The organism is Paenibacillus sp. J22FR5, from assembly GCF_059691975.1.
This window is the reverse complement of sequence record NZ_JCAUAN010000024.1, coordinates 57,672-115,342: the sequence shown is the minus strand read 5'-3', so window position 1 is coordinate 115,342 and position 57,671 is coordinate 57,672. Positions and strand designations below refer to the sequence as shown.

Genomic DNA, 57,671 nt, shown 5'->3' with positions numbered 1-57,671 from the left:
CTCTCTTTGTTTAGGATAATCAACATTTGCACCGAACTTCGGCATTGCATCGGACCCCGCCGAAGACTTCATTAACTGTTTCATTTGAATCAATTCATTGCTCGGCATAATAGGCCTCCTAAATTTTCAAGATTATTCTAGCCAGAAATCGAACCGGATCGCCATAAGACTTTTGTCTAAGGCTTATGCCTCCAGCAATTCCATTCCTATATCGTTTACTTTTCCATGAACGGCATCCCAAAGCCATTCCATGGTTGATTTACCGCTTTGTGATTTTTTATAAAACATCTCATTATATAGTACACAATGTTCTGTTCCTACTAAATTTGGCTGTAAGCTCGGGAAGTCATTCAAATAGATTCCAAATTCCGCATTCATTTTTTTCAGTTCTGACACATGTGTTTGGAGTTCATCCTTAAACTCATCGCAGCTTTCCACTGTCGATGCGAAATTTCCGGTTCTGATATAATTGAGATAAGTAGCAAACGCACCATCCCGAATACTATTGGAATACAGATATCGTATGGAATTTCCCTTTTCTTTGACAAGCTGCCGATACCAATCAGCTGAAAGATTATCGGATTGAATCGGATCTACGATTTTTTTCGGACTCTTCCACACATTGGCGGCCGTATCCCTCCAGCCTTCCATGAGGATAAGGGCGCTGTCAGAATACACCGTGACATCCTGACAATCCGAATACGCTTCCATTACATCTGCTGCAAGAGCAGGTACTGCAAAGGCCCCGCCGCTTGCCCCACAGATCAACAGTTTACTTGCCTGAGGAAAGAAATTTTTTGCTGTTTTCAAACATTCCATAGTGTGTTTATAACCCCTATGATGAAGCACTTTCTGCTCACCATTCAGATCAACATAATGATAGTCGTTGTCACCCGTATGCATGTCTGCAGTTGCATAGTTCACGATCACCATATTCCAATCAGCAAAAGGATTCATCTGAGAAGTCGACATAATACCTGGTACGCTTGAATTCAAGAAGATTCCGTATTCTGTAAACATACCCATGTTTTCAAAGTAAAGTCCAGGCATTCCTAAACTCATACTTTCCATTCTAACCGGGTACTTGGCACTTTCCTGATTCCAAGAAACGCCACCTCCCATAAAAAAAACAATCAACCCATCCGTTGTACCTTTTCGGATATAAGTATTTCCTATTGTTCCATCCGCACAGATGGTGTTTTCCAATACTATTTTATACCACTTGCCTATTTCCGGCTCTCCTCCCCTTAATTCTGATGGAAGTACATTTCCAATATCCTTTCCCATTTTCTTTTCCTCCTAGATTCATATTTTAAATGACGCTGAGACTTACCACGTTTTCACGCAGACCTTCCGCTTTAAGAGTTACTTTGATCTCTCCCTTATCTGTTGGTCGAATGACAGCCAAAGCGCGTCCATCAAAGGTTGTACGTATAAGGTCAGAGAAGTCTTCCGTCGTATTGGGATCATCGGTTCCAAACCCGAATAGTTCGCCGGCACCCTCCACCGATACCTGTACTTTGCAGTCTTTTGTCGTGTACATGCTTCCTTTGGAATCGGTAAGCATAATGGGGATATAAGCCAAGTCCGAATCGTCAAACCGTAGTTGCTCCCTTTCCGCAACTGCCGTGATCTGCATGTCCCCCTCAGCCGAATACAAAGCGAAGCGCCCCTGTTCCACACCATTCGTATAGGCCACCGCAACCAGTTCTCCTGGCTGATAATACGTGTCAAATACGGCTTTGAATCGGTTTTTCTCACCTGCTGGCTGCCTTCCGACCGAAATCCCATTGAGCAGCAATTCCACCTCTTGTGCATCGGAATAGACTTCCACTTTAACGGGGCAGCTCTCATAACTGTTCCAAGACCAGCTGCTAACCGAATCGCTCCAGCTCCATGGTGTACCTATCGGGGAGACGTGGTAATATTGCGGGCGCTGTACCGCGATATAGGGTTCTTTACGCAACCCAAATACGATTTGGCGATAGTAAGATGCGGGGCGTCTAAATCCAGTAATGGAAATGTCCCCGGACATAGCCGTTAGGCTCGGATATGATCCATACACGCCGGCTTCGATACTCAACTGTGTATATTTGACCTGTCCGATTCCCGCCTCGCCCAGATAATCCCAACCAGTCCATGTGAAATCACCGATCACATGGTTGGAGTCAAGCACCTTGCGCCAATTAAGGTCTATATCCGGCGGGAAGGTTTCCGTCCCGCATATGATGCGGTTCGGAAACAATTCCTTATCCATTTCGTACCGCGAATCCATGTAGTTGTACCCTGCTATATCAACGTAAGCAAACGACTCGGCGGTTGCTTTTGTGACAACTTCCAATACCATAACATGCTTCATGGTATCTCCCAGATTGGTCATCATGCCGTTGATTTCGCCTTGTCCCTGAACCGTTTTGTCTTTCGCACTAGCGTACATCGCATTTAGTAACTCCATAACGGAGACCATTCCGTTAATACTGTTGATGGTGAATCTTGTGGAGTCTAGCTCGCGAATTTTTTCTGCAAGCTTACGTCCCCAAACCGAACCGTTCGGGGATCCGGTATCCGGGATTTCGTTCCCGATCGAGTACATGATGACGCTTGGATGGTTGTAACACTTTTTCACCATCGCTTCGATATCAGTCTCCCACCAAGCGGGGAACTCTAAGGCGTAATCGAAATCCGATTTGTTCTCTGTCCATACATCAAAAGCCTCTTCCATAACCAACATGCCGAGTCTGTCACATACCCTGAGGAGCGCTGGGCTTGCAGGATGGTGCGACATTCTGATGGCATTGAAACCAGCTTCTTTCAGGAGCTTGATTCGGCGTTCTTCCGCGCAATCGATAGATGCGGCACCGATTGGTCCGTTGTCATGGTGGATGCAGGCTCCACGAAGTTTGACGCTCTTACCATTGATGGATAAACCGTTTTTATTATCTAGCGCCAGACTGCGTATGCCAAATTGGTCGATGCTTTCATCCATCAAATTCCCGTCATCGCTATATACCTTTGTTTTACATGTATATAGGTATGGCGCCTCGACACACCAACGTTTTGGATCCGATACATACAACCGTTGCCGCAATATGGCCTTTTCCCCTCTGAATACAGTTACAATACCTTTGTCGCTCGCCACAATATGACCATCTGAATCCACGATCTCAGTCGCAACCTGAATCGTCGCTTTTGCAGCGGCGGAATCGTTTCTTAGGGATGTGGCCACACTGACAACAGCAAGATCATCCGTAATGTTTGGGGTAGTAATGCTGACGCCATGCGGTTCAATATATATAAGATCCGCTGTAAGCATATAAACGTCCCTATAAATGCCAGCCCCTGAATACCAACGTGTATCATCGGCAGTACGTACGATGACCTTAATCACATTGTCGCTTCCGTAACGAAGATAACGGTCGGCCTCAATGAAAAATTGGGAATAACCGTAAGGGTGGTGTCCGGCAAAATCACCATTGATATATACCATTGCCCGCTGAAATACCCCGTCGAACTGGATGAATACTTTCTTTTGGGCGTAATCTTCCGGTACATGGAACATCTTCTTATACTCCCATGTGCCATTCTTGTAAAAGCCAGTCTTGAATGATCCTAAAGCGTCTGGTTTGCGTTCTGCGAATAATAAGGCGTCATAAGGGAGTGTGACAGTTCTCGATAGCGTTTCGAGCGGCATTCCAAAACTGCCGCGCTTTTCTGCTACCTGCCAGTCTTTGTTAAATACGAGGCGAATCAAAACGATCATCCTTTCCATGAATGTGATAGATGATATACTGTAAAACAATCATCAGGACCTGCGCGGAATATGACTGCAAAAGCTACTGTCCTCATTACTGCCTTGTTTGTATATTAGCCGATCTTTCCACTCGCCACTAACACTCTGACGACATATGGATAACGTTTTGTCGACTTTATTCAAAGTTCTCAAATACACTCCATATAAATAGACCACCCAGACATCCTTGGGTGGCCTAATCCTCATTATGCATTAACTCCTTGACGATTGATTTCTTTATGAACTTGGGTCATTTTTTTATCAATATCCGTAAGTATGATTCCTATTAAGGAAAGGACAACAACCAGAAGCGGCGACTAGAGGCACACGACCAGACGAAATTGCCTCCGAAGTCTCCAACAATCTAAGTTCAGGTCATAGTAACTAGTTATCGCCATTTTATTTTCATTCAATGATTCCGAATAGCTCTCTGACTTTCTCCGATATATGTAGTATCGAGGTAGATACATATCACTTATCTTCCGGTGGGTGCGCGATGTCCTCAAAGTGGATATCTTTGTTAAGTCCCGCTTCATCAATAATTTTTTTCAAATGCTCTTCATCGGCTAACGCCGTTAAACCTATTTGTAAAGTACCTGTCAAATTTTGTACCGAAAGCTCTTGAATTTTATAGTTCAAGTTATCGATATGAATGGGTTTGATATTCTTCAACTGTTCTTTGAGTACTTGATTTTCTACTTCCAGCTTCATATAGCTTGATTCCAAATATTTGACTTTTTGCTCTAACTGATATAAATATTGAACTAACTGTTGATAAGAATAATTCACCCTTCCCCCAACCCCTTACATCGATTTATCCTTTGTTCATTTCGTCTTATTATATGATATTCGCCTAAATAAGGTTCCATTTTTGAAGGAGTGAGGGATACGGCAACTTCCACTGAGAATGGAGTTTTTGCAGTGCCTGACGCGACTCAGTCAAATTTCCTGACAATCATGAACGTCAAGCAGACCTCATTCCGATTATTATCTTATTGGTTTCTTAAGATCTCGATTTCTTTCATTATTCTTCCCGCCTGTGCAACCCCCTCCAGTTGTAGAGCATTGTTAAAGGAATAAGTGCTACATGTTAATGTTGCCATCTATTGTGCACCTGCTTGAGACATTCAACATAGGCTATACCAAATAACAAAGTTTAAGGAATGAAGCAGATGCCTAATGTGATCAACATTGGAAACCTTAAAATATTCACAATTGCACAAGGCTCCAATCTTAACATTGGGGATAACGTGATTGTTGGAACCAATGCAAATAGCATGAGCAAAAACGCCGGCGGCGGTAATACCGTGATAGGTGATGGTGCATCTACCGTACAAGGGGCAAACAATAAACCGAACGACCAAGATGTTTTCGATCAAAACTTGCAAGGGGGGGCGGGACTGTAGCGATGAATATTTCAATACAATGTATCAAAATAAATAACATTGTCAATGTCGGTTCTTTTAACATCGGTATGACGATTTTGAGCCGCAATCGGAATGTAACCGCAGTTGGGACCGGCGCGGGACAAGGTGCCGGAATGGGCCAAAAAGTATCTAAGCCTTCCGTTAATACAGGGCCCCCTGCCTCAGAAGAGTTACCAGGGGAAGGAGTACCCTTTGGTGGAGTCGCTCCGAATGTCAGCGATATCCTTCCGAATGTCAGCGATATCACTCCGAGTGTCCGCAACACGCTCCAAACGCTCCAAATGCTCCAAATGAATAAAATGTTACCTTGCGCTGATGAAATCAGACACTCTTTATAAGTACTGAATATATTTAGTGTTTTGCTTATTCCGCTGTAGTTTTTTTAAACATAGCGACAACCGTTAGTAGCAACAAAAGCAAACGCGGCCGATGCCCATACCGGATGAATACCTGTAACTATTTACAAACACAGGATATGCTCAATGTGATAATAATTGTTAACAAAGTAAAGATCAAACTACGGGATAATCGGCCTGATGAGCTTCTACTAACAAACGGGAGAAGCATCGAAATCAAAAAAAACTTCGACATAAGGAAAACCAAATGCAAAATAGGCGCCATGGAGCATCGGTATGCTCCCTTCTGGCAAAATGGGTAAACAAGAAATGTAAAAACATACATAGGAGTTTCCCTCATCATCGAGCTGACCATGAATAAACTGAGATCCATGACAATCGCTGACATGCCTGCTCCAACGTTTCATCGGAGGCGCTCGCTACAGCTATTGGATCACATCATTTCTTGCGCCGCGGCTTTCGTTAGCGCCACAAGACCCGCACTTGCAGCGTTGTAGCCGGCCATACCCTTTAACCCTAGCAAGACTTCAGATGAAGTGTTTAAAATCCTTCCAAACTTTTGTTCCATCATATAAACAGAGCATGATGGATCATGTAAAAGATCCCTTCAGCTTTGAAACGACGTTAACGTCCCACGCGAATTCATCCCTCGCCGGATACCCCTGAAGTTTTTTGTGTTCCTTTTCTTTAAAATCCAGCTTTCCCTTTTGTTTGGTTTTTTGTATTTGATGATGAATTTCTGTGGCTTTGTCTGGTCGGTTGAAGACGTATTCTGTAGAACTTTCTGAGAAGAACCACCAACTAGTGTGATCGCAACACTCAGACTCTTCCCCAACCTAGAGATAGACTGTTCGACGAAACGGCTCATAGGTTACCCTCTGATTCTGAAGCAGGATTCGTTTTTTGATTGGACGTGCCAACATGGAGATACAACAAGAGGAAGATTAGCATATTCAGAGGAAAATGCGGTGGACGGATACAAAAGGGACATGCTGCATCCTCACTTTTAAGCGGATTGCAGCATGTCCTGTTTTTATCATCTTTGCTCTGTATTCAAAATGTAAGATGAACTATTCTTTGTCATATACTAAGCCAATTTTTTCCCATACGGTAAATATTTTTTCATTTAATCGTACATCCTGGTTGGAAGGCTCAAGATCGAAGAGATGAACAGGACTGTTCTTGCCTACATATTTCGGCCACTCGATTGCGCCTCCATTCGGATTGCCCGTCTTAGCGAAATTCAACCAAGCTCCATTAATCTGGTCGCGGATCGCTTCTACTTGATCTTGTGGGGTTCCTTGTAATGCAAATGCAAAGTATCCTCTGTCAAGAGTATCAAGTGCAAATGGGATATCAACCGCATGAACAGCACCCATATTCATATGCTGATAAGCAACCGGTACGAAATCGAAGCGATACATCCATACATTACCGTGATTTACCTGATTATCTGCACAGCGGTATGTTTCCATCGCAAATAAATAATCACAAACAAAGTTGCTTAACGCCTTACGCTCATTTTCAATATCACAATAAGCAGCCTTCAGTTCTGCGTAATATTCTTCCTTGCCATTGTTTTTCAACATATTCTCAACACCTTCCCAGGAAGGGAACCAGGCATTTGTAACATCCGAGGATTGAATGAAGGTATCACCCTCATCTCGGGTATATCCTAAGATCACATCCACACCTTCGGCACTGCCATTCTTGATGGCTGTCCAAGGATATTCAGGCAGCAGATCATCGCCGATTAAAGGTCCAGGCATGCTAATACCATCATATAGAGTTGGAAATTCATTATAAAGCTTGCTTCCCGCCTCTTTGATTTTAGCAATATCGATCGTTTTAAGCTTGTAGACTTCTTCACGTTTTAGTCCGATGTTCTCAAGGAAATGAGGTATCAATAATTTGGTATGCTCTCTGCTTCCGCAAAGACGAGGAAGACCGCTTTGTGCAATTGCTTTGTGAAAGAGACCTTTGGCTGCAGGGCTGGCAAGTAAATTATATACAGCCACTCCGCCGCCGCTCTCTCCGAATATCGTGACATTGCTGGGATCGCCGCCGAATGCTTCGATATTTTCCTTGACCCACTTCAATCCCTCGATTTGATCGGAAAGCGTGCAGTTTGTATCAAACGAATCATCGAACTGGTTAAAATCATAATAACCAAGAGGTCCCAAGCGGAAGTTGATGTTGACACGTATTACGCCTTTAGAAGCCATCCGTGCGCCATCATAGCTAGGGTCTGTGTTAAAACCGTAATGAAGGCCTCCACCGTAAAACCATACAACAACAGGGAGATTATTTGCATGTTGTGGTGCCCACACGTTGACGTTGAGACAGTCTTCATCTTCCTTATCCCTGGCAGCGATAAACTGGATCGGGTCATTGCCGTAAGTCTTACAGTCCATGATGCCATCCCAAAGGTCAGCCGGTTGTGCACGCTTAAAGCGCAAGTCACCTACCGGAGCTTTTCCGAACGGAATACCATACCAAGCGTGAACGCCTTCGGTTTCAATACCTTCTACTTTACCGTTTTTGGTTTGAATCATTAAATCCATACTACACCGCCCTTAAACTATTCTATTTTATCATTGTCAGTAGTCATGGTTAGTAGGCCAGTATTCTGGCTGGATTCTCGATCGTCAACTTATTGATGACATCGTCGCCAAACCCAAGTTCTTTGAGAATAGGAAGAACAAACCTGGCAAAACTCGTAAAACCGGTATAACCGTAAGTTACCCCGCGCGACTTGTCATATATATCATGGCCAAGGGCAATCTGCGAGACATAACCTTTTTTCAACAGGTCAGCGAGACCCTTAACTCGATCATAATCATCGGGTAACGTATTAACTAACATCCCCCATGAATCAAAACCGATGTTGACACCCTTCTCCAACACCCTTGTCTGAAGATCGGTATTCACGCTTCTGACCGCTTCAATCGTTGAATAATAATCAGATATTTTGGACGGAGTCCTTAAAAAGGAATCCAGATGCATGATATGAACTTTATCCGGTTTCATACCGCATTCATGGATTGCGATATCAACACCCTGTAAAATATGGTCACAGGTCAGCGGTGCAGCAGTGTGAACATGCAGGCTCATACCCGTATTAGCCGCCACCTTAGCACAGGCTCTAAGTGTTTTTAATTCGATTTCATGAATCGTGTTGTCGGGATTAAGCACATTTAATGCGCATTTTAAGAATCCAGGTTTAATTGTAGTTCCGTCTATTCCCTCATTGATCTCTTTTTCAAAATGGGCAATTAATTCTTTTTCGCTTTTGGACATAAACTCCGCAGGCTGAGCTGCCGCATGGTACAGACCGGTCGCACATACGATATGGACATCAGCCATTTCCGAAGCTTTCTTCATATCAGTGACGTTACCTCTTAATCCAATCGGAGATGCATCAACAACGGCGTTCCCGCCGATTTTTTTAAATGCCTTCAGTTCCTTTGTCAAATAGTCGACATCTCCAAGGGTAGAGCATTCATCTGAAAACAACCCTAAACCGCTTCTTAAAGAGGCCATATTTTCAGGTTTTAATGTTAGCATTTCCGGTGGTATTGGCGGCACATACCCTAATTGATTTCTCAAAAATGCCAAATCACAAATGGTATGCTCATGCATAGTTGTAAATCCCAGCTCTTCAGGGGAGATTTCCCCTCTAACGGTCGTTATCCTCTTCAATCGCTTCCCCTCCTAAAATGCACGCTGCGATATCCATAAGCTCAATATAGACGATTACCAGTGAATATCTACGCCGCCTTCAACACGTATATCTTGTCCTGTAATCCATCTGCTATCTTCTGAAGCTAAGAATAATATAACGGGGACAACATCATGTTCTGGTATTCCAACTCTGTTGAAAGGACTAGATTTAGCAACTTGCGTCATAATGACATCATAAAGTTCTTTCGGCGAGTCATTTATTACCGTATCCGTTATCGCTATAGGACTTACATTGTTTACTCGAATATTATATTTTCCCCATTCTTTAGCGACAGTCTTCGTTAAAGCGCCAACAGCCCCTTTAGCTGCAGTATAAGACGCATAGCCATCCAAACCTTGCACGGCATTGCTTATAAAATTAATAATAGACCCACCATTTTCTTTCATTAAAGGATGACAAAGTTGCATCATGGTCCAAGTTGCATATAGTTGAGTTTTTAATGAATGATCTAGATCCTCAATCGTTTGCTCTAAAAAAGGCACCATATAATTCGAAGAAGTTGCCCCATTAATTAAAACATCTACATGGCCAAACTTCTCTTGAATTTTCTGCACAAATTCCTTCATTTGCTCTTGTTCTTTTAAGTTTGTAATTGTTGCTAATACTTCTGCGCCTTCTGCCTCACACAGCTTTGCAGTTTCCTTTAATTTCTCTTCTTGAATATCACAAATTGCTACTTTTGCGCCTTCCTTGGCAAAACGGATTGCATTTTGTTTTCCAAGACCTGCTGCAGCCCCAGTAATAACAACAACTTTATCTTTAAACTTCATATACGACACCTCGAATATTTAATAGAGTTTTTGAACACTTTGATTACTTAATTTTAATTAATAGTGCGCCTAATAATTAATAACCGACCGAACGCCGCTGCAACTCCGATTATGCCAGAACCAAACACAACAGCTTTTTGACCAGGCTTAGGCTCAGCTCTCTTCGCGCCAAAGAATCCAACAGTGAATGGGATATTCATCAAGCTGAGCTAGGCTTTCACCCCGAGTTATACCTTGATTACGTCGCTTTCTGTGATGCCGCTGTCGTTGAAGCTATCTACCCTAACATAGGTATCCTGGCCTTTGACGAGTCCGCCTATCCTTACGCTCTGGCCGAAAACCTGGTAGCTGTGGTATAGCTTGTCTGGCGCGTATCCCCACTCTACAACGTAGCCGGTGCCGTTACCCTTCCAGCTTACATCCATATCGAGATCGCCTACGCGACTTACTGTAAGATCCGTTGCCTTTTCGGGGGCCTTTCCGTCGCCCAGTCCGAATACTCGCAATCCTGATACGCAGGCAGTCTGGCCGTATGGAAGTGAAACTACGGTGAGCTTAATATACCTTGCTTTTATTCCTTTTTCTCTGACTACTAGGTCATGGGGAAAATCTGTGTTAACATCGCTCTTGTCCTCGATTACGAAGTACTTACTCCCATCTGCCGAGCCCTCAAGTTTCCATCGCGTTGGTTGCGGAGTTTCATCTATCCATCGCACCTGCCCCAGCTCTCCCTTAAGCTCTGCGCCATCGGGAAGAGGAAGGAAAAGACCATCGTCTGCAAAATTAATTTGTACAGCATGAACATCGTATTCTTGGCCGAGGTCTACCTCTATCCACTCACCCGGCTTGTTCGACGATGCCTTCCACCAGGTCTGCACGTTTTCGTCAGTTACGCTGGCGGTGATTTTGCCTTCCGCACAAGAGGAAGCCTTCGCCGTTTTGCCGTAGGAGAGCAGCATCCATTCCGGATTTGCCCAAGGATCTAGCTTTGCCTGCTCTACTCGGATAGGCCAGTCACCGTAACGCTGATTGCAGAACAGATCTCCGTCATGATCCCAGCCTGCCGGCCAAATGCCAACGCGGCGTTCAAAATTGTGGTTCATGCAGATGCGCATCGTAGCGGTATGCCACACATTCCCATAATTATCATCCATGGTGGAACCGTGTCCAGCACCAGAGATAAATCCACCCGGCTTATAGGAATAGGGATTGTTCTTTGCAAGCTTGAAAGGGCCGAGCGGGCTGTCCCCCACGTAAACCCCATCTGCATACACGTTATAACGAGAGCCAGGACTTGCATACTGCAGATAGTAGACGCCGTTATGCTTATTCATCCAGAGTCCCTCGATATACGGCGCGCTAGTAATATATGCCAATGCAGAATGTCTCAACTCTTCGGGTATACTATCTTTACCTTCCTCAAACGCTTGAAGCATTTCGGCCATTTTTTCGGGTGAATGCTCTGGAATATGATTTTCCCCTGACCTTTCATAGCCGATATCCTCGACGTTGCCGACGATCAGCTCCTTTTTCTCGCCGATAGGTGTCATGTCCGCAGGGTTGAGTTCTATGCCGTACATGGGCAAGTAGCTGGAAGAGCCCCAGTAAAAATAGATTCGTCCGTCGTCGTCTGCGAACAGATTTGGATCCCAGAATGGAAACGTGCTCTTTATTTCCTCGAACTCACCGCTGAATAAATCCTTCGTACGGTAAAAACTGCAGCTTTCGTGTGACGATGCACAGAAATAAACGTAGTCGCCAACAACTCTTACGTCTGGAGCGTAGTCGTAGGAAGGCAGGCTTTGTGTCGGATGAAACTTCCATTCTGCCATGTCATCGCTGTACAAAAAACCGCAGGTCATCGATGGGAATATAAAATATTTGCCTTTAAACATGATCATGGACGGGTCCGCTGCCTCACGTGAAACCGATATTTCACCACTCACGGTTTTGTTGAACTGGTACTTGTAGTCGAAGTTAATCGGATTGCAAAAATAGTTCATAATTACCTCCTAGATAACCTTGTATACTATAATATGTCTTGTTTGTATAATAACCGATCATTTCACTCGCCACTAACACTCTCACGACTTTTGGATAACGTTTTTGCGACTTTCCTCAATTAAATAATCTCTTACCTTCAAATGCTGTGGACCATACTTTCTCGAACTTTCCGCATTCATTAGAAACAATCAAAGATACAAATAAGGAAAGGGATCTGATACGAGATCCCTTTCCTTATGAAGATCAAGTTTTATTATTTAATATTTCTCTCAATAAATGCTACTGTATCAGCAAGAATTTGAGCGCTTTCCGGTGTACCACGTCCGGTAGTAGCGAAAGCATGGAAGCAATCATCATATGATTTGTATTCAACCTCTACACCAGCTGCCTTAGCCTTCTCAACAACCTTCTCGGAATCAGCCGCAAGTGTTTCACCGCTATCCCAGGCAAGTAACATTGGAGGGAATCCAGTGTAATCACCATATAATGGTGATACATATGGATCTTTCCATAGATCAGAATTTGGACAATACATATTACGAAGTGATTTGAGCCCGGCAGGTGTTACTGTGAAATCTTTTCCATCATTTGCAGAGCGGTCAATGCTATCACTGAGATCGATAACTGGAGAATATGGAATTACTCCGGCAGGCATGCGAAGTCCAGTATCCTTTATTTTTAAAGTTGTTGTCAGACATAAATATCCTCCGCCACTTTCACCAATTAGAAAAATTGGAATCTCAGGATGACGTTCAATAACCGCTGCATAAGCATCAAAACAATCATTTACAGCAGCAGGATATGGATGTTCTGGAGCCAGTCTATAAGAAAAAGTATATACCGGAATCTTGGTCTCTCCAGCCAGCATAGATCCATAACCGCGTGATGTATAAGCATTACCACAAATTAAACCGCCGCCATGAATATAAATAATTAGAGCATCTTTACGAGCGTTTTCTGGCATGCAAAGTTCTGCATCCATATTACCCAATTTATCCGTGATAAAGGTAACACCGGGTTCTAATAGCATTCCGCTCTGTGCAGCTTCGATTGTCTGGCGTAATATGACAGGGTCGATCTTCTCACCAAACATCGGCATACCTTGCTGATCCATCATTTTTTTCATAATTCCAATAAGAAATTGCATTTGTTGACTTGACATTGTTTGTCCCCTTTCATATTAATAAATTGTTATCCGTTAATGTCAAAAGCTTTCATCATGTACTTTATTCAATCTTCGTTTCCCTTTTCGCATTGACCTATGCAGACGATTTGAAATCAACATCTGTTTATTTCACAATGTCATTACAATATCTTTTCATTTATCAATCGTCAATAGACTACTGACGATCCGTTTATGAAAATAAACAAAAACAATAAAAATTGTTGCTCTATATTGACCTGGTCGGACTGATAAAAAACTGAAAGGCGGTCCTCTCGCATTGCTATAGCGAGAGGACCGCCTTTTCAGACTTCAATTATTAGTCGGAGGTGGCGTATAATTGAACAATATATGTTGTCAGTATTTCAGCAATTTCTTCAGGTAATTGCTGATAACCACTAAGGCTCCATTGAAATATAATTGAAGTAACTCCCCCAGAGATGAAACTATTTAAACTGTTTTTCATCAACCCATTTCTTAAATTCCCCTCAAAAACCTGTTGCACAATGGGTAGCATGAATTTATTACATTCCATAAATACTTTCATCATATGTTTGTTATCATAATAAATGCGACATATATCTAACATGATATTGTAGATATTTCTTTCTAAAGAAGTGTCATATTTCTTGCTGATTTGTATTAATGCTTGTTCACATAAATCTTCTACATATTCTCTTAAGATATCAAATGGAAGCGAATAATATTTATAAAAAGTTGTTCGGTTGATATTAGCTGCGAGGCATACTTCTGAAACTGTGATATCCTGTATGTCCTTTGAATCGATAAGTGACCAAAGTACATTCCGAAGTGACTGTTTGGTTTGGAGTATTTTTTTGTTAGTACTTTTCATAGGATTCCTTTCTGAGCAACATTTTATGTTGATTGTGTTTACTTCATGGGTAGATTGCCGTAAATCTATTGACTGTTGATAACAGATATCATAAATTTATGACACATCAAAGTCAACAAATGTTTATTTCGGATGCTAGCTTAGGAGGATATAAATATGGATCTGATCATTCAAACGACAAAGGGTAAAGTAGAAGGTTTCGAAACAGAAGACGTTCATGCATGGTATGGCATACCGTTCGCAGCCCCACCTGTTGGCGAACTACGATTTAAACGTGCACAGTCTATAGAACCATGGGAAGGCGTTAAGGACTGTACGACTTATGGAAATGAACCTATTCAGTTTATTGGTGAACGCTCAAATGAAAACGAAGATTGCTTAAATCTCAACGTATGGGCTCCAAAAGATGCACAGAAGTTACCAGTCTTGGTTTGGATATACGGCGGCGGCTTTCATTTCGGTTACAATAGTGATTTAAGCTACGATGGAGCGCACATGGCAGCAAAGGGCATCGTTCGCGTCAATATCAACTTCCGTATCGGCCCCCTCGGTTATTACGATTTCAACCAATACGATGAGTCGTTCGATACAAACTGCGCCTTATCCGATCAAATCGAGGCATTAAAGTGGGTAAAGGCAAACATCGAAGCATTCGGCGGCGACCCTGACAATATTACCATCGCAGGCGAAAGCGGCGGCGGCTGCGCTGTTTACAATTTGCTTTCCAGTCCTGCTGCAAAAGGTCTATTCCAGAAAGCGATCCCGCAAAGCGGTCTTCCTCGCGCAAGCGGCGGCAGAGAGTTCACAAAACTTATCATTCCTCTTTTCTTGGAACTTCTCGGTATAAAACCTGAAGAAATCTCAAAAATTAAAACAATGGATGTTGCCAAAATTAAAGAGGCTGGAACACAATTCTATAACGAGTTTACCAAGGTATACAGTGGAATTTTTATGCCTGGTCCCTTTTTCGGCGACGACCTGCTCCCCGAACATCATTGGACAGCCTTGAAGAATGGCAGCGCAAAGGGAGTAGATGTTATCATCGGTTATACTCGCGATGAAGGTGATACATTTATAGCAGATTCTGAATTCACAAAAGCTTGGTTTTCTTCATGGGATGCAGTTGAAGAAATGCTAAAAAACAATGGCAAGGAACAATATTTCCCTGAGCTGAAGGCGGCTTACAATAAGTTTGAGTCAGATCATAAAAATCTAAGCAAATTTGTGACAGACTATCTATTCGCTATGGATGCGCACCGCTGCGCGGATGAACAGGTTAAGCATGGCAACGTTTGGATGTATCGCTTTGATTTCGTGCCCGTCGCTTTCAGGCATATGAATATGGGAGCTGCTCATGCGGTTGAAGTTCCATTCTCGCTCGATACGATTGATAGAGGCCACTTCTCATATGGTTTGAAAGGTACGCCGCAGGACCAATTGGAAGCCGTCCGGGACCATATGAACGACGCATGGTTTAATTTCATGAAGACGGGCAATCCGTATGGCGGCGATGTGGAGTGGACGAAATATGATAGTCATAACAGCATGCTGCACGTCTTTGATTTGCAACCTTCCAACCAGTCTATCTCTATCGATAAGAATGTACTTGCCGTGTGGGAAAAAATCGGTTTATTGTACGATAAAGAACACACCATCTAAACCCTCTTGACCTTATAAAAAAGTCGAACGCTGACATCGGTTTTATGGACCTTTGCCAGCGTTCTTCTGTTTTAAAGCTATTCAGGTAGGGCGCAATCCATTGGCCAGACGTACCCGACCTCAAGAGTACCCCGCCAAACTCATGGCTTTTGGGACACCCTCATCTGCGAAATCCTGCCGGAGTTCCTTTATAACGTCGAAAAGAACCAGCCCAGGAGGCTGCTTTCGATGCCCCAAGTGCATGGCTCCTGCGAACGAACCGCTAAGTCAATCCCCTTTTATGGCTAAAGTTACTTCAACAGCCGAATGATCGCATCGGCCGTTCGGATCGCCAGCGCCACAATCGTCAGTGTAATATTGGCGGTTCCGCTAGTCGGAATGACGCTGCCATCCGCCACATAAAGTCCTTGTATTCCGTGGATCTGACCATCTGGGTTAGTACCAGATGTTGAGGGGTCTTCCCCCATCCGGCAGGTTCCCATTTCATGAGAGACCACTCCTGGAGGCGCTAGGCAAACGGAAGGGCCGTAGCCCGACTTTAGCGGGATATGCATCGCTGAGGCTGCACGCTTTATGCCCTCAGCCATTTGTTCGATAACGAACTGATCCCTCTCACTGTAGGAGAACTGCAATTTGAGCTTAGGAACACCGTCTTGGTCACGTTCAGCAGGATCCAGAAAGACATAATTCTCATATCGGGATTCAACTTCTCCGAAAGCGGCAAAATAGCAGTCCCATTCCTGCTGAAGCGGCTGCACTTGATATTGGTCCCAACTGAAGTTTCCGGGCCCGTTGATTTGTATTTGATAGGGACGCTCCTTCTTTCCTGGAATCAATATACGAAGTGGTCCCAGCGCCTCAGGAAACTCCTGGCGGTTAATGCTTCCAGATCCAGTCACCCGGGAATGATTCATGAAATAATGGCCGATTGCTTGACCTTTGATATCAGAATTCAATAAAATTTGCGTCGTGCCGAATGTGCTTGCCGCCAATACGATCTGCTTGGCCTTCAGTACATATGACCGTTTATCGGGGGATACCACCTGGACGCCTACAGCCCGATTCTGTTCCGTCAGCACCTTGATAACCCGGGCGTTAACCGCCAAATCATAATGAGCGTTTAATGCCTGAGCAAAAAATAAAATAGAGCTGAAAAACGGGTTGGAATTCAGAACACCATTTTGGTTTACGGGCTCAAGATTGATGGCCATCGGTTCGTCTATTGCATCTGCAAAGCCGCTCTGCTGAAGCCAATTCAACAGAATCTGGGTCAATAACGCGCTCTTCGTGTAATTTCCAGTTACGTTCATGACCTTCTCCGCCACTGTATAATAATTGTTCATTTCCTCAATAGGGATAGGCCATTTTACAAGCTCAGAAATGGGCATTCGCGGGCTTGTCGCTCCCCAAAACAAGGTTCTGCCGCCGAAGGCATATACCTGCGATGAAAAATATTCGGCGACGGTATGTGACAATCTCTGCTTGTATTGCAGCAGCCGTAGAACATCCATGGTTGCGATATTTTGCGCATGTGTCGGAATAGCAAGGCTACCGCGTTCAAGAACGCCAATACGTTTTCCACTGGCGCCAAGTTGCTGGATAAGTCTCCAGAGTACGGCTCCGCCACCGGCTCCCGTACCGACGATGAGCACATCGTATTCCGTTCTTTGCATGTCCTCAAGCGAGGCCAATGGGATCCATTCCGCATGTGGCAATATTGGGAGGGGAAGAGGCGGGCACATTGGCACATTGATATTCGGTTTATCTGACGGTGCGGAAGGGAGACGAATTTGCATTCCGGCCAAATTCACATTGGAATCGGTTATTGCCGGATTAAGAGCTGCAAGCTCATCTATCGTACAATTTGTTTTTCGAGCGATGGTCCGCAGCGTATCGGTATCGTGGGCAATGTATATTCTCATTATGACACTCCCTCCTAGGATACGTTGCTAGAAATAGGCATATCAAAGTATAGGTGCAGTAACAAGGCGACCATTCATGGATATCAAGGATTAAAAATAAATCATCAAGCGACACCGATAGATTTAAGATAGTCAAGACTCATTTTCAAGCTTTGCAGGGGATGCGGACTAATATCCTGCTCAACGAAATAATACTGTACGCCCGCATCCTTAAGCTTGGCAAAAATCGCCGGCCATTCGATCGTACCGCGGCCGACTTCGGTAAATCCCCCTTTTTCATCCATATCTTTCACGTGAACAATAGGAATGCGTCCTCTGTACTTCTGTATGGCCGCCTTTGGATCGAGCCCTCCCTTCTTCGCCCAGTATAAATCCAATGCCATTTGCATCAAATCGCGGTCGATAAGGTCCAGCATCCGGTCAATGATCCGCTTCCCGTCTCTTATTTCGTACTCGTGTTCGTGGGGGTGATAAAGCAGTTGCAGACCTTTGCGTTTTAATTTTTTTCCAATTGCGGTTAATGAGTCGACGAGTGCCTGAAACTCCGCTTCGCTTGCAAACCGTTCCTTCGGAGCTGAAGTCAAAATATATCGAGCTCCGGTGGTTAAAGCGTATTCGATTTGGTTGTTGAAATCCTCCTCCAGATCGCGCAGCCGAACGTATGTAGAAACAGTTTTTAATCCGAGATTGTCGAGTGCCTTCTTCAATTCGGAAGCTGGAATAAGGGGATTTAAGAAACTTACAAATTCAACCATCTTATAGCCCATCTCCGCCAATTTTTTCAGCGTACCTAAGACATCCTCAACGGCTTCGTTGAGCACCGTAAAAAATTGCACGCCTGGAGGAATCTTGGACAGATCCCACATGGTTTGGCCAAGCCTTATAAACTTCATCTCATCCTCTCCCAAGTCATCAGTTTGTCATGAGCGGCAGAAGTTCCTCCAACGCGATTCCTTCCCCCATTTATATGAGAGACATAAATGATTATGATGGAGCCTCCGTAGAAAATGCGTCATTCAAGCCAAGCGTTATCGAAATACAGTAAAGGTTGTAGATGTGCGAAAGCTTTATGGGACGACGATGGCCCGAACCCCCACATAAAAATAAGGATTTCGCACCAACTTATACCTTTACAACATCGCCCTCTGTGATGCCGCTGTCGTTGAAGGTATCTACCCTTACATAGGTATCCTGGCCTTTGACGAGTCCGCCTATCCTTACGCTCTGGCCGAAAACCTGATAGCTGTGGTATAGCTTGTCTGGCGCGTATCCCCACTCTACAACGTAGCCTGTGCCGTTACCCCTCCAGCTTACATCAATGTCAAGGTCACCCACACGCTTTACCTTAACATCCTTTGCCATTGCAGGAACCTTTCCGTCGCCCAGTCCGAATACACGCAGTCCTGATACGCACGCAACCTGTCCATACGGAAGAGAAACTACGGTGAGTTTAACATACCTTGCCTTTATACCATTTTCTCTGACTACTAGGTCATGGGGAAGATCGGTGTTAACATCGCTCTTATCTTCTATTACGAAGTACGTCTTCCCATCTGCCGAGCCCTCAAGTTTCCATCGCGTTGGCTGCGGCGTTTCATCTATCCATCGCTTCTGCCCCTGCTCGCCCTTAAGCTCTGCGCCATCGGGAAGAGAAAGGACAAGACCATCGTCTGCAAAATTAATCTGTACAGCATGAACATCGTATACTTTGCCGAGGTCTACCTCGATCCATTCGCCCGGCTTGTTCGAAGATGCCCTCCACCAGGTCTGCACGTTTTCGTCAGTTACGCGTGCGGGGATTTTGCCTTCAGCAAAAGAAGAAGCCTTCGCCGTTTTGCTGTAGGAGAGCAGCATCCAATCCGGTTTGGCCCAAGGATCGAGCTTTGCCTGCTCAACTCGGATAGGCCAGTCACCGTATCGCTGATTGCAGAACAGATCTCCGTCTTTATCCCAGCCTGCCGGCCAAATGCCAATGCGGCGTTCGAAATAGTGGTTCATGATGATGCGCATTGTGGCGGCATGCCACAAATTTCCATATTTATCCTCCATGGTTGAGCCGGATCCAGCTCCAGGGATAAAGCCACCCGGCTTATAGGAATACGGATTGTTCTTTGCAAGCTTGAAAAGGCCCAGCGGTCTGTCTCCCACGTAAACCCCATCTGCATACACGTTATAACGAGAGCCAGGACTTGCATACTGCAGATAGTAGACGCCGTTATGCTTATTCATCCAAGCTCCCTCGATATACGGCGCACCAGTTATGAATGCTAATGCCGAATTTTTCAACTCTTCTGACATACCTTTTGTACTTTGCTCAAACACTTTAAGCATTTCGGCAATTTGTTCGGGTGAACGCGGTGGTATATGATTTTCCCCTGATCTTTCAAAGCCGATATCCTTGGCATTGCTGACGATCAGCTCCTTTTTCTCGCCGATAGGCGTCATGTCCGAACGGTTGAGTTCTATGCCGTAAATGGGCAAGTAGCTGGAAGAGCCCCAGTATAAATAGATTCGTCCGTCGTCGTCTACGAACAGATTTGGATCCCAAAATGGGAACGTGCTCTTTATTTCCTCGAACTTACCGCTGAATAAATCCTTAGTTCGGTAAAAGCTGCCGGGTTGGTGTGACGATGCAGAGAAATAAACGTAATCACGAACAACTCTTACGTCGGGAGCGTAGTTGTAGGTAGGTAGGCCTTGAATGGGATAGAACTTCCATTCTGCCATGTCGTCGCTGTACAAAAAACCGGAGGTCATCGACGGGAACATATAATATCTACCCCAAAACATGATCATTGACGGGTCCGCTGCCTCACGGGAAACAGATATTTCGCCACTCATGTTTTTGATGAATTGGTACTTGTAACCGAAGTTAATCGGATTGCAAAAATATTTCATTTTAACCTCCAAGATTAATATTTTGATTTACTGTTGCAATTCTGCCCGCCTCCACACACCAACGTTTTGAGAGGAAACGGGCTTCCGATTATTCGTCACTACCTTGGCGCTTAATTGAGCCATGCAGATTGCAGTATCTGTTCCGACTCCCTGGCCAGAACCTGTAACTATGGCAACCTTTCCTTCTAATAGCCTACTAATTCTTAATCACTTCTATGTCAGATCATGATTAAGTATTCGTATCAATCGTTGGCCAGATTGAGATACGTACGATAAAGAACACACCATCTAATACCTCTTGACCTTATAAAAAAGCGGAACGCTGACATCGGTTTTATGGACCTTTGCCAGCGTTCTTTTGTTTTAAAGCTATATCAGGTAGAGCGCAATCCATTGGCTGGACTTACCTGGTCGGTAAAAGTGAAAAAATAAAAAGATTGACTCTAGTTATATATAGAGTCAACCTTTTTAGCTTGTTCAATGTATTACCATTAGACATCAGGCAAATACACTGGTTTATTTAGACGAATTTCCCTTGTAACCGAAGTCGGGAATGGATGTCCAACGTCTCCGCAGCTCGTGTGCCGCCATTTTCGGCTTGCGATCCCGCGTAAAGATCCCTTTTTTATTCCCTTGAGCTCTTAAGATGCCTTGGCTGGTCTGAAAATCGGCAAAATTCCATACTTGCTCGCCAATGAAATGCTCGAATTCATCGAACACCTCATGGTTCGCACGCAGATAGTCCACCTGATATTCTTCCGTAAACATGACCGGATCTATATCGTGGAAACCGGCAATCGTATCGGCACCATACTCGGTGATCATAATCGGTTTTCCCGGGCATCGCTGGGTCCAGGCGTTCAATTCTCCACGCAGTATGACTTTAGCCGTTTCCAATTCTCCACCGAACGCGTACCATCCATAGTAGCGATTAATGCACAATACATCGACCAATTCGGCTACTTTATCGCGATCAGGCGTAGCCATCATAATATGAACGATGGTGACCGGTCTCTTCTGAGGGTCAATCTCCCTGGCTAACTCCAGAAGCGGACGGAAGTACTCCACCGCGCCTTCCTCCTCCGATGCCGGCTCATTCGCGATACACCACATGACGACGCATGCGTGATTTTTATCACGCGCAATCATTTCTCGAACGACATCTTGATGATGCTCCTGGGTTTGAAGGACATCCCACGTATTACGGCTTGGTCCCTTTGTCGGGGTGACATTAAAGCTGAGATGCATACCACAGGCTGGAGTCTCGTCAATGACTACAATGCCCTCCCGATCTGCAAGTCGCATAATTTCTTCGGAATACGGATAATGCGCGGTCCGGAATGAGTTCGCTCCAATCCATTTCATCAATTGAAAATCCATCACATTGGCTGCTTCATTCAGGCCCCGACCGTTAATCGGCGTGTCCTCGTGCTTGCCGAAGCCTTTAAAGTAAAAAGGCTTGTTGTTGATCAGGAACTTGCCGTCTCTCACTTCAACTGTCCTTACGCCGAACGGTTGCTCATAACTATCGATTGTTCGGCCATCCTGAATCAATTCAAGTTTGAGCGTATAGAGGTAAGCGGCAAGAGGCTCCCACAGCTTTACGTTCTCGATGTGGATCGAGCCGGAAGATCCGTCCGATGAACCTACATTCACACCCGTTTGGTCAACAACGGTTGCCTTCACTTGCGCTTCACCCTCAATGGTCGCCTCATAACGGACGATGCCACTAGCAGCATTCAGATCCGTCACGATAGACACATCCTGGAGGTAGGTCCCAGGGGTGGTGTAGATTTTGACCGGTCTGTGAAGTCCCGCATAGTTGAAGAAATCAAAATACGGGCTATTTTTCACAACCTTGCCCAAACCGGGTACTTCCGACTCGCTATAAGTGCCCATCGGAAGCGTCGTTTCATCCACAATGTTATTTACCGCTACCGTCAGGCGATTTTTACCTGTCTGTAGAAACGGTTTGATCTCAGCTTCGAATGGCGTAAAGCCCCCAATGTGCTCCATGACAAGGTTCCCGTTCACATAAACCTTAGCCTTGTGGGTAGCGGAACCGAAGCGTAAAACCAGTCGCTCTCCGAATAGAATACCCGGCACAGTGAAATCCCTCTCGTACCACACCCATCCTACATGATTCCGAATGTTAGCTGTGACCCCAACGTCGTTAAACGAGGAGGGTACAGACATGCTGATCGTATCCTGAAGAGGAGCGTTATACCATTCTTCTTCAAAGCCTTTTCCCGAATCCAGCTTAAAATTCCAAATTCCGCTAAGTTCAATAACGCTGCGTGTTTCCGTCACAATAGGATATAACATATTTAATAATGCTCCTTTGTCAAATTAATTATGCTTAGGCAAACTCTAGCCTAACGGCTTATATTGAAACCAGTCGAAGAAAGCGGGAACCGTGCAAGCTCTTCCGTTCCCGGTTGCATAGAGTCCAAAGTAAACTCCCGTGAATCCGCCGGCCACCTCGGTGGACAGTAACGAGCATTCGCCTGAGCCGAACGATTTGCGTTCTCCATTAGGGGATGCATAAAAGAATGAATACTGAGAGGGTTCCGCTTCCAGCCCGAGAATGATGTCGGATTCCTCATAGGCATCCTCGAGTTCGACTTTCCATAACGATCCGATGCGGCGCCGAAAAATCACTTTACGGTTCCCTGAAGCATCGAGGGTCAACGCGATCTCATAATGAAACCGCTCGTTCATGTAAACCGTCAGCCCGGCTTCCTCGCCTTCTTGTACTGGATCGAAAGACAATAGCGTAGAAACGCTGCATCGAAAATGCTGCTGTCTCCGCCCGACAAACGCCGGAGAAGCGATATCATTCAAGGTTTCGGCTGAGCCGCGAAGGGTTAACCATCCCTGTCTTTCTTCCAGAGACCAGTCCTCGTCACGCGGATTTCTAATGAAGTTCCACTCCAATTGCAGCCGGTTCGAGTTAAAATCATCAACGTCCGTCCAATGTAACTCATCGGCTACAAGCGGAAGAGTTCCGGCATCCATCTTCTCCGCAATCTTGCCGCCATCCCCGATCACCGGCCATCCGTCTGCGGACCATGTGACCGGAGCAAGAAACGTCTCACGTCCCAAATGGTGGTGCCGCCCGCTGAAAGGAACGGATACTGGACGAATCCCCAGGAAAACAGCCCACCAGCTCCCATCCTCCAGTTGGACGAGATCCGCATGCCCCGTTGCCTGGATCGGAGTACCTGAACTCCGGTGAGTCAGGATCGGATTGTCGGGATTGCTCTCGAATGGTCCGTATGGTGAATCGCTCCGCGCAATTGTAACCATGTGACCGTACTCAGTCCCTCCCTCTGCAATCAACAAGTAGTACTTCCCGTTAATTCGATACAGGTGCGGGCCTTCCGCCGATTTACCGCCAGTTCCTTGCCAGATGAGACGTCGTTCGGATAACAGCTTTCCGGACTCCAGGTCGATCTCCGCTTGATAAATCCCTTTCGGCTCGTCCCCAAAAAATCCACCGGTTCCCGTAATGAATACACGCCCGTCCTCATCAAAGAACAGGGACGGATCGACGCTCGGCCATTCGGGCCAAATCGGTTCGGACCAAGGCCCTTCCGGTTTTTCGGCCCAAACATAAAAATTTTGAAATATTTTTACATTCGTCGTAATCATATAGAAGCGACCATTATGAAATCGCAGAGTCGGCGCATATATGCCCATAGAACTTTTGCACCCTTCCAGGTCCAGTTGGCTCCTGCGCGTCAAACAATGCCCGATTTGTGACCAATGGACGAGATCACGGCTATGGAAGATTGGTACACCAGGAAAATATTGAAAGGTACTCGTAACTAAATAAAAGTCGGAGCCTACTTTACAAATGCTCGGATCCGGATGGAAGCCGGGAATCACGGGATTGACATATTGCTTGGTCTCGTTTTTCATAGTTTCATTTCCCCCGTTGCCTTGGGTTTTACTTTACGGATATCTCGACAGATACAGCTTCCAGCCCTTCCATGCCGACCGTTAGAACGGCGGAACCAGGCTCATAGCCTGCACGGATGATCGCCAGCAGCCTACCCTTATAGGAAGTAAACTCTCCTCTAGTATAATTTTCACTCGTCTCAGGCCTACCGGTACCAAAGGCAGCAAGTGTTGCTTCACCTTCCACTATGGCCGTTGCCTTGCATTCTGCTGTCGGAACAAGTCGTCCCTCGCTATCCACGATCTCCACGACCGCGAAGGACAGTGATTGTCCGTCAGCAACTAGCGCCATCTTATCCGGACTAATTCGGATTCCGGCCGGCTTTCCTGCGGACTCGAGAAGATTAGAAGAAATCTTCTCACCTGCCGTGTAGCTGATCGCATCCAAGGTTCCCGGCTCATAGGTGAGCTCAAACTGTGCAGTGAAGCGGTTCTCCTTGCCGGCAGGCTTTCTCCCGAGGCTCTTTCCATTATGGATTAGCTCCACTTCCTCTGCCGCGGAGTACACCTCCACCTTGATGGGTTTTCCCTCGTAGCCGGCCCAGCTCCATGCATTCTCGCACTCCGGCCATCCCCAGCGTGCCATAATTTCGATCAATCCATCGTTTTTCGGATGGTGGGAAACAATGAAGGTCTCTTCGGATCCCCACACAATTCTGCGATAGGCCAGTTGTGGACGTTCAAAGCTGCATAGATCAAAGTCCGAGTCATTGGCCGTGCGCCATGGATAAGGGGAAAGATGAACCTTTCTACTTTCCTCGGCGACTTGCTCGGGATTCACATAGTGGACTTTGCCGAGCCCTGCCTCGCCAAGATAATCGTGGCTCGTCCAATTAAAGTCCCCGATGACATGAGAGAATCGTTCTACATCGTTCCAATACACGGCCATTTCCCGCGGCTTGCTCTCGGTTGAGCAAATGACCCGATTCGGATACTTCTCTATTGCGTCTTCAAAATGGTAATTCAGATAATTGTACCCGACGACATCCATCGGCGCATTGAGAGCCTCGGTATAGTCCCCCCAGATGCTTATGCCAAATTCCGTGTCCAAATTGATCAAGTCTCCTCCACGCATCGATTGCTCGAAAAGGCCCTTGAAAAAGATAGCCGAATCCTCGTCATCGAGACCGCTAAAGAAGGAGCACACGGCGTTGGTGACAAACCTAGTCGGGTCCAGCTCACGAACGCGTGCCGCCAGCTTCGCGGACCAGAGGTATCCGCCAGACAACCCTCCACGCTCCGGCACCTCATTGCCGACAGACCACATAATCACACAGGGGGCGTTTCGGTCCCGTAGAATAACGGCATCCAGATCTTTCTGCCAGTCTTGTTCGAAGTACTGACTGTAATCATGTGTGTTCTTCTCCATCGTCCAAACGTCGAAGACTTCGTTAATTACCAGCAATCCCAGCCGGTTGCAGGCATCCAGCAAGTCCCTTGACATCGGATTGTGAGCAAATCGAATCGCGTTATAGCCATTGTCTTTGTGGACCTTCATCCTGCGATATTCGCTGTCCTTAAAGGAAGCTGCCCCCAGAATCCCGTTGTCGTGATGCACGCACCCGCCTTTAAGCTTGAGGGTGTGCCCGTTCAGCATAAAGCCGTTTATGACGTCGACCGAAATAGTCCTGATGCCAAATATCGTGTTGTCGCTGTCCAGAATGGTTTCATTGTCAGTCAGCTGAGCCGTAATCTTATACAGCTTCGGGGAATCGATATCCCAAAGTTCGGCATTCTCAATCGCGACCATCACCCGACCGACGCCCTTTTCTCCCGCGGGTACGTGCACTTTGACCCTTCCGGTGCCCGCAATGGTGCCGCAGGCCTCCTTCTCGAAGCGAATGTCTACCCACAGATCGGCAATATCGGCGTTATGGTTTTCCAACGTCGTTTCGACCACGACGAACGCGGTGCCGTTTACAATATGGGAAGTATGGGCATATATGCCCCAAGGGGCGATATGTGTTTTCGGAGCACAAAGAAGATCGACATGCCGGTAAAGCCCCGAGCCCGTATACCAGCGGGCATTGGGCTGAGCAGCATTATTGACGGTTACGGATAAACGGTTCGGCTTTCCGGGTTTCATATAGGGAGTGAGATCGGCATGAAACGGACTATAGCCGTAATGGTGTCTGGCCACAGTATGTCCGTTCAAGACAACCGTGGTGTTCATATACGAACCGTCGAACTCCACCAGAACCCGCTTATTCGAAAAGTCGTCAGGAAAGTTGAGAATCTTGGTGTAAGTCCCGACCCCTCCGTTGTAATAACCTGTTAGCGAGCCGGCCGGTGCATCGGCGGATGGATCCGTTTCGATTGTAAAATCATGTGGAAGATGTACGACTTTCCCAGGCCGGCTCATACCCGGAATGTCCGATGGTTTGCCGCTTATAAATTCCCATGCGCGGTCAATATTTTCTCTAAGCATAGTAATTCTCCTTTCCTAACAAAACAAAGGCTTCGTTACTATTATCATAACTGCAACCTATTTTGTTCACTAACACTCTCACGACATATCCATAACGTTTTGGCGACTTATGAAAAAAACCGGGTCCATTGGAGATGGATACCCGGCCTTTTGGATGACTTAACCCCTATGTTTGTATTTCGAAACCCGTTCATCACGGATGACACCGCTCCAATTCATTCCGAAGGCGAAATCATAACGGTTCCCCTGTGTATCGATATGGACATCCATATCATGCGGTACGTCCTCAAACTGCTCTTCTACCGTTCTCATGTTGGCCGGCATCTGAATCGGCAATAGTGCAGACGGTTCCGCGCCGCCGCTTAAAATGTCCAAGATCGCCTGATCTTGCACTCCGAAGCTAACGACAATCGCACTTGCTTCCTTCTCAAATTCGGCTACAACCGTAGGGTTGTTCATTGCGAGCGAGACGATGACGGGCTTACCGCCCAAGAGTCGTTTCGTGTTCAACACCATATCCAAGTCAGTCGTATTGGTGACCGTCACCGTCTTCCCCTTGTAGGAACGGTTCACTACATCCCTAGCATCCCCTGCGATACTCGTCTCGCGAGCATGCTCCGCTGTGTAGGTTCCGTACTGCAAGCTGATCGGTACATATCCGTTACCTCCGGCCTCGGCGTCCGACTGGCTATAGCCATAAGTCGTATACGGACTTTCGATAAAGACCAGCCCTGCATCGGCTTCATCCGGCTTATCGACAACGTCGAAATACCTCCTGACGATGTCAAGGTTGATCGGATATTGATCCACCTCAGGCGTTGGAACTCCTAGCCAGTTCGTACTCGCGGGACGATAGCGCTTCGGAATAAACACTTTAGTTCGTTTTGGCAGCGGTAGTACCTGATTCTCATTCTTCAGCAACACCACCGACTTAAGCTGAGCTTCGTAACCCTCACGCATAAATTCAGCTGAGCCGACCGTTGCGTCAGTCTCCTCCGGTACCCGATAAGGGTTCTCGAATAAACCGACACGGAAGAGGTTAATTAGAATACGTACGGCGGACTGCTCGAGCCGATTACGCATGTACGCTTCACCATGCTCACGAACAGCGATGCTATAAGCCTCCATAACAGGAGCTAATTGCTGGTACCCACCAAACTGATCGACACCTGCCATTAGAAGTTTATAATACCGTTCTACTATGGTATACCCGTCTTCAACTCCCCAACATTTCCCCCCCGGATATAGTCTTCGAATATCAGCGGGAGCATCGTTGATGATTCCCCAATCCGTACAGACAACACCTTCATACCCATACTTGTTCCGAAGCAGATCGGTGATGAGATAGGAACTGTAGGAGTTAGCAACATTCTCTCCATTTTTCTTATCTTGATCGAAGGAAATCGTATAATAGGGCATTATAGCAGACACTTTACCCGTCGGGCCATCCAGCTTAAATGCCCCCTCCAGGAAAGGAATCAAGTGCTGTTCAAAGTTGTTGCCCGGATATACGGCGAACTTGCCATAGCCGAAATGGGCGTCTCGACCGCCTTCGCCAGATCCTCCGCCGGGCCAATGCTTCGCCATCGCATGCACGCTTTCGAAGCCCCAACCGCGATCCAGCTCCTTATCACCGTACGAGGTTTGGAATCCATCGGCATAGGCACGCGACATATCGGTCGCAAGCTTCGGATCCTCGCCGAAAGTCATAACAAGCCGGTTCCAGCGCGGATCTGTTGCAAGATCGACTTGCGGTGACAGTGCGGTTGTAATACCTAATGCTCGATATTCTTTAGAAGCGATCTCTCCGAAACGGCGCGTCACCTGCGGATCAAACGTTGCAGCTAATCCAAGCTGCTCCGGCCACATCGAGATGACGCCACCCGCTCCGGCATTAAATTCTTTGGAGGAGTCCGTACTATGACGAGGATCGCTGCTGAAGCCGACTGGAATCCCAAGGCCGAGGCTTTCCGCAAGTGCCTGTACCTTGTTGTTCCACTTTGCCGCTGTCACGGGACTATCGATCGTCGTCAACAGGACATGACGGACATGATCCGCCGTTAGGAACTGAACCTGCTGGTCCGTTAAATCATGGGACTGTGCTCCACTTTCCACATATCGCTTTCCGCCGTAGGTTTCCTGGAACCAGCCTTGATTTGGAAGCGACTGGTGATTACTGTGCAGCATAAGCCCCGCTAGCTGCTCGATGGTCATTCTGGATACCAGATCCTTAGCTCTTTCCTCCGGTGAAAGTCTCCAATCTTCGTACTTGTCGAGCTTGCCGTCCTTATTTAAATCTTTGAAAACATAGCCATCCTGTCTTACTATACCGACTCCGGAATCTCTTGATAGGCCCAGTGTCGGCCCATCTTTCTGTTCTAAAAATTCAATGTTCGGTTCCGTGTTCTGCGCCAAAATCTTCTACCTCCATAGTAAAGCCGGGTCGTAAAACATGACCCGGCTCTTGCCATTATTTTTTGTTTGCAACTACCCAAGCGTCCAATTGCTTCTGCTTCTCTGCAATAACTTTATCAATCCCCGCAGCCTTCAGCTTGGATCTAAACTCTTCAAGCTTATCGGCAGGATCAATGGTACCCGATTCCAAACCTTGTTTATACTGTTGCAGAACATTGTTAAGGGCTATAGACTCGTTTTTAACGGGTTCGGCATTAAAGGAGAAGCCAAGCGCTTTCGACTTTATCGCCTTTTTATTCGCTTCCAAGGATAATTTCCACTTATCCGCAGGTTCGTTGGCAAACGTGTAGGTTATGGTTGGGTTCCCAATGAGCCAACCTTGATTGGCATAACCGACCGTCTTCGTATCGATGCCGGCAGGATAATCAATACTGGTCTCCGCTTTCTTTACATAATGCTTACCCTCAATGCCCCACAATAACAAATTAGCGATATCCTTATCCGAGTACATAAGATTCATGAACATCATGGCTCTATCGGTATTCTTAGAATTCTGAGAAATCGTCCAAAGCCCTGTAAGCACATCGCTGGTTGTCGAATATACATTCGGAGTTAAAGGAGCAAATACTAACTCTTTGCCCGACAAGCGGCTTTCCCCTTCTACACCTCCCGGTTTATTAGCTATGAAGTAAGAAAATATCTTATTTGCCTTCATGAGATCCGTACCGCTAATCTGACTCGTAGCAGCGTCTTTATTGATATATCCTGCTTTAAACCATGCATTCATTCTTTTCAAATCGTCTTCGTATCCTTTGGTCTCGTAATAATTCACGAGCTTAAGACCATTGTCGAACCCGGGCAATACCCCAAACCGGTCGCCCATTTTGTCATAATTAAAAAATTGCTCAAACGGACCGCTTGACCCAGTTCCCAGCGGTAACACATTGGGTTCATTGTCTTTTATCGTTTTGAACACACGATCCAGATCATCCATTTTCTTGATGGAGGAGATATCAATCTTATACTTGTCGACCAAATCTTTCCTCATCACAACGCCGGCTTGCCCGGTCGTATAATCCTTAATAACAGGAACGCCATAAAGCTTACCGCTAACCTTTGCGCTATTCAAGTAATCGATATCGAATTGTTTTTTTAGATCCTGACCGTACTTGTCCAGAATGCCGTCCAAAGCTACTACTTTACCTGCAGCCACATCAGCCGGGTAGGAAGCCCCAAAATCAAAGGACATATCCAGCTTTTCGCCGGCGGACGTCATCAAATTCAGTTGCTGCGCCCAAGCACCGATGCTGATCGGAAGTAGTTTGACCGTTGCGTTGATTTTCGCTTGCGTGATTTTACTGATTTCATCCTGTACCGCTTGTATATCCTTAGGGACTGCTCCAAAGACCGGCATGGCAATTGCAATTTCATACGGATCCTTCGTAGCGCTGTTTGCGCTTCCCGTGGAAGCAGGTGATGCAGTAGAAGCACTGCCTCCCTCATTCTTGGATGACGAACACCCGGCAATCACTCCCGTTAACATAACTGCGGCAAGCGACAAGGCGGCCATTTTCATTTTACTTTTCATCGTATTACCCCCCATTTGGTATTGTTCATTTACATCTTCATCATATCGTTCCGCTTGAGGAGCGACTAACACTTTGACGACATCATAATAGCGTTTTCACGACATATTAAAGGTTGCTGAATTGACTCCTATACTCCATTGGCCCAATTCCGACATGCTTTTTAAACAGTTTTGTAAAATACGAAAAATTCGTGTATCCCAAAGTTGATGCAATGGAACTTACAGGCAAATCCGTTTGGGACAATAACTCCTTCACAACCTTGATTTTTTCCAGCACAATGTAATCGGATATGGCATATCCCGTTTCCTTTTTAAAAATTCTCGTTAAATAATCCGGATGGAGAAAAACCTGGTTGGCGATCGATTCACGGGTCATATCCTGATCCATGTTAAGAGATATATAGGCTTTAACGGTCTGGACGATCTTTTCCGTCTCTTTAACCGCTTCCGCATGGTTCATCGCTTTGCTTACGGAATGACGAACCCAAGCAAGCATATCCGTTATGGACCGTAGGGCTGTTTCCGAAATGCTTTTAGACTCTTCATCTCCGAACAATTGATTGGCTTCAATGCCTCTCAAGTTCAGGAATGAAAACACGACCTGTGCAAAATTTTGATTGAAATGATGCAAAATCTCGGCATCCATCCCTTGATTACTTACAAGATTGTCTAAGATCGCTTCCACTTCGTGAATTACGGCTTCTTTGGTACCAGTCTTCATTAGGGACAAGACTACACGCAATGCCGGCAACTTAGCAGGCTGAATGGAGGATCCGCTTTCATGGTGAAGAAAGACTTGGTTCACAAAGACTACATTGTTACGGTCCCGATTCCGCAACTCCGATACCATTTCTGCCATCTCATGGGCCTCTACAGAGAGTCCGAAATAACAGGACAGGTCACAGTAAAAATAACCATTACAAGAATCTATATATTGACGGCAATCTTCTGTAAGCTGATCATAATCCCAATCCGTTCCCCGGTTCGCGACCAATACAATCATGAGCATTCCCCGGTCCAATTGAAAGCATATACCGTTAGAACGATCGCCTATAAGGATATCTTCGGCTGAATTTTTAAGGGCGTATTCGAGGATCTTCTCATCTCTTCGGTTTAGCTCTTTCTTCCATCTTTGGACAGAAATAAGAATGGGAAGGAAAATGGATTCTTCTGTAATTGGAATATGATGGCGCTCGACCTGATCTTGGATTGCGGCCTGCTGGCTTGGTATGGAATGACTAATCAAGTCCACCCAAAACCGTTCAATAATAAAGGAATGATGCTTGAGCCATAATTGATGGGACTGGCTGTTCCTATTGATTTCACTGTTACGGTCGATAGTAGCCTGCGCCTTGCGGATGGCGTTCTCCAAATCGGTCGCACGAACGGGCTTCAGTAAATAATCGAGACTTCCTAGCTGCAATGCTTCTTTGGCGTATTTAAAATTGGCATGACTTGTAAAGAAGATCGCCGCTGTATGGGTATGATACTCCCGTACCCAAGTAAGCAGATCAAAGCCGCTGCCTTGAGGCATTTCGATATCGCAGAGCAGAATATCGATCTTTTCCCTTTCAAACAAGTCTTTGGCTTGTCTAATATTGATGGCTGTAAACAATTTGGTAATCCCTAATTTATTTAGATCAAGATCGGATTTCACCCCTTCGATGGCGAGAACTTCGTCGTCAACAATAAGCAGATGATAATTCATCGTGTTTCCTCCATTCCCGGATTTGTAGGAAGAATGATATCTACCGCAGCACCGCCGGTTCCCTTATCGTTATCGTATCGAATGGATACGGTTTTACCGTACAAAAGTCTTAATCGCCGCTCCACGTTCCAGATTCCGGTATGCTCGCCCCGTTCATTCTCGACACTTCGGCCTGCCTGTAGCTCTCGAAGAACTTGGTCACCAAATCCGAGCCCTGAATCTTTGATGCTTATTTTCATTCGGGAGCCGGGCTCGTCAATCAAAAATTCGATCTGCACGAACATGTTAAGCGGCTCATCCAGCGTGACGGCATGTTTAATTGAATTCTCGACAAACGATTGGATGACTAACGGAGGAATTGGGACTTCCGATAAGTAATCCGGCGCATAGATGGTCCATATCAGTTTGCCAGGGAACCGTAGGCTCTGAATCCGCAAATAATTCCGAGTATGCTCAAGCTCGTCTTTTAAAGGTACGAAGGAGGTATTGCTGCGAAACATATAACGGAAATATTCGATCAAAGACATCGTGATTTCCAAGATTAATTCATAGTTTTTCACTTTGGCCAGATTATATACGATATTGAGTGTGTTCAGGAAAAAATGCGGATTAACCTGCAGCTGTAGCCGTTGCAATTCTTCCTTTTGCTTATTCAGTTGTTCTTCGTAGACATTAATGCGCAGTCTTTCAACCTCCGTCATCATGGCGTTGAATTCCTCACCGATCAGCTGAAATTCACCCGGAGTGTTGTTGAGCACTACCCTGCTGCTCCAGTCTCCCTCGCGAACCTTCTGCATGGAACGCAATACCCGATATAACGGAACCAATATCGACTGCCTCATGAAATAAAGCCCGATAGGGATAAAGAGAAAAATGGCGATCGTAATCAACCAGACGATGGATTGAAGATAAGGAAGCTTTGCCAAAATATAATGATCGGGAATTAATGTAACCAAGTTGAATTCACCTTTACGGGACGATGCACTGACAACCAGAAATTTCCTGCTCGTGCCCGAAATATAATATTCGTTTAGGTTCTTGTGCAACTCGATTCCATATTCGCTTACCAGTTTTGTATCCGTAATGGGTGCACCCTTCTCATTGACTAAAATGACTTCTCCCTCCTCTCCGATCTGAAGTGAGCTAAGCGGCTTTAATAATTCATCGGCTTTAACCCATGCCCCCAAATAAGCGTCGCCTGCTTGAACAATATCAATAAGGTAATTATCTTGTCCTATTCGAATAGTCTGCCATCTTTTTTCGGATGTCCCTTTCAGAAATTGACGGGAATGAATCAAATCGATGATATGTTCTGAAATGATATCGTTTTCTTCAACTGTCGGGCGATTGTTTCTGGATATATTCAAAAAATCTTGCCTGTGGTCTGTATAAACAAAAAATGAATTTATGGATTCGAACAATGAAATCTCCCTAGTCAGCTTATTGAACAAATAAACATTTGCACTGTAATAATCCAGATCTGTTGCAGCCTGGCTCAGGGACAATAAATCATAACCGGTGCTTGCTACTGTATTCATATAGGAATCCACATCATTCAGACTTGAATCCGTTTGGTTCATATATAGTCCCAGCAGATTTTTGTAAGAATCGGCAACTTGGCCGCGAACGACATGAATAGCATAATAGTTGTTGTATAAAAGCATCCCGACAAACGGCAAAGTCAGAATAAGGACGCTAGCTATTAGCTTGTACCGCAATGAGGTTCGCCGCCAGTTCCACTTGCGAGTATCCATGCCATCTCGACTCCTTTAGGATTTGATTTCAATCTTACTTCTATCATACTCTAAATCTTTAAAAAAACTATCAACGCCACAACCATAATAAATCAGTTGTGGCGTTGAACTTTGGCAAACTATTTGAGTTATCCACCCTTACCCTTTTACAGCACCGATCATTATTCCTTTGATAAAATATTTTTGGAAGAACGGATACGCCACTAGGATAGGCAGTACGCCAATCACGGCAATGGCCATCTTAACTGAATCTGAAGGCATTTGCTGCATGGCATCACCCGCATTATTGCTCATATTGGTGTTGATAAACTGAATGTCCTGTATGATACGATTCAGCAAATTTTGGATACTGAAAAGCTTTGGATTGGTAATATAGATCATCCCTAGCTGCCAATCATTCCAATACATAATACATTCAAACAATCCGATCGTTGCAAGGATAGGCGCCGACAGAGGAATCACGATCGACCATAAGGTTCTGTACTCTCCGGCTCCGTCTATTTGTGCGGATTCGATCAAAGCGCTTGGAATCGTCGTTTGGAAAAAAGTCCGCATCATCATGACGTAAAATCCGTTCGTCAGCAGCCCCGGCACAATTAACGCCCAGATGGTATTCTTGATATGGAAGAGCTGTGTAAATACTAAGTAGGTGGGAACGAGTCCTCCATTAAACAACATGGTGAAGAAAACGAGTAACATAATCAAATTACGGTGGGGGGTCACACTTCTGGACAACGGATAGGCTAGAAGTGCCGTAATGGCTACCCCTGCTGCTGTTCCAACGATCGTTACGAAAATGGTCACCCCATAAGCACGTGCGATATCCCCCCCTCTTTGATACAGATACTCATACGCTGCCAAACTGAACGTATGGGGGATAAAAGAGTAACCGTGTGCGATGATGGCATTCTGATCGGTAAACGATGCAGAAATGAGCAACACGAACGGTAGAATACAGACGACGGCGAACACTAACATCATAACATGGGCGAACCATGTCAAGCCTTTGCTTTCATTTTTCAAGATGATTCCCTCCTTAGAACAACGCGTTGTCTTTGCTGAAACGTCGCACGGTATAGTTCGCTAGTATGACGAGCAGGAATCCGACGACGGATTGATAGACTCCTGCCGCGGTGGACATGCCAAGGTCTCCGCCGCCCATCAAACCTCTAAATACATAAGTATCGATCGTCGCCGTTGTATTAAATAGTGCCCCGGCGTTCATTGGAACTTGGTAGAACAGACCAAAGTCAGAGTAAAAAATTCGTCCTACACTAAGCAGAGTCAACATAATAATCACCGGAGTCAGAATCGGCAAGGTAATGTGGCGGATTTGCTGTAATCGAGTCGCACCGTCAAGTCTGGCCGCTTCATAATATTCTTCGTCAATGCCGAGCAGCGCCGCGAAGAACACAATACTGGAGTATCCTACGCTTTTCCAGAAATGTACGATTGTCAAAATCCAAGGCCAGTATTTATCTTCACTGTACCATGAGATACCATCCTTTATTCCAAACCAAGGGAGTACCGTGTGATTCAGAAAACCCGTGTCCGGACTAAGAAGTGCAAATACCAAGTAACTGACGATGACCATGGATATTAGATGGGGCAACGTGATGATGCTTTGGTAAAATTTTATCAATACTTTATTTTTAATTTCGTTCAGCAAAACGGCACAGACAAAGGACAAAAATGTTCCTAGAAAAATAAACAACAGATTATACAGAATCGTATTACGGGTTATGATAAAAGCGTCAGATGTCTTGAACAGGTATTCAAAATTCTTAAAGCCAACCCAATCGCTATCGAGGATACCTTTAGCGAAATTTATTTTTTTGAAGGCGATCGCGATCCCGAGCATCGGGAGATAGTTATTGAAAAACATGTAAATAAGACCCGGCGCCATCATGATCAAGAGCGGCGAATATTTGCGGTACCGATTTTCCTTTTTCTTTGACCGAGTACTTACCTGATCTGTACTCGCCATTGCGGCTTTATCCATTTAAGAATCCCTTCCTTCTTGCTATATTCTGATATGTCTTACCTCTATCATAATGGTTACATCACTGCCCAACTAACAATCTGACGACATTCCAATAGCGTTTTGGCGACTTTTCGCAAAGGATGTAAGAGGGTTGGGCGGGCACACACCCGTTCACCCCCTCGTTTGTCTTAATACGCAGCCCAGCCTCCGTCAGCTGCGATCACGGCTCCATTTACAAATCGAGAATCTTCGGATGCATTAAATCGCGTTCGTTTTCGCAATATTCCCCAAATGAAGGCCACTAGTCTTGATGGTCCTCTCCTGTGTCGAACGGTCTACCTTAATAAGCCCGAAACGTCTTGAGAACCCGAGCTGCCATTCAAAATTATCCATCAGCGACCAGTGCATATAGCCTAATACCTGAATGCCATCCGCAATGCATTCATGCACGCCTTTCAAGGCCCGATCGATGAAGGCAACGCGGCGAGTATCATCATCTGTCGCCACGCCATTCTCCGTAATCATGATCGGGATGCTCAGTTGCCCCCCAACATAACGGACAACAGCCCCGAGCGCTTCCGGGTAAAATTCGTTCCCCATCTGAGTCTTCTCAACGCCCTCCGGGACAGGCAGAATGCCATCTGGGCCATAAATCGCTCGCGTATAATTTTGCAAGCCGAAGAAATCGTCATCCTGCAAGTAAGGGAGAAATTGGAGAAACTCCTCCTGCAACGCATCGGCGGCTTGCTCCTCTCCGCCAGGAACACTCTGAATGTCATAGAGCGACAGCGTCAACCCGATTTGAGTATGAGGACTGATTTTGCGGATTGCTGCTCTCGCTTCAGTATGAGCTTGAAAAATGATTTCCAAGCCTTTATCCGAACGTGGAGCTAGGAACATGTGAACCTCGGTATAAGGCACGTTAAAGCCTTTGCTCAGTCCCTCATTATATTTTTGCATTTGATCCATTTTGTCCATATTCATCCCAACCTGTGCACCGGGCGCCCCCGACTTGGATTGGTAACGCTTCATAATTTTCTTGATCCCAATGGAAATATTCGCTTCATTGATCGTACATACATAGGGAATCAAGTCGCCTAATTCGCGCATGACATGCGTGCAGTAGCGAGCAAATCGGGCAGGTGTATCGGCCGACTCCCAACCTCCCTCTCGGATAAGCCATTGCGGCGAACTAAAGTGATGCAAGGTCACGACAGGCGTGATATTCCATTCTTTACACGCGACCAGTACATCCCGGTAATGTGCAATTTCCGCCGCATCGAAGCGCCCCTCCTCCGGTTCGATTCGTGCCCATTCCATCGAGAACCGATAGGAATTCAAGCCCATTTCGGCCATCGAAGCAATATCTTCCCTATAACGACGATAGTGGTCTACGGCGCTTCCCGAAGGCTCCTTAAAAACTGAACCCTCCAAGTTTTCCATGAGCCAAAAATCGGAATTCGTATTATTCCCTTCCACCTGATGTGCTGCAGTCGATGCTCCCCATAAAAAACCTTCTGGAAAATGTAGTGTCATGTTGCTCCTCCTAAAAATCAGTTATTAACTCTCCTCCCCATCTTATAGCGATACGCCAGAGGCAACTAACAATATAGCGACTACTGACTAACGTTTTGACGACTTTTTGGAACAAAAAAAGACCTGCTTCATGTTCATAAGCAAGGTCTTCATCCTTATTAACGGTCCTGGCAAACCTTCAGTTACTTCCGAACAAGACTTAAACCGGTCCTATTTTCCACTTCCAGTCTGAATCCTGCCGGTAATTCAACTCGATAGTAGATCGCTTCCTCTTCCCGCCACCAATTAACAGCTAGATATCCATTTGAGAGCGGTATCCTTCCCTCACTCCAAGTTAGTTCAGAGGCCTCAAACCGTATAGCGATCGTCTTATTTAAATTGTCAATATATTTAATACCAACCACATTCTTAAATAACCAACGCACGAGATGTGAACCAAATCCATGATTGCAGCTTCCAGATTCGTCGGCATGCTCCCATACCGTACCTGTTCTCCCTATCATGTACATGAAGTAATCACTTGATTCATTCATCGGTTGGTTACCGAAGCCATATCGTGAAAGCAAATCAAGTCTCAAGTGGTTCCCTATAAACGCATTAGCGGGATCGACTTCAGGATAAGCCCTTGATTCATTCATCGGTTGGTTACCGAAGCCATATCGTGAAAGCAAATCAAGTCTCAAGTGGTTCCCTATAAACGCATTAGCGGGATCGACTTCAGGATAAGCCCTTGATTCCTTTCTTTTCGGCCCAAACTCGGAAAGCAGGATATCCCATAGTCGTCCATGTGTTTCAGGCACAGCGATTTCAAAGAAAAACGCATAATATTGACAGACTTCAGACCGATTATTTGTAATCTTTAAAACACCATTCTCACGCACCGCATTATCTACGAAAAAGGTGCCATCGTAGGATTGTTTACAGATCTCCTCTTTTATGCGGTTTGAACGATCAAGAAGTTGTTCCAAATGATAGAGTCTACCTGCAGCAGCCATAGCTCCTGCGTAAAGCATATTGCTCGGATAACTTACATCCTGAACGTATTCATTTGCCTTGGACCATTCTATAAATACCCAGCTTTCAAGCTTTTCAAGGAGTCCGTCTTCATTCTCAAACGCTTTAAAATAATCTAACATCTTTAACACTTTAGGCCTACAAAGTTCGATTAATTGCACATCTCCACTCCGGGCTAAATATTCCTCAAGCTGGACAATAAACCATAATGACCAGTTAGGAATAAATATGGCATAGGGTGATTTAATATCCCGATAGTTTGGTTTCGTATCCGAAGGATAACAGAATGGCAGGATACCTTCTGGCAACTGATTGAATGTATCCGCTAATAGGAAGTTTTCCAAAAAGTTACGCTCTACTTTGCTGTTTCCCGTCAGATCAAATCCGGCTCTTGCTGTAAAGAAAGAGTCACATAAATAGGCACCTCTTTCACGGGAAGGACAATCGGTGAACAGATCCACCGCATTTTGACGTAACGTTTCTCTTCCACCTTCAAATAATCGATTCAGTTTCCCATCACTGCTTGAAAAATGTGCCTTATATACTTCCGGATTCGCATATTCTCTAAGTTGAATATTTCTCATTTCGCATGAACCTTCAAAAATCATGACTTTTAAATACTTCAACGTATAAGCTTCTATCGATTCGAGGATATATGCACCCTCTTCAAGCTCATATCCAATAATGGAATTATTATCAGAACGCTTTAGACTTACATCACCATTAATCAGTAACTCATCAAATAGGAAAAAATCTTAGTCCGCTCTTTGACGATTACGGTAGCCCCGATAAAGCCCGTTAAATTCGTGCCAAAATCAACCATCCAATACGAGCCTTTATTTAAATCAACGGCCATGTCACAGGAAAGAAAATCATCGTTCTCCATTGTCTTATACGACTTCGTCCGTTGATAATCGCGAATTGGATTAACTTCAAATTCATCAGCAGTGAAGCCTTTTATTAAACTTCCGACCATAGGCGTCCAGACAGGTAACCAAGAATCATCTGCAGCTGAATCTTCATCAAAAGTGCCTTGTTCGATCTCTTGAACCGGTACTCTCAGCGTGTATTCAGGATATTCAACTTCACGAGGCAACAACCTCTTCTCTGGCATTGCTTTACACGCCAACGACATAAATTCGCACGCCAGGTTCTTCTTCCAATCTAGGGACCCGGAATCCATATGATAATATTCTATAAACGCTCTATGCGCACTGTACCGCGGTACTTTTTGCACACGCTCGCTGCATAACCTTGCTTCAAACCTGACTCCCTCTCCTTCTGTAGAAGCTAACACTTTACCGTCACAAATGACTTCTGCTTGTAGAAATTCTGGTTGCATCATGATGTAATTTGTATGAGCATTATAAGCAACAACTTCTATTGCGATGATATTGGCACCATTAACCCAGTTGCCGGGAAGAGCGTATTCATCCACCCTGAAATAACCTTCCGCCGCTCTTGCAGGGCCATATCCGATAAACTCGCCATTTAACCAAACCCGATATAGCGTCGCGACCGCAATGTTAAGCATAACTTCTGCGGAATCCGGCTTGTCAATAATCGCTCTGAACCCTGCAATGTAATTCATTTGTCCCGAAATCCCTTCGGGCCAAATCGGTTTAGCTGACTTAAAGAAATTTGACTTCTTATTCATGAAATCCCTCTCCTCTCCTTTCCTTGCCCCTACAGTCTGTCCTAGGTTCTATGTTATTGAAAAGGGCTAGTGACGACTAACATTCTGACGACTATTTACTGGTACTTTGACGACTCTTAATGGCTTGCCTCGGAAATACATATTCCAAAAAAAACAAAAACCCGCTTTCTAAGCGGGCCGAATTTTATTTCCCAATAAAAAGAGGTTTCCTTTTATCCAAAAATGCCGATATCCCTTCCTTTGCATCTTGGGAAGAATATACATTCGAAAACATACTAGCTTCAAAATCTAATCCTTTTTTCAAATCATAATCGTAACAATTATTAATTATTTCTTTGATCCGATTGATCACCAGAGGGGATTTACTTGACAGTTCTTCCGCCAATCTATGGGCAAACGGAATCAGCTCATCTATCTCGCATACCTCTTCGACCAATCCCATCTGCAAAGCTTTTTCAGCGTCAATCATTTTGCCGGTTAGTATGAGGTATTTGGTTAAGCCATAACCCAACAACCGAAGCATTCTTTGAGTGCCGCCATATCCGGGAATTAATCCTAAATTGATTTCAGGCAATCCTAATTTCGCGTTTTTTCCGGCCACCCGAATATCACAAGCTAATGCTAATTCCAGTCCTCCCCCGAGAGCAAAGCCATTAATTGCGGCGATCGTCACTTGTGGCAAGTTCTCGATAGCATCAAACACGCGTTGCCCATATCGAGAAAAATCAAGAGAATTTGATGGCGTTTGGATGGATTCAAGCTCGGCAATATCCGCACCGGCAATAAATGACTTTACTCCCGCACCAGTAAAAATAACAACCCGAATGGAATCATCTTGACGAGTTTCATCTAATATTTCATTAATCTCTTTTAGGATCTCTGAATTAAGGGCATTCATATTTTTTTCTCGGGAAATGGTTATTTGTAAAATATGATCTGTTTTTGTTCGAATAATATTCATAGTAGCTCCTTATTTTTCATAAGTAAAAAAACCGCGGCCGGTTTTTTTGCCCAACCAACCGGCTTTGACATATTTGCGAAGCAGTGGGCATGGACGGTATTTGGAATCGCCTAGTCCGTCATGCAATATCTCCATAATGTAGAGGCAAGTATCCAGACCGATGAAATCTGCCAATGTCAACGGACCCATCGGATGGTTCATGCCTAGCTTCATCACATCATCGATCGCTTCAGCCGTAGCAACTCCTTCATAAACGCAATAAATCGCTTCGTTAATCATCGGGAGTAAAATTCGATTAGAGACAAAACCGGGAAAATCATTGACCCCTACAGGAACCTTGCCCATTTTCTTGGATAAACCCTCAACGACTTGGTAGGTTTCATCGGAAGTGGCTAGTCCTCGAATTACTTCAATCAGCTTCATCACCGGTACCGGATTCATGAAATGCATGCCAATTACTTTTTCAGGTCGCTTGGTTGCTGCCGCGATTTCCGTTATCGGCAATGATGAGGTATTCGTTGCCAAGATTGTATGAGGAGGGCAGATGTCATCAAGCCTCTTGAATAAATCCGATTTAATGGCCATATTTTCTATCACAGCTTCTACGATAAAATCAGCATTTCCGGCGTCTTCCAAATTCACAGAGCTGGATATACGGCTTAAAATGGCGTCCGCTTCCTCTACACTCTTCCGTCCCTTTTCTACATCGCGGGACAAATTCGACTTGATTGAGCCTAGCCCCTTTTCCACCAACTCTAACCTAATATCATTTAATGCTACATGAAATCCTGCTGTTGCTGCCGTTTGTGCAATACCGCTTCCCATTTGGCCGGCTCCAATGACCATTACACGTTTAATATCCATATTCTCACTCCTTAATGTACTTGTACTAAGATCGCATCACCTTGCGCCGCACCGCTGCATATCGCTGCAATTCCCAAGCCTCCGCCACGACGACGCAACTCATAAATAAGGCTAATCAAAATGCGCGCTCCGCTAGCCCCAACAGGATGACCCAAAGCGATAGCTCCGCCGTTGACATTCACTTTATCCAGCTCCAGCCCAACGATGGTCTTGGAACTGGTCATCACAACTGCAGCAAAGGCTTCATTTATTTCGAACAAATCGATATCGCTAATGGAATGACCTGTCTTTTTCAACAGTTTGTTAATCGCGAGGCCCGGTGTAGTAGCAATATAGGGAGCCTTCTGGCCGACCGCTGCATGCCCAAGGATCGTAGCCAAAGGCTGTTTCCCCAACTCTAAAGCTTTCTCTTCCGACATTAAAACCAATGCTCCAGCTCCATCGTTTACACCGGGTGCATTGCCGGCCGTAATGGTTCCATCGTTTACAAAGATTGGCGCCAGGTTCTCCAATTGTTCCAAGCTGGTATCCTTACGGGGGGATTCATCCGTGTCAACAATGAAAGGCTTACCTTTATGATTGATCGTAATCGGACAGATTTCATCTTTGAACTTTCCTGTGTTAATTGCCGCCACAGCTCTCTGATGGCTGCGATAAGCCCATGCATCCTGTTCTTCACGGGAAATATTAAATTCGTTAGCCACTGAGGAAGCATGAACAGCCATATGAACATCTTCAAAGGCACAAGTTAATCCGTCATGAATCATCAAATCCTGAATCACAGTATCCCCCATCCGCATGCCCCAACGTGTCTTCGATACAGCATAAGGAACGTTGCTCATGCTTTCCATTCCACCGGATACAATGATCTGTGCATCGCCGGCACGTATGATTTGATCACCAAGAATTACTGCACGCAATCCGGAGGCACATACCTTATTGATCGTTTCCGACTGTACTTCCCAAGGCAACCCGGCTTTAATAGCCGCTTGACGAGATGGAATTTGGCCGGCTCCTGATTGCAGAACCATTCCCATAATGACTTGATCAACCAGTTCTCCGCTGACACCAGTACGCTCCAATGCCTCCCTTATGACATTTGCGCCCAAGTCAACCGCCTGTATGTCTTTCAAAACACCGCCAAATTTGCCAAAAGGGGTTCTCGCCCCGCTTACGATTACCGTTCTTCGCATTCCCGGTCTCCTTTCATCAAAGCTTTCATTTCTGCTTTCAGTACTGCGGCAGAATCCTGATTCCTGACACACAGCTTGAACTCCATGTAGCCCATGTCCTTCTTTTTCGGATGGCTTTCTAACGATAGAATAGTAACTTCAGAAGATAACCTATCCCCAGGATATACCGGTTTAAGAAAACGGATTTTATCCATTCCAATGCCACAAATCACATCTTCACCTAGAATACCCATCTTGATCCACAAGCTCCAGGCGAAAGACAAGGTATGAAGCCCCGATGCGGCGATTCCCTTAAACATACTCTCTTTTGCCTTTTCTTCATCCAAATGAAAATAATGAGGATCGTAACGTGAGGCAAAATCAACAATTTCTTCTTTTGTAATCACATCAGATTCTGTCTTAAAAACCTCGCCAACTGAAAATTCCCACAGTTTCATTGTATCCCTCTCCTTCCGTATGGTTCCTATCCGAGTCTAATCGTTTATATAAGCAATTTTCATGCCAATGATATACTGTAAGCATTTGATTACATTTATGAAAGTTGTTGTTTACATTTCTAATAACCGATGATTTACATCCCAAATTATGGGGTTTATACTTTAATAGAAAGGGGTGGTCCGATTGCTGATTAAGGAATTGATGATAACCATCGAAAACTGTGGCGAACATCATTCTCTGCTTGATTCACTGCGAATTTTTGCCAATCATAACACCAATATTATTTCCGTAGTCAATACAGAAAATCAATTGATGGGAATCATCACCAAAAACAAAATTATTCAAGCTATCACGGAGGGCATACCGTTAACGGGGTCAATCAAACCGTTCATTAATTACGCTCCAATTCATATTACGCCCGATATGACAGATTATGAGACTCGAGTCTTATTTTTAAACAAAAGGATCAGCAATGCACCAGTAGTCAATGAACGGCATGAACCAATAGGAATTCTTTCCACTTCTCAGGTCCTTGTTTCTTATAAAAAAATGTATGATTTGCTTGAATCTCAACTTCAATCGAAGTTCGAAAATAAACAGGAGAATAAAATTTCGTATTCTCAGCAGGCATTACAGGATACAAAAGGGGTGAAGTATTCATTTGCCGATATTATCGGACAATCCCCCATCATCCAAAAAGTAAAGAAGGAAGCCTTGGCCGCTTCGCGAAGCCTTTCGACTGTTTTGCTGATCGGAGATAGCGGAACAGGCAAAGAGCTATTTGCACACGGCATTCATGACGCTTCCTCCTTGCCAGGCAAATTTGTTAAAATAAACTGCGCCGCCATCCCAGAAGAGTTAATGGAATCGGAATTTTTCGGATATGAAGAAGGATCCTTCACTGGTGCGAAAAAAGGGGGTAAAAAAGGGAAATTTGAACTTGCCCAGAACGGAACGCTATTTTTGGATGAGATCGGCGAAATGCCGATATACCTTCAGGCAAAGCTGCTTCGTGTTCTTCAGGAAAAGGAGTTTGAACCCATCGGCAGCCATAGAACCATTCAATTAACTACAAGAATCATTGCGGCAACAAACCAAGACTTAGATCATTTAGTAAAAATCGGTAAATTTCGTACTGATCTTTACTACCGCCTCCATATAATAAGACTCGATATCCCCTCTCTACGTGAGCGCAAAGAAGATATTCCCGATATTGCGGATTCGATTATTGATAAATTAAATCAATCGGGTTTCTTAATAAAAGGGATTACTAGCTCTGCTATGTCTGCCTTGCTAAACTATGAGTGGCCGGGAAATATCCGCGAATTACATAATATATTGGAACGTGCAGCGAACGTAACTACGGATGGGCACATCGATATCCATCAAATACCAGACTACATCCTTAACAACAAAAATAGTTCGGGCTTAAGACTCGAAAACACGCTAAATCCCGAGGAGCCCCCCCACTCCATGCTTGGTGGACACAAGCAAAGCATGAATCATAAAGAACGGGAACTCATTCTGGACGCCTTGCAAAAAGCACAAGGAAATAAGACTATCGCCAGCAAAATGCTTGGTATCAGCCGACCTTGGCTGTACGCCAAAATGAAAAAATACAAAATAGAAGTCAATTGAATACTAGATTTTCCTAATTTGATCACGCCAGTAAACATCTCTAACTTTTCTTCTAAGAACCTTCCCTACTGCACTAACCGGGAACTTGCTAACGAATGTAATCGTTTTGGGGGCTTTGTAACTTATCTTCATCTTCACGAATTGTATCAATTCATCTTCGCTTACCGTTATATCTTCCTTTAATATGACTTCCGCATGTACGGCTTCCCCCCACTCTTCGTGCGGTACTCCGACAACTACGGATTGCTGCACGGCGGGATGGCTGTTTAAAGCATTCTCGACCTCGATTGCATAAATATTGAAACCTCCGCTGATGATCATGTCTTTCTTACGATCCACTATATAAATATAACCCTCTTCATCCATGTAACCCATATCACCGGACTTCCAGAAGCCGTCTTCTGAGAAGCCAGCCGCACTCTCCTCTGGTGAATTGTGGTAGCAGTTAATCACTGAAGCACCGCGAATAAATATTTCACCAATCTCGCCAAATTGCACTTCTTCTCCTAAAGCATCCACGATCTGAATCTCGACACCAAGTAATGGCCTGCCGGATGAAGCCAGTTTCCGCTTATCCTCTTCCGATTTCACGAGATGATCAGACTTACCCAAAAACAAGATGTGCGGCCAAGCTTCCGTAGAACCATAAAGTTGAATAAAAATGTTCCCGAATTTTTGTTGCAGGCTCTCCAATTTGGCTGGGCTCATCGGCGCACCGCCATAAAACACTTTATCCAAGCTGCTTAGATCGTATTTTACGTTTGAGTCTGAGTCATTCAGTCGATAAAGCAAAGTGGGAACCGCCATAGAAGAGGTAATCTTATTTTTTTCTACCGCTTCAGCGAACATGTTCTGGTCCGTGTTGTTGATCGTATAATTAGTTCCACCCTTAAAATAAACGGGCATAACAAAAGTTGCCGTAGCATGGGTAATAGGGGCCATATGAAGAAACTTCACATCTCCGTCAAAATAGTTTTCCGGATGAGAATACGTTTGGTAAACAGCATTCAAGGTATTGCGCAGCGTGTACATGGCGCATTTCCCTCTTCCCGTAGTTCCCCCCGTAAATCGATAATGTGTAATGTGCTTATCAATATCGTATATATAATTGACTTCATCTTCACTCGCTTTTTCGATAAGATCCCAGAAATAATGAATACCTTCCCGGATATTGGACGGTTTATCCATGCAGACAATTTCCATTCCTCTATGCCTTAAAGCTTCATAATAATTTTTGCTTTCGAGCATCTCATTCTCTATAAAGATTAGTTTTGGCTTCAAGAAATCAATATGGTATAGATGTTCATCGAATGAATCCCTGTAATTCAACCATAGACCGCTTGTTTTCCCCTTTCCTGTCCAAAAACTGAACAGACTATTATTATCATTTTCCAGCAGAGTTGCAAAAATATCACCGACGTGCATGTCAAACTCGTCCCTCATCATGTTACAGATCTTGTTTGTTAACAAGTGTAATTCCTTAAATGTAATAAAACGATTTCTTTCTACATTGGCAAGCGCAAGTCGATCCGGATGTTGTTGAACTTGTTGCAACAAAATTTTACCGAAATTTACTAGCATGCTTTTACCCCCATAAGTGATTTGGTGTGAATAAGTGATCATGCAGCAAAAGACATGCCAATCGGAAAAAACTAATTTCGAGGGAGATTCTACGATTATATGTTTACATATATTTACACTAGTGTTGATAAATATAAGCATTGTGTAAATTACTATTAACAATATAGTTTACTTATTGTCGTTCGATCATCATTGACTCCTTGTAAATATGGATACTTCAAGAAATAACAAGTTAATTGGCATTATTCTTGCTGTAATAAAACTGTTCGAAGCTTATGCTTTAAAGAAACGCACACAAGAAAAGAAAGGAAATGATATGAATTGAAAAACAAGATATGCACCCTATTAGGAATCGAATATCCTATCATTGAAGGCGGATTAGCCTACATTGGAAATGGATTGCTTGCCGCAGCAGTTTCCGAAGGAGGAGGTTTTGGGCAAGTCGGTTCCGCTGGAAGAACACCAGAGGGATTTGAAAGGGAAATCCTCATTGCCTCTAAAAAAACAAACAAGCCCTTCGGTGTGAATATCCCAATTAGGGAGTACGCGGATAACAACCAATTTATGGAGGTTATTCAAAAGCATCGCAACCTGATCAAAGCCGTTAGTCTCGGGGCGGGAAATCCTGCTCCTTTTATTCCCATTTTGAAAGATCTGGGCCTGGTGGTTATGGTCATTACGTCAACTCCAAAGCAAGCCAAAAAAGCGGAAAGCCTTGGAGCCGATATGATCATTTGTGAAGGATACGAAGCTGGAGGATATAATGGTCCTGCTGAACTCACCACATTTACGCTTATTCCGCAAGTAGTTCGGGCTGTTTCCATCCCTGTCGTTGCTGCTGGAGGCATTGCAGACGGGAAAGGCATGATTGCTGCGCTTATGTTAGGTGCAGAAGGAATCCAAATGGGTACACGATTTGTGGCCACAATCGAATGTGAGGCACATGAGAATTACAAAAAATTGCTGATTGAAGCCAAGGAAGACGCCACAATCATTATGACAAGACTCGGCGGTCCACGGCGTGTTTATAAAAATCAATATGCGATTCAAGTTCAAGAATTGGAAAAAAGCAATGTAGAGAAGGAAGAGATATTATTCTATATGAAAGGAATCAATAACAAGAGGGCTGCTATCGATGGCGAAGTAGAAAATGGCTTCATGGCTGTTGGGCAGATAGTTAGCCTAATAGATGAGATTGAGAGCGCCAGCACTGTTGTCAAACGTATAGCTGCTGAAGCAATAGAAGCTACGCGTTCGTTTAAACTATCATTATGAGCGAAATTGACGTAAACCCAATCCGTCATAGGCATTCCATCTTTAAATCGGAACCTTTCTGCATATATGATATAATTGTAGGGTAGACCTACAGTAATATTATTATGATGAAATGAGGAATCCGATGGAACTACGCCATTTGCGTTACTTTGTTACAGTTGCTGAGGAATTGCATTTTGGTCGAGCTGCTTCACGCTTAAACATTGCGCAGCCGCCTTTAAGCCAACAAATTCGTCAGTTGGAGAATGAATTGGGCTTTCCATTATTATTCCGTAACAAGCAACGAGTTGATCTGACGGAAGCTGGAAAAGTCTTCTTAGAAGAGGCCCGTTTAACTTTGGCACAAGTAGAAAAGGCATTGGATGCTGCCGATCGAGCATATAGGGGGGCAACTGGTAGACTGGACATTGGATTCGTGGGGTCAACAACTTATAACATTGTTCCTTTGCTGCAAAACTATCGATTACAGTTCCCTTCTGTTAACCTGGTGCTTCATCAAATGAAGACACCGAATCAATTGCAAGCTTTACATGATGGCCGTATTCTTCTGGGTATAGTACGCACTCCAGTTCAGAGCCCTTTTTTAACATCTAAAGTTATTCATAAAGAGAAATTCGTTGTAGCTCTTCCTCATAAACATCTTTTAACAAATCAAAAAAGCTTACGTGTACAAGATCTTGCCAATGAAGACTTTATTGTATCTTCCCGCAATAATGGATCGATTTACCATGATGCGGTGATCCATCTCTGTTATAAGGCAGGTTATCAACCTAAAATTTCGTTAGAGGCACCTGAAATTCTGACCATTGTTGCGTTCGTATCGGCCGGGATGGGAGTTGCCTTCGTTCCCGCTTCCTTTCAAAATCAGCAGAACAATGGGGTTGTCTATCGAGAATTAGATGAAGTTGATTCAAGTTTAGAAATGTCCTTTGTTTGGAGAAAAAACGAGAAGTCGCAAGTTTTGCAAGAATTCCTCAATTGCATAAATAACATGAATCCTCCGAAAGAATTCAATTGAAAACTTCGGGGGATATTTCATGCATTTGAACTTGGCTCCTGTCATTTTTATATATGAAAGAGGATACACTGCTCATTGAGCAGAATATCCCCCAATCACGACAGATGCACCCGTGATGCCTCCGTGATGCCTCTCCCCTTATCACTTGTAAGAAATACTGCGTAATCTACATCACTTTTACATTCCTGACAATACCATTATGAACGCGGTATTACCGGAAGCATGATGTGCGACGGATGCTCCTTGTCGTGTAGAATCCGCTGCCTTGCAACAACAAAATCTGCTTCGGTATCCACACCACAATCATGGCCGGTATTGGAATTGCGATCCCACCGTGGGAAACTGCTACTTGTAATATCCACGCGAATGCGGTGCCCTCGTTTAAATACATTGGATGTAGCCCACAAATCCACTTCAAACAAATACGGCTTATCTGGACGAAGCAGGCTCACTTCTCCCGTTTGTTCAAAATCACGATAACGGGCACGAAGGATGCCATCTGTCAGGTTTTGCGCGTATCCATCCGGGTGGACATCCACAAGCCTCACCACAAAATCGGTATCCAGTACACTGGAAGATGCCCATATATTTGCTTTTATGGGTCCAGTCACCTCCAGATCATCTTCGAGTATCTCCGAAGTATAGACAAGCACATCTTCCCGAATCTCAATGACACGTTGATCCTGTGGTCCTTCCGCATAGTATGGTACAACTAGAAAAGCTCCTCCTGTTGTTTCCACAGGATTGGCAGGATTGTAGTCATACGTATCCGAAGGCTCTTCTGCTGCCGGCTTCAGAGACAGCTCACCGTCTCCATACAGAGTATTGGCATTCCCCTGACTATGTAAATAAAATGGTTTATACTGCGTACGGGCAAGCGGCCACTCTTGTTCGTCCCGCCACACATTATCTCCCATTACAAAAAGCTTAATCGGAGCTTCTTGCTCCATCCCATTATCTTCATGTTTCAGAAGCTGATCGAACCATCTAAGATGCATTCCCGGTATATCAATTGCCGCAGCACTCGAAGATAACCCAAAGAACATATCTCCCACACGCACTGTTCTGGTCCAGTGCGTCCATGGTCCAATTACTAATTTACTCTTAGCTGCCACTTCTTTGTTCGCATGTTTTTTCACACCTATATAATTGTTAATCGTACCATTCAAAAAAACATCGTACCATCCCCCAATATGCAAGGACGGAACATTAACATTTGCATACGTATCCGTAAATGACAACTTTTCAACCAATGACTTGTTCTCATATCCTCCACGAATAATAGCCATAGCAGAAGGTGGCAATTGATTATTAATAAATGGTTCATAGGAATTCAACGGCAATGCTTTCAGTTGCTCTTTGATTTGTTCCATGTCGGAGGAAAGGCGAAAGAGTGCCTGCATATACGCTTCTTCTTCCAATCCCATTTTTCCGAGTGTATCGCTATGAAGCCCCAAAGCCCATGCCGTGAAGAGTCCCAGTTCTAATGCCCCACCCCGATACCAGAAACCGTCTCTGGGCGTTTCCCATATAGTCGTCGGAACAGCTGCCTTATACGTTGAAATTCCTTTGTCCATCAAACACCACTGGGTAAATGCTAGGTAGGAACCACCAAATGTGCCCACTTCACCAGTGCTGTACGGCATCTCTGTTGCCCAAGCTATTGTATCAAAACCATCTTCAGCTTCTTGATTCATAGCAGGAATAATATCCCACTCACCCTCGGATGCAAATTTACCCCTGGTATCCTGTAGGACAACCACATACCCCTTTTTTACTGTGCTATAAATGTCAATCATTGTGCCATCCGGTCCATAGCTGGCCGCATAATCTTTACCGTATGGCATTCTGCTTACTAATACCGGATATTTCCCCTCGTTTGCCGGCCGAATGATAACCGCACGCAATAAAATTCCATCTCGCATGGGAACCGGCACATCAAATTCCGTGATAATCTGTCTCTCCATAAAGATTCCACCTACCTCCTAAGCTTCCTTCAAAGCCGCCTCTTCCCATTCCATCCGTGCCGGTAACGGTAACAAGAATCTCTTTTGCAACCATTTATCAACCATATCTACCCATACTGACACAGCCGGTACAATATTGCTTAATGCTGACGAAGTAGCCTGTGTTGCAAGTGCAAGCCCATGACCGCCATCTTCAAAAATATGCATCTCCACCGGAATTTTCTTGCGTACAAGACTTTCTCCCATGCAGACTGTCTGAAGCACAGGAACTGTTTCGTCTCCAGCTGTTGCCCATAAAAATGTCGGCGGCACATGTTCATCTACCAAAAGAGAGGGGCTTAACGCGCGCCGTTTCTCCTCATCCGGATTCTTTTCTCCAAATAAAGCAACCGTATATGCATCTAATAAATCCGGAAAGCTGATCACCTGGGGATCCATCTCCATAGTTTGGTTGTCACCAACCCCGTATCCCAGAATAACTGCAGCAGGTGGAAGTCCCGCTTCTACTCCAATAAAATCAGTGATGAGCGGTTTATTCCAATACACAGCATACATAGCACAGTTATGACTGCCACCCGAAAACCCACAGATGGCAATGCGATCAGCGTCCACCAACCATTCCTCTGCGTGCTGATGAATATACTTCATCGCAAGTCCCATATCATGTACTGGTGCCGGATGGGCTGTCTCTGATCTTGGCTCCAGCTCATTGGCATATTCCGGAAAACCCTCTCCTTTGTAATATACGGAATATCGCAGTACAAACGCATGATATCCCATAGCTGCAAAGCGAAGTGCAATCGGTTCTGCCTCCCGATCAGAGCAGTACAGATATCCACCACCCGGACAAATTAATACGGCCGGGCGCTTTTTTCCGTTTAGCATTTCCCAGGAATCATCCAGCACATAGGTTGTCAAAGTTACATCTTTGCGGCCTTCCCGCAATGGTATTGTTTTTACTAACATGTTATAACTCCCCCCTCAAACATATTGTTTATTTTCTTCCGCTTTTGTTAGGAAACGGATTGTATTCTTACCTCTATCTCTTTTAATCCTTCCGAAGAGATATGCACTAGAATTTCTCCCGGCGTATTCGTAGAACGAACGACTGCCAAGACACGTCCCTCAAAGGTATCCCACGTCGTATCAAAATAATTGCCCTCTGATTCCGGATTTGCGCTTCCATATCCCTGCAAAGTGCCTGCACCCTCTACGGTAACCGTTACCGCTCTTGTAACAGCCGGATTGATGGTTCCTGCTTCGTCAACGAGGCTGATGACTACATAAGAAAGATCCGCTCCGTCTGCTGCAATGACATCTCTGTCTGCTTCTGCCTGCAGCTGCAGATGGTCAGATGCGCTCTTTAATTCCATTCGTCCATCTTCCTGGCTGTTCGTATAGCCAACCGCCAGCAGATTACCAGGCTCATAGCTAATTTCAAATTCTGCAGTATAATCTGCCGTCTCGGCAGTTTTCTTTCTTCCAAAGCTCTTTCCATTCAAGAAAAGCTCCACTTCTTCTGATGCAGAAAACACACGGACTATCGCAGGTTTTCCCTCGTAGCCCAGCCATGTCCAGCTCTCGATATCATCAAACAGCATCCATGGCGTTTTCGTCACCACTTGTCCGTATCGTTCTAATCGTTCCACTGCAATATATGGCTCTTTGCGCAAACCATATACAATCTCTCTGAAATAGCTAACAGGACGACGGATACCAATCAAATTGATATCGCCGATATAGGCAGCTCTCGCAGGCCATTTTGCCCAAAAGTTCTCTGATCCGTCATAGCGAAAGATACCACATCCTGCCTCTCCGAGATAATCATATCCAGTCCAGGTCATATCACCAATCACGTGGGGATGTTTTTTCACCAAAGACCAAAGTCTGACAATGTCTGCCGGAAATGTTTCTGTGCCAAGAATAATCCGATTCGGATACGTTTCATGATCCAATTCATATCTGCTGGTCATGTAGTTCATTCCTGCAATATCCATCGTTCCAAAGATTTCTTCTGTCCGCTCTCCAATCAGTGGATGACTAAAGAGCATATCCCCTGTCACACCCCCTGCAAAGGAAATCAGATTATTCAAGCCATTGCTTCCCGAGTCATCGCTTTGACTTCCGTCTTCAACCTCCCTCTTCTGCGCATTGACTTTCTCTATAATCTGTGGCACAAGCTGATCCAACTGATCCATGATAGTAATCATTCCATTAATACCATTTGTGATATATCTGGTATCATCTAAACTACGGATTTTATCCACAAGTTTGCGATTCCAAAAGGCCCCTCTAGAGGTTCCCGCCTCATCAATTTCATTTCCCACACAATATAAGATTACGCAGGGATGATTGAAATCTTTTTCTATCATCGCTTCTATATCCCGCTCCCACCATTCCGTAAAATGGTTGGCATAATCGTTAGCACATTTTGTATGAGTCCACGTATCGAAAGTCTCATCCATAACCAGCATACCGTACTTGTCACAAGCATCCAGCAGAGCCGGGCTAGCCGGATTATGCGAACTTCGGATACAATTAAAACCAGCTTCCTTCAATTGTTGAATTTTTCGTTCTTCTGCTCTTGTCAGAGAAACAGCACCAATCACTCCGTTATCGTGATGGATACAGGCTCCTCTTAAATTTGTCAGGATTCCGTTCATTCGCAATCCGTGCTTAACATCCAATTGTAGTTTACGAACCCCAAATGTGGAAGAAGCCTCATCGACCACCTGTCCATCCTGTTCAATTCGAATGATACACTGATATAAATAGGGTGTTTCACAGCTCCAAAGCTTTGGGCTGTCTATTCCAAGTCTGCGGCGTAAATGTACGGTCTCATCAGAATAGGCTGTATACTTGACTTTTTCACAATTTACACAATGCCCATCGGAATCTACGATTTCAAAAACTACGGTTGCAGTCTGTCGATTGCGGTCAGCATTTTCAATTGCGACATCCACCATCACCTGTGCGTAATCAGAATCTATCTCCGGCGTAGTAATCCTTAGCCCTCGTAATCCAACGTGCATCGGATTGGCCACATACAGCTTCACATTGCGATAGATTCCTCCGCCAGTATACCAGCGACTATTCTTTTCCATACCGGTATTAGCAATCACTTTGATTTCATTCTTCTGCCCATACTTCAAAAAATCATTGGTGCGCACATAAAACTGCGAATATCCGTAAGGCCTTTGCACTGCCAGGTCATCATTGATATACACCATAGCATTGTTGTAGATACCATCAAATTCAAGAAAGATTTCTTTGTTTTTCCAATCTAGCGGTACCTCAAATGCTTTCGTATATGTATATACATTACCCGGATAATAACCCGTATGACTTGCATTGGCCGTATCAGGTGTTCTGTTTTCCAAAATCATGGAATCATGAGGCAAAACAACATATTTTTTGGGCTCATCCTCCACCGGAGTTCCCCAGTTATTAGGTGCCCCATTGGAAAAACACCAACCGTCATTGAAGTTTCTAGCTTTCATCCTGCAAATCTCCTCTGTTATCATATTTATCGTAAATGCGGAACATCTCTATACTGGGATGGGATATCATTCCTACCTGTTCTCCTAATTCCATAACCATCTCCAGATTCTTACCAAATGTATCCCATTCGGCTTCAGCGTCTCCATTCGGGTTTCCTGTCTTAACAAAGTGAAGCAGATAGTTGGACATCTTCTCCATTAACTGTTGATCCATCTCTTCCCATAGTGTCTCTGATTTATCCAGATTTCTGTAGAAATACAGCAGCTCTGATGAATGATACACCCCGTAGTCCGACCCCGGTGTTACACGGTTAAAATAATAATAGAAGACATCTGAATTTCCGGAAGAAACCTGTAATTTTGCCCATGAATAGATGGTATACGCAAACAACTTCTCTCCGTAGGCAGCACACATAGACTGGATTGCTTCTTTCCCATCTGTCAGAGGATATCTCTCTAGAAAACGAAACGCATCTTCCTGATAACGCTCCCTCGCTAACTTTTCAAATTTCTGTTTAATTTCCTCTTGTTCAAAATAAAACTTAAAAATAGTTCCCTCATCTGCATTACTTCCCAACAGAAGCGGTACATCGTTCTGTTTTCGATTCGCAAAGACTTCTTCTGCACACGTCGGCCAGACATACCCATCCCGGAATGGTAAGAATCCCCATCCTGCTTCAAACAGCTTCTCTGTGGGCATCATGCGTAATTCTTCGATTGACGTTGCCGCAAGTCTCTGCATGTACTCACTTCCCTGCTGTTCTGCATCTCTTAAAGAAATCTGTGGACAGTAAGTATCTCTTCCAATATGCGCGCCACTTTGCGCGGATGCTCTCGCAAAAAGCCCTTTTGCCAAAGGAGATTCGTACAGGGCATTGACACTAATCGAACCAGCGGATTCTCCAGAGACCGTTACCTGGTCCGGGTTTCCTCCAAAAGCATCAACATTCGCTTGAATCCATCGCAAGGCCTGTATCTGATCCAAGAGTCCATAATTACCGGAAGTATGATAGGGAGCTTCTTTTGAAAGCTCTGTGTGCGCCAAAAAGCCAAACACACCCAATCTATAATTTATCGTTATAACAACAATACCTTGCTCTGCCATGTGCGTGCCATCCAAGACCGGAACTGCTCCAGAACCTGCTTCAAATCCTCCTCCGTGAATCACGCAGAGTACAGGAAGCTGTGTTTCCTTTTTCAAACATGCCACCGGAGTCCAGATGTTTACATACAGGCAGTCCTCACTTGGCGTTTCTTCCGCCCTGAGACTCCACTCTGATCCATATGGTGAAGGAACATTCCAATCATCTAATGATGCCTGATATGCGCATCTGGAAAAGTGAGTACAATCCCGAATTCCCTCCCAATCTGGCACCGGCTGCGGAGCTTTCCAGCGCAGCTCCCCTGTAGGGGGCGCTGCGTATGGAATTCCTGCAAACAACACAACCTGTTCACTGCTTAAAGTTCCTTGTATTTTTCCTTGCTTTGTATGTGCAATCATCAAGAGGAATCCCTCCTTTATCGTCGCTATTCTTCAGTCACTGCTGCCAATACTTCTGACTGTTTTTTAAGTTTGCTATTTACTTCATCTACATTGAGTAACCAGAATAAAATAACCAATAAAATGCCAGCAATCAACTGTGACAGTAAGTATGCAAGAGTAATGCCGGTCTTTGCACCCGCTGACTGCACCGTTGCCATACCGTCATAACCTGAAAGGCTCAATATTACTCCTGTAAGTCCTGTACCAAGTCCCAATCCCACCTTCACACCTATAGAAGTGCAGGAATAAAACATTGCTGTAATATCTTTTCCTTTTTTTATTTTGGTATATTCCGCAGCTTCTGCTATTAAAGGATTAATCGTAACATAAGATGGAAGAAATCCAACTGTCGCAATAAAGAGTCCAACACTTACAATCAAAATGGAATTTGTATTAATAAAAATTAATGCAGTAGCTACTATGGCAATTACAGAACCAATCACATTACTTTTTCTGGGACCTATTTTATTCACAATCGGATTTACAAATGCAAGCAAAACCACCAACGGAAAATACATTGCCAGAGTAAGCCAACCAAAGGCAGATGAATCATTTAAAACATAAGTACAATAATATATTGCAGCACTAGACTGTATGCCGCTATATAAATAAATGATTATATAAATGCAAAGTAATATCCAAAAATACTTGCTTTGTAACAAAAGTTTTAGAGATTCTATAAACCCAATTTTATTTTCTTGTTTCTCTTTCTCGGTTTGGTTTTCTTCCGGTAATTCCTTTACCACAAGCCCACACCACAGAATAGCCAAAAAAGCGACGAAACCAATGATAAGTGCTGTTATTCTCCAGCCTGTATTGCCGCCTCCAAAGAATTCCACCATATAGGTAGCACCAAAACCTAATATAAGCGCTGGGAAAATACCCAGAACAGTCATAAAAGCTGACAAAGAGTATCGATCCTTAATATTCTTAGTAGACGTTGCCATCAAAGTTGTAGCAGCAACACCGAATATGGTATAGAATACACTGGAATTTAGGGTGTACATGATAAATAAATAGACATAAGATGAAGTTCCATGCAAAAAGGACGGAAAATAAA

General features: G+C 44.6%; 44 protein-coding genes and 1 pseudogene (2 of these 45 cut by a window edge). 8 read left to right on the top strand and 37 right to left on the bottom strand.

All coding sequences use genetic code 11. The features are described from left to right. The 4 genes from AC58P7_RS24800 to gerPC form a co-directional block, all read right to left on the bottom strand. A protein-coding gene (locus AC58P7_RS24800) for an alpha/beta hydrolase (RefSeq protein ID WP_497347689.1) crosses the window boundary here: on the bottom strand, window positions 1–108 show its 5' end (the start). 810 nt of this gene lie to the left of the window's left edge; only the first 108 of its 918 coding nucleotides appear in the window; it begins with the start codon at window positions 106–108; its stop codon lies off the left edge, out of view. 75 nt (window positions 109–183) lie between these two features. Beyond that, window positions 184–1,287 (bottom strand): pectin acetylesterase-family hydrolase, encoded by a 1,104-nt coding sequence (locus tag AC58P7_RS24795; protein WP_497347687.1) that lies wholly within the window; start codon window positions 1,285–1,287, stop codon window positions 184–186. A gap of 25 nt (window positions 1,288–1,312) precedes the next feature. Beyond that, window positions 1,313–3,760 (bottom strand): glycoside hydrolase family 2 TIM barrel-domain containing protein, encoded by a 2,448-nt coding sequence (locus AC58P7_RS24790; protein WP_497347699.1) that lies wholly within the window; start codon window positions 3,758–3,760, stop codon window positions 1,313–1,315. 501 nt (window positions 3,761–4,261) lie between these two features. After that, window positions 4,262–4,579, bottom strand: a complete 318-nt coding sequence (gene gerPC, locus AC58P7_RS24785) for a spore germination protein GerPC (RefSeq protein ID WP_497347685.1) — start codon at window positions 4,577–4,579, stop codon at window positions 4,262–4,264. Between the two features lie 383 nt (window positions 4,580–4,962). Here gerPC and AC58P7_RS24780 point away from each other — a divergent pair, with 383 nt between their 5' ends. Together AC58P7_RS24780 and AC58P7_RS24775 are read left to right on the top strand one after the other, a co-directional pair. Further along, complete coding sequence (locus AC58P7_RS24780) at window positions 4,963–5,196, top strand: spore germination protein (RefSeq protein WP_497347683.1); 234 nt, start codon at window positions 4,963–4,965, stop codon at window positions 5,194–5,196. Window positions 5,197–5,198: 2 nt separating this feature from the next. Continuing rightward, window positions 5,199–5,555, top strand: a complete 357-nt coding sequence (locus AC58P7_RS24775) for a hypothetical protein (RefSeq protein WP_497347681.1) — start codon at window positions 5,199–5,201, stop codon at window positions 5,553–5,555. Window positions 5,556–6,006: 451 nt separating this feature from the next. On the opposite strand, the gene AC58P7_RS24770 is transcribed toward AC58P7_RS24775, so the two are convergent. From AC58P7_RS24770 to AC58P7_RS24740, 7 genes are all read right to left on the bottom strand, one after another. Next, window positions 6,007–6,144 carry a hypothetical protein gene (locus AC58P7_RS24770; protein ID WP_497347679.1) on the bottom strand — a complete coding sequence of 46 codons (138 nt, stop codon included), beginning with the start codon at window positions 6,142–6,144 and terminating at the stop codon, window positions 6,007–6,009. A gap of 499 nt (window positions 6,145–6,643) precedes the next feature. Then, window positions 6,644–8,137, bottom strand: a complete 1,494-nt coding sequence (locus tag AC58P7_RS24765; RefSeq protein ID WP_497347677.1) for a carboxylesterase/lipase family protein — start codon at window positions 8,135–8,137, stop codon at window positions 6,644–6,646. A 49-nt stretch (window positions 8,138–8,186) separates the two neighbouring features. Further along, complete coding sequence (locus AC58P7_RS24760; RefSeq protein WP_497347675.1) at window positions 8,187–9,275, bottom strand: phosphotriesterase family protein; 1,089 nt, start codon at window positions 9,273–9,275, stop codon at window positions 8,187–8,189. Window positions 9,276–9,329: 54 nt separating this feature from the next. Further along, window positions 9,330–10,088, bottom strand: a complete 759-nt coding sequence (locus AC58P7_RS24755) for an SDR family NAD(P)-dependent oxidoreductase (RefSeq protein ID WP_497347673.1) — start codon at window positions 10,086–10,088, stop codon at window positions 9,330–9,332. A gap of 227 nt (window positions 10,089–10,315) precedes the next feature. Beyond that, window positions 10,316–12,091, bottom strand: a complete 1,776-nt coding sequence (locus tag AC58P7_RS24750; protein WP_497347671.1) for a family 43 glycosylhydrolase — start codon at window positions 12,089–12,091, stop codon at window positions 10,316–10,318. Window positions 12,092–12,345: 254 nt separating this feature from the next. Beyond that, entirely contained in the window at window positions 12,346–13,254 is a 909-nt protein-coding gene (locus tag AC58P7_RS24745) for an alpha/beta hydrolase (protein WP_497347669.1), read from the bottom strand. A gap of 319 nt (window positions 13,255–13,573) precedes the next feature. Next, the gene (locus AC58P7_RS24740) at window positions 13,574–14,107 is read right to left on the bottom strand and encodes a TetR-like C-terminal domain-containing protein (RefSeq protein WP_497347667.1); all 534 of its coding nucleotides are present in this window, start codon (window positions 14,105–14,107) and stop codon (window positions 13,574–13,576) included. A 156-nt stretch (window positions 14,108–14,263) separates the two neighbouring features. Between AC58P7_RS24740 and AC58P7_RS24735 the strand changes: the two genes are divergently transcribed. Continuing rightward, complete coding sequence (locus tag AC58P7_RS24735) at window positions 14,264–15,766, top strand: carboxylesterase/lipase family protein (protein ID WP_497347665.1); 1,503 nt, start codon at window positions 14,264–14,266, stop codon at window positions 15,764–15,766. 290 nt (window positions 15,767–16,056) lie between these two features. On the opposite strand, the gene AC58P7_RS24730 is transcribed toward AC58P7_RS24735, so the two are convergent. Further along, complete coding sequence (locus tag AC58P7_RS24730) at window positions 16,057–17,688, bottom strand: GMC oxidoreductase (RefSeq protein WP_497347663.1); 1,632 nt, start codon at window positions 17,686–17,688, stop codon at window positions 16,057–16,059. Window positions 17,689–17,792: 104 nt separating this feature from the next. After that, entirely contained in the window at window positions 17,793–18,581 is a 789-nt protein-coding gene (locus AC58P7_RS24725) for a sugar phosphate isomerase/epimerase family protein (protein ID WP_497347661.1), read from the bottom strand. Between the two features lie 121 nt (window positions 18,582–18,702). Here AC58P7_RS24725 and AC58P7_RS24720 point away from each other — a divergent pair, with 121 nt between their 5' ends. Further along, the gene (locus tag AC58P7_RS24720; RefSeq protein ID WP_497347697.1) at window positions 18,703–18,789 is read left to right on the top strand and encodes a hypothetical protein; all 87 of its coding nucleotides are present in this window, start codon (window positions 18,703–18,705) and stop codon (window positions 18,787–18,789) included. A gap of 21 nt (window positions 18,790–18,810) precedes the next feature. Here AC58P7_RS24720 and AC58P7_RS24715 read toward each other — a convergent pair whose 3' ends face one another. The 4 genes from AC58P7_RS24715 to AC58P7_RS24700 form a co-directional block, all read right to left on the bottom strand. Continuing rightward, a complete protein-coding gene (locus AC58P7_RS24715) occupies window positions 18,811–20,586 on the bottom strand; it encodes a discoidin domain-containing protein (protein WP_497347659.1) in 1,776 nt (591 codons plus the stop codon). 516 nt (window positions 20,587–21,102) lie between these two features. Next, window positions 21,103–22,911: a beta-glucuronidase gene (uidA, locus tag AC58P7_RS24710; protein ID WP_497347657.1), complete on the bottom strand. Its 1,809-nt coding sequence runs from the start codon at window positions 22,909–22,911 to the stop codon at window positions 21,103–21,105. A gap of 45 nt (window positions 22,912–22,956) precedes the next feature. Beyond that, window positions 22,957–24,510 carry a glycoside hydrolase family 43 protein gene (locus AC58P7_RS24705; RefSeq protein WP_497347655.1) on the bottom strand — a complete coding sequence of 518 codons (1,554 nt, stop codon included), beginning with the start codon at window positions 24,508–24,510 and terminating at the stop codon, window positions 22,957–22,959. A gap of 28 nt (window positions 24,511–24,538) precedes the next feature. Further along, window positions 24,539–26,434 carry a glycoside hydrolase family 2 TIM barrel-domain containing protein gene (locus AC58P7_RS24700; protein ID WP_497347695.1) on the bottom strand — a complete coding sequence of 632 codons (1,896 nt, stop codon included), beginning with the start codon at window positions 26,432–26,434 and terminating at the stop codon, window positions 24,539–24,541. Here AC58P7_RS24700 and AC58P7_RS24695 point away from each other — a divergent pair. Continuing rightward, window positions 26,423–26,611: a hypothetical protein gene (locus tag AC58P7_RS24695; protein ID WP_497347703.1), complete on the top strand. Its 189-nt coding sequence runs from the start codon at window positions 26,423–26,425 to the stop codon at window positions 26,609–26,611. The two genes, AC58P7_RS24700 and AC58P7_RS24695, sit on opposite strands and share 12 nt — an antisense overlap. Here the strand turns inward: AC58P7_RS24695 and AC58P7_RS24690 are convergent. The 14 genes and pseudogenes from AC58P7_RS24690 to AC58P7_RS24625 form a co-directional block, all read right to left on the bottom strand. Beyond that, a pseudogene (locus tag AC58P7_RS24690) lies at window positions 26,579–26,911 on the bottom strand (sugar-binding domain-containing protein); the annotation flags it as partial. The gene AC58P7_RS24695 and the pseudogene AC58P7_RS24690 sit on opposite strands and share 33 nt — an antisense overlap. A gap of 225 nt (window positions 26,912–27,136) precedes the next feature. Next, window positions 27,137–29,392, bottom strand: coding sequence for a glycoside hydrolase family 3 protein (locus AC58P7_RS24685; protein ID WP_497347653.1), 2,256 nt, complete (start codon window positions 29,390–29,392; stop codon window positions 27,137–27,139). A 55-nt stretch (window positions 29,393–29,447) separates the two neighbouring features. Further along, window positions 29,448–30,980 carry an ABC transporter substrate-binding protein gene (locus AC58P7_RS24680; RefSeq protein ID WP_497347651.1) on the bottom strand — a complete coding sequence of 511 codons (1,533 nt, stop codon included), beginning with the start codon at window positions 30,978–30,980 and terminating at the stop codon, window positions 29,448–29,450. A gap of 106 nt (window positions 30,981–31,086) precedes the next feature. Next, the gene (locus tag AC58P7_RS24675; RefSeq protein ID WP_497347650.1) at window positions 31,087–32,688 is read right to left on the bottom strand and encodes a response regulator transcription factor; all 1,602 of its coding nucleotides are present in this window, start codon (window positions 32,686–32,688) and stop codon (window positions 31,087–31,089) included. After that, entirely contained in the window at window positions 32,685–34,442 is a 1,758-nt protein-coding gene (locus AC58P7_RS24670) for a sensor histidine kinase (protein WP_497347648.1), read from the bottom strand. The genes AC58P7_RS24675 and AC58P7_RS24670 overlap by 4 nt, the downstream gene beginning before the upstream one ends. A gap of 138 nt (window positions 34,443–34,580) precedes the next feature. Next, window positions 34,581–35,465: a carbohydrate ABC transporter permease gene (locus tag AC58P7_RS24665; RefSeq protein WP_497347646.1), complete on the bottom strand. Its 885-nt coding sequence runs from the start codon at window positions 35,463–35,465 to the stop codon at window positions 34,581–34,583. 13 nt (window positions 35,466–35,478) lie between these two features. Beyond that, a complete protein-coding gene (locus tag AC58P7_RS24660; RefSeq protein WP_497347644.1) occupies window positions 35,479–36,444 on the bottom strand; it encodes an ABC transporter permease in 966 nt (321 codons plus the stop codon). A 240-nt stretch (window positions 36,445–36,684) separates the two neighbouring features. Beyond that, entirely contained in the window at window positions 36,685–37,962 is a 1,278-nt protein-coding gene (locus AC58P7_RS24655) for a glycoside hydrolase family 1 protein (RefSeq protein WP_497347642.1), read from the bottom strand. 182 nt (window positions 37,963–38,144) lie between these two features. Continuing rightward, entirely contained in the window at window positions 38,145–39,560 is a 1,416-nt protein-coding gene (locus AC58P7_RS24650) for an alpha-L-rhamnosidase-related protein (RefSeq protein WP_497347640.1), read from the bottom strand. 143 nt (window positions 39,561–39,703) lie between these two features. Then, complete coding sequence (locus AC58P7_RS24645; RefSeq protein WP_497347638.1) at window positions 39,704–40,633, bottom strand: hypothetical protein; 930 nt, start codon at window positions 40,631–40,633, stop codon at window positions 39,704–39,706. Window positions 40,634–40,817: 184 nt separating this feature from the next. Next, the gene (locus tag AC58P7_RS24640) at window positions 40,818–41,594 is read right to left on the bottom strand and encodes an enoyl-CoA hydratase/isomerase family protein (RefSeq protein WP_497347637.1); all 777 of its coding nucleotides are present in this window, start codon (window positions 41,592–41,594) and stop codon (window positions 40,818–40,820) included. A gap of 9 nt (window positions 41,595–41,603) precedes the next feature. Continuing rightward, the gene (locus tag AC58P7_RS24635; protein WP_497347635.1) at window positions 41,604–42,458 is read right to left on the bottom strand and encodes a 3-hydroxybutyryl-CoA dehydrogenase; all 855 of its coding nucleotides are present in this window, start codon (window positions 42,456–42,458) and stop codon (window positions 41,604–41,606) included. An 11-nt stretch (window positions 42,459–42,469) separates the two neighbouring features. Beyond that, complete coding sequence (locus AC58P7_RS24630; RefSeq protein ID WP_497347633.1) at window positions 42,470–43,651, bottom strand: acetyl-CoA C-acetyltransferase; 1,182 nt, start codon at window positions 43,649–43,651, stop codon at window positions 42,470–42,472. Then, window positions 43,636–44,088 (bottom strand): MaoC/PaaZ C-terminal domain-containing protein, encoded by a 453-nt coding sequence (locus AC58P7_RS24625; protein WP_497347631.1) that lies wholly within the window; start codon window positions 44,086–44,088, stop codon window positions 43,636–43,638. The genes AC58P7_RS24630 and AC58P7_RS24625 overlap by 16 nt, the downstream gene beginning before the upstream one ends. Before the next feature lie 184 nt (window positions 44,089–44,272). Between AC58P7_RS24625 and AC58P7_RS24620 the strand changes: the two genes are divergently transcribed. Next, window positions 44,273–45,727 carry a sigma 54-interacting transcriptional regulator gene (locus AC58P7_RS24620; RefSeq protein WP_497347629.1) on the top strand — a complete coding sequence of 485 codons (1,455 nt, stop codon included), beginning with the start codon at window positions 44,273–44,275 and terminating at the stop codon, window positions 45,725–45,727. Window positions 45,728–45,730: 3 nt separating this feature from the next. Here AC58P7_RS24620 and AC58P7_RS24615 read toward each other — a convergent pair whose 3' ends face one another. Then, window positions 45,731–47,308, bottom strand: a complete 1,578-nt coding sequence (locus tag AC58P7_RS24615) for a class I adenylate-forming enzyme family protein (protein ID WP_497347627.1) — start codon at window positions 47,306–47,308, stop codon at window positions 45,731–45,733. 321 nt (window positions 47,309–47,629) lie between these two features. Between AC58P7_RS24615 and AC58P7_RS24610 the strand changes: the two genes are divergently transcribed. Both AC58P7_RS24610 and AC58P7_RS24605 read left to right on the top strand, forming a co-directional pair. Continuing rightward, complete coding sequence (locus tag AC58P7_RS24610; protein WP_497347625.1) at window positions 47,630–48,583, top strand: NAD(P)H-dependent flavin oxidoreductase; 954 nt, start codon at window positions 47,630–47,632, stop codon at window positions 48,581–48,583. Between the two features lie 124 nt (window positions 48,584–48,707). After that, window positions 48,708–49,601 (top strand): LysR substrate-binding domain-containing protein, encoded by an 894-nt coding sequence (locus tag AC58P7_RS24605; protein ID WP_497347623.1) that lies wholly within the window; start codon window positions 48,708–48,710, stop codon window positions 49,599–49,601. A gap of 197 nt (window positions 49,602–49,798) precedes the next feature. On the opposite strand, the gene AC58P7_RS24600 is transcribed toward AC58P7_RS24605, so the two are convergent. The 5 genes in view from AC58P7_RS24600 to AC58P7_RS24580 are tightly spaced (at most 47 nt apart) and all read right to left on the bottom strand, a layout consistent with a single transcriptional unit that may run on beyond the window. After that, window positions 49,799–51,568, bottom strand: coding sequence for a CocE/NonD family hydrolase (locus AC58P7_RS24600; RefSeq protein ID WP_497347621.1), 1,770 nt, complete (start codon window positions 51,566–51,568; stop codon window positions 49,799–49,801). An 18-nt stretch (window positions 51,569–51,586) separates the two neighbouring features. Next, entirely contained in the window at window positions 51,587–52,534 is a 948-nt protein-coding gene (locus tag AC58P7_RS24595) for an alpha/beta hydrolase (RefSeq protein WP_497347619.1), read from the bottom strand. A gap of 47 nt (window positions 52,535–52,581) precedes the next feature. Continuing rightward, entirely contained in the window at window positions 52,582–55,068 is a 2,487-nt protein-coding gene (locus AC58P7_RS24590; RefSeq protein WP_497347617.1) for a glycoside hydrolase family 2 TIM barrel-domain containing protein, read from the bottom strand. After that, entirely contained in the window at window positions 55,058–56,569 is a 1,512-nt protein-coding gene (locus AC58P7_RS24585) for a carboxylesterase/lipase family protein (protein ID WP_497347615.1), read from the bottom strand. Before AC58P7_RS24585 ends, AC58P7_RS24590 begins: the two co-directional genes overlap by 11 nt. Window positions 56,570–56,595: 26 nt before the next feature. Next, window positions 56,596–57,671: the 3' portion of an MFS transporter gene (locus tag AC58P7_RS24580; protein WP_497347613.1), read on the bottom strand. Its footprint extends 304 nt past the window's final position; the window shows 1,076 of its 1,380 coding nt (coding positions 305–1,380); the start codon falls outside the window, past its right edge; the stop codon is at window positions 56,596–56,598.

Bases quoted from the DNA above. Each gene is read 5' to 3' on its own strand.
- AC58P7_RS24635 (WP_497347635.1), bottom strand. From the start codon at position 42,458: ATGGATATTAAACGTGTAATGGTCATTGGAGCCGGCCAAATGGGAAGC.
- AC58P7_RS24590 (WP_497347617.1), bottom strand. From the start codon at position 55,068: ATGAAAGCTAGAAACTTCAATGACGGTTGGTGTTTTTCCAATGGGGCA.
- AC58P7_RS24605 (WP_497347623.1), top strand. From the start codon at position 48,708: ATGGAACTACGCCATTTGCGTTACTTTGTTACAGTTGCTGAGGAATTG.
- AC58P7_RS24775 (WP_497347681.1), top strand. From the start codon at position 5,199: ATGAATATTTCAATACAATGTATCAAAATAAATAACATTGTCAATGTC.
- AC58P7_RS24650 (WP_497347640.1), bottom strand. From the start codon at position 39,560: ATGAGAAATATTCAACTTAGAGAATATGCGAATCCGGAAGTATATAAG.
- AC58P7_RS24600 (WP_497347621.1), bottom strand. From the start codon at position 51,568: ATGGAGAGACAGATTATCACGGAATTTGATGTGCCGGTTCCCATGCGA.
- AC58P7_RS24755 (WP_497347673.1), bottom strand. From the start codon at position 10,088: ATGAAGTTTAAAGATAAAGTTGTTGTTATTACTGGGGCTGCAGCAGGT.
- AC58P7_RS24750 (WP_497347671.1), bottom strand. From the start codon at position 12,091: ATGAACTATTTTTGCAATCCGATTAACTTCGACTACAAGTACCAGTTC.
- AC58P7_RS24765 (WP_497347677.1), bottom strand. From the start codon at position 8,137: ATGGATTTAATGATTCAAACCAAAAACGGTAAAGTAGAAGGTATTGAA.
- AC58P7_RS24675 (WP_497347650.1), bottom strand. From the start codon at position 32,688: ATGAATTATCATCTGCTTATTGTTGACGACGAAGTTCTCGCCATCGAA.
- AC58P7_RS24615 (WP_497347627.1), bottom strand. From the start codon at position 47,308: ATGCTAGTAAATTTCGGTAAAATTTTGTTGCAACAAGTTCAACAACAT.
- AC58P7_RS24625 (WP_497347631.1), bottom strand. From the start codon at position 44,088: ATGAAACTGTGGGAATTTTCAGTTGGCGAGGTTTTTAAGACAGAATCT.
- AC58P7_RS24780 (WP_497347683.1), top strand. From the start codon at position 4,963: ATGCCTAATGTGATCAACATTGGAAACCTTAAAATATTCACAATTGCA.
- AC58P7_RS24790 (WP_497347699.1), bottom strand. From the start codon at position 3,760: ATGATCGTTTTGATTCGCCTCGTATTTAACAAAGACTGGCAGGTAGCA.
- AC58P7_RS24715 (WP_497347659.1), bottom strand. From the start codon at position 20,586: ATGAAATATTTTTGCAATCCGATTAACTTCGGTTACAAGTACCAATTC.
- AC58P7_RS24630 (WP_497347633.1), bottom strand. From the start codon at position 43,651: ATGCGAAGAACGGTAATCGTAAGCGGGGCGAGAACCCCTTTTGGCAAA.
- AC58P7_RS24730 (WP_497347663.1), bottom strand. From the start codon at position 17,688: ATGAGAATATACATTGCCCACGATACCGATACGCTGCGGACCATCGCT.
- AC58P7_RS24595 (WP_497347619.1), bottom strand. From the start codon at position 52,534: ATGTTAGTAAAAACAATACCATTGCGGGAAGGCCGCAAAGATGTAACT.
- AC58P7_RS24745 (WP_497347669.1), bottom strand. From the start codon at position 13,254: ATGTCAAGTCAACAAATGCAATTTCTTATTGGAATTATGAAAAAAATG.
- AC58P7_RS24655 (WP_497347642.1), bottom strand. From the start codon at position 37,962: ATGACACTACATTTTCCAGAAGGTTTTTTATGGGGAGCATCGACTGCA.
- AC58P7_RS24795 (WP_497347687.1), bottom strand. From the start codon at position 1,287: ATGGGAAAGGATATTGGAAATGTACTTCCATCAGAATTAAGGGGAGGA.
- AC58P7_RS24680 (WP_497347651.1), bottom strand. From the start codon at position 30,980: ATGAAAAGTAAAATGAAAATGGCCGCCTTGTCGCTTGCCGCAGTTATG.
- AC58P7_RS24740 (WP_497347667.1), bottom strand. From the start codon at position 14,107: ATGAAAAGTACTAACAAAAAAATACTCCAAACCAAACAGTCACTTCGG.
- AC58P7_RS24660 (WP_497347644.1), bottom strand. From the start codon at position 36,444: ATGGATAAAGCCGCAATGGCGAGTACAGATCAGGTAAGTACTCGGTCA.
- AC58P7_RS24735 (WP_497347665.1), top strand. From the start codon at position 14,264: ATGGATCTGATCATTCAAACGACAAAGGGTAAAGTAGAAGGTTTCGAA.
- AC58P7_RS24640 (WP_497347637.1), bottom strand. From the start codon at position 41,594: ATGAATATTATTCGAACAAAAACAGATCATATTTTACAAATAACCATT.
- AC58P7_RS24770 (WP_497347679.1), bottom strand. From the start codon at position 6,144: ATGATGGAACAAAAGTTTGGAAGGATTTTAAACACTTCATCTGAAGTC.
- AC58P7_RS24670 (WP_497347648.1), bottom strand. From the start codon at position 34,442: ATGGATACTCGCAAGTGGAACTGGCGGCGAACCTCATTGCGGTACAAG.
- AC58P7_RS24585 (WP_497347615.1), bottom strand. From the start codon at position 56,569: ATGATTGCACATACAAAGCAAGGAAAAATACAAGGAACTTTAAGCAGT.
- AC58P7_RS24705 (WP_497347655.1), bottom strand. From the start codon at position 24,510: ATGAAAAACGAGACCAAGCAATATGTCAATCCCGTGATTCCCGGCTTC.
- AC58P7_RS24725 (WP_497347661.1), bottom strand. From the start codon at position 18,581: ATGAAGTTTATAAGGCTTGGCCAAACCATGTGGGATCTGTCCAAGATT.
- uidA (WP_497347657.1), bottom strand. From the start codon at position 22,911: ATGTTATATCCTATTGTGACGGAAACACGCAGCGTTATTGAACTTAGC.
- AC58P7_RS24645 (WP_497347638.1), bottom strand. From the start codon at position 40,633: ATGAATAAGAAGTCAAATTTCTTTAAGTCAGCTAAACCGATTTGGCCC.
- AC58P7_RS24695 (WP_497347703.1), top strand. From the start codon at position 26,423: ATGGTTTTCCAACGTCGTTTCGACCACGACGAACGCGGTGCCGTTTAC.